This is a genomic window from Paraburkholderia sp. J76, assembly GCF_905220295.1.
In the GTDB taxonomy this organism is placed as follows: Bacteria; Pseudomonadota; Gammaproteobacteria; order Burkholderiales; family Burkholderiaceae; genus Paraburkholderia.
On the sequence record NZ_CAJMZJ010000019.1, the window covers coordinates 55,231 to 110,889 of the forward strand.

The window sequence follows — 55,659 nt, forward strand, 5'->3', positions numbered from 1 at the left end:
GGCGAAGCGCTTTCGCCCGAGGCGCTGCACCAGCGTCTCGCCGACAAGGACGGCGCGCTCACCGCGGGCGACCCGATCGGCGCGGCCGCGCTCGCCGCCGCGCCGCGTCTGCGCGCGGTGTCGAACATGGCCGTGGGCTACAACAACTTCGACATGGCCGCGTTCAATGCGGCCAACGTGCTCGGCACCAACACGCCCGACGTGCTCAACGAAACCACGGCCGACTTCGGCTGGGCGCTGATGATGGCGGCCGCGCGCCGCGTGACGGAATCGGAGCACTTCCTGCGCGCGGGCAAGTGGGACAAGTGGTCGTTCGACGCGTTTCTCGGCTCCGACATTCATGGCGCCACGCTCGGCGTGATCGGCATGGGCCGCATCGGCCAGGCGCTTGCGCGCCGCGCGCGCGGCTTCAACATGCGCGTGGTGTATCACAACCGCTCGCGCGTCGCGCCGGAGATCGAGCGCGAACTGAACGCCGAATATCTCTCGAAGGAAGACCTGCTCAAGCAGGCCGATCACGTCGTGCTCGTGCTGCCTTATACGGCGGAAAACCATCACACGATCGGCGCCGCCGAACTCGCGCTGATGAAACCCACTGCCACGCTCACCAACGTTGCGCGCGGCGGCATCGTCGACGACGCGGCGCTCGCGCACGCGCTGCGCACGCGCCAGATCGCGGCGGCGGGCCTCGACGTGTTCGAGGGCGAGCCGCGCGTGCATCCGGCGCTGCTCGAAGTGGAGAACGTCGTGCTCACGCCGCACATTGCGAGCGCGAGCGAGGCCACGCGCCGCGCCATGGCGAACCTCGCCGCCGACAATCTCATCGCCGCGCTCGGCGAGGGGCCGCGCGCGGGCCAGCCGCCTAACCCGATCAACCCGGCCGTGCTGGGGAAAGCGCGTACATGAGTCCGTTCGCAGTGATGTCGCTGGCCGTCGTCGCGCTGGCGATCGCGTTCGTCGCGACGCTCGTGGCGCTGCTGCGCGCGCGCCACGGTCATGGCGAGGGCGATGCAGAGGCCACGCTCGACGCGCTCGATCAACTGAGCGACCGCCTCGCGGCCTCGACCGACACCCAGGCGCGCGCGGCCGAGCGCATCGAGCGCGATCTGCGCAACGAGATCGCGCGCACCGCGCAGGCGTCGCGAAGCGAGTTCGGCGGCGGTTTCGCGCAGGTGCAGCAGGCGCTCGCGGCGCAGCTCGGCAGCATCGCGAGCGTGCAGAACAGCCAGATCGACGGCTTCGCGCAGCAACTCGCCAAACTCACGGCAGCCAATACGCAGCAACTCGACGCCGTGCGCCAGAGCCTGCATCAGCAGGCCCAGCAGGCGCGCGATGAGCAGGGCGCCGCGCTGCGGCACTTCGGCTCGTTGCTCACGCAGCAACTCGGGCAGCTTACCGAGGTCAACGACCGGCGCTTCGCCGAAGTGCGCGCGACGCTCGAGCAGCGTCTGAAAGACATCGAAGCGAACAACGCGGCGAAGCTCGAAGAAATGCGCCGCACGGTCGACGAGAAGCTGCACGCCACGCTCGAACAGCGCCTTGGCGAATCGTTCAAGCTCGTTTCCGACCGGCTGGAACAGGTACATCGCGGGCTTGGCGAGATGCAGACGCTGGCGGCGGGCGTGGGCGACCTGAAGAAGGTGCTCACCAACGTGAAAACGCGCGGCACGTGGGGCGAGGTGCAGCTCGAAGCGCTGCTCGAACAGATGCTCACGTCCGACCAGTACGCGAAGAACGTGGCGACGGTGCCGAAGAGCACGGAGCGCGTGGAGTTCGCGATTCGTCTGCCTGGACGCGGCGTTGGCGCGACCGAACAGGGCGAGCCGGTCTGGCTGCCCATCGACGCGAAATTCCCGCGCGAGGACTACGAGCGCCTCATCGACGCGCAGGAGCGCGCGGACGTGCTCGCGATCGAGGAAGCCGGGCGCGCGCTGGAACTGCGCATTCGCGCGGAGGCGCGCACCATCGCCGAAAAGTACGTCGCGCCGCCGCACACGACCGACTTCGCGCTGCTATTCCTGCCGACCGAGGGGCTGTATGCCGAAATCCTGCGCCGCCCAGGCCTGACCGACATCCTGCAGCGCGACTATCGCGTGAGCGTGGCGGGGCCGACCACGCTCACCGCGCTCCTCAACAGCCTGCAGATGGGCTTCCGCACGCTCGCGATCGAACGTCGATCGAGCGAGGTGTGGCAGGTGCTGGGCGCGGTGAAGACGGAGTTCGGCAAGTTCGGCGACGTGCTCGCGCGCACGAAATCGCAGCTTGAAACCGTCACGCGTTCCATCGAGGCCGCGGAGGTGCGCACCCGCGCGATGAACCGCAAGTTGCGCGATGTCGAGGCGCTGCCGGGCGAAGCGGCGGCAAACCTGCTCGGCGATGCCTTGCGCAACGGCGAAGCGGGCAATGAAGCAGGAAGCAAAGCGGGAAGCGAAGGGGCATTCGGCGACGAGTGAGCCAAACCTGCCGCGTCAAAAGCAAACGGGCCGCCCGATTTCCAGGCGGCCCGTTCGCATTCGAGCGTGCGTGGCGCTCTGCTTATTCGCTCATCGTAACGTCTGGCGCGGCGAGCTTTTCGAGCGCGTCGCCGGTCATGCGCACCACGCGCCAGTCCGGCAGGACCGTCGCGCCCAGTTTTTCATAAAAGCCGATGGCCGGCGTGTTCCAGTCGAGCACGGTCCACTCGAAGCGGGCGCAGCCGCGCTCGACGGCAATCGCCGCGAGCGCGCGCAGCATCGCCGTGCCGAGGCCGGTGCCGCGTTGCGACGGCTGCACGTAGAGGTCTTCGAGATAAAGACCGCGGCGGCTCAGGAAGGTCGAGTAATTGTGGAAGAAGAGCGCGTAGCCGACGATGCGGCCGCCGTCGTGCGCCACCAGCGCTTCGGCGGCCGGGCGCGCGCCGAACAGGGCGTCGGCGAGGCCTTCTGCCGTGCCCGTGAAGAGGTGCGTGAGCTTTTCGAACTCGGCGAGTTCATACATCAGCGCGTGCATTGCGCCGACGTCGGCGGCCGTGGCGGCGCGGATAGTCGCGCTCATCACGCTTCCTCGGGCACGTCGGAGAGATGGATCTCGATGCCGCCGAAGCGCGAGGCCACCCAGTTGTACGCGTGGCAGGCGATCCACAGCAGGATGAAGCCGACGATCGCATTGAGCAGCAGCGCGCTGAAGATGGTCGAGAGTTCGACCGAACCATAGCGCACGAACGCCACGAGCACGCCGAGCAGCACGATAGGCACGCTGAACGTCAGGTACACGAGGATGAGCGCCTTGGCGGTCTGGCCCGCAGCGATGAACGAGATCTGTTTTTTCATAGTAGTCGGTCCGTTATGCAGGTGTGGACGTGTGGTTACGTTTGATGGCATCCGGGGCGCCGTCGCGCTAGACGAGACCATCGAACAGCATGATGTCGACAGCGTCGCCCGCGTCGAGATCGCCGGCTTCATGGGCGAGCACGATGAAGCAGTTCGCCTCGCTCATCGTGCTGAGCGCGCCCGAGCTTTGCGAGCCGGTCGGCGCGACGCGCCATTGGCCGCGCTCGTCGCGGAGCGCGAGGCCCCGCTGGAATTCGGTGCGGCCCGCGCGCTTGCGGATCGGCTGATCGCTGAGTGCGGGCACGAGCGGTACGGGTTGAGCCTGCGCGCCCGCCATCGCCATGAGGGCCGGGCGCACGATCTGGTAGAACGAGACCATCGTCGCGACCGGGTTGCCGGGCAGGCCGAACAGAAGCGCCGCGCGGCCCGCGCCCGGGCGTCCGCCCGACCAGATGCGGCCGAACGCGAGCGGGCGGCCGGGGCGCATGGCGAGACCCCAGAACGAGACGTCGCCGAGCGTTTGCAACTGGGTGCGCGTGAAATCGGCCTCGCCGACCGAGACGCCGCCGGAGGTTAGCACGACATCGGCGGTTTCGGCAGCGAGTTTCAGCGTGGCGGCCAGCGCCGCGGGGTCGTCGCGCACGACGCCGAGGTCGATCGCCTCGACGTTCAGGCGCTGGAGCATCGCGCCGAGCGCGTAGCGGTTGCTGTCGTAGATGCAGCCCGGTTCGAGCGGCTCGCCCGGCGAGCGCAATTCGTCGCCGGTCGAGAAGTAGGCCACGCGCAGACGTTGCTTGACGTTCGCCTCGACGAGGCCGAGCGAGGCCAGCAAGCCGATGTCGGACGCGCGCAGCACGCGGCCGGCCGCGAGCGCCACGCCGCCGCGCGCGAGATCCTCGCCCTTGCGGCGCGCGTTTGCGCCGCGCTTGACGGCGTTCGCTTCGAAAGCGACGACGTCGCCTTGCGCACAGACGTGTTCTTGCGGCACGACGGTGTCGCAGCCCGCGGGCATCGGCGCGCCGGTCATGATGCGCACGCATGCGCCCGCGCCGACTTCGCCCGGGTAGGCATGGCCCGCGAAGGCCTTGCCGCACACGGCGAGCGAGAGACGGCCCGAGGCGTCGGCGAGCGCCGCGCCGTCGAATGCGTAGCCGTCCATCGCGGCGTTGTCGTGCGCGGGAACGTCGATGGGCGAAGTCACGTCTTCGGCCAGCACGCGCGCGAGCGCCTCGCGCAGCGGCAGGCGTTCGGCCGCCGCAAGAGGCGTCACCCACTGCAGCACGATGGCCTGCGCGGCGCTGACGGGCAAAGCTTGCGGATCGTACTGGCTGATGCACCCGGCCTGGCCGGTGGGATGGTTAAGCGTGGTCATCGAGTGAGGAAGCGTCGCATCCGCACGGCGTGTGCGGCGATCGTCCAGGCGGGCGCGCCGGCCGTGTGCCGGGGACGGCGGCTGGCCGCGCGCCGCCCGATTGCAATTCAGGCGCGGTCGAGTTCGGCCAGTTCCTGTAAGGAATTGATATTGTAAAACGCACGTTCATCGGCAAAGGCGACTTCGGCGGCCGTGTGGCGCGCGTACCACGCACGCACCTTGCGCTCGCCGGCGGCGAGGAAGGCCGCGAGGTCGTCGGCGAGCGAGGTGCGCACGAGTGCGAATACGGGATGTAAGGAGACCTCGCCTGCGGCATTCGTCGTGGTCGCGGTCACGATTCCGGCGTGCCGCGCCAGTGCGGCATGGCCCAGACGTTCGGCGAGATCGGCGGGCAGCCAGGGCGAGTCGCACGGCGCTGTGAGGAGCCATTCGGTTCGCGCCGCGCGCAGTCCGGCAATGAGGCCCGCGAGCGGGCCGGGGAAGTCGGGCAGGGTGTCGGCGAGCACGCTCGCTCGCCACGGCGCGCCGAGGTCCGCATAAACGTCGGCATTGCGGTTCGCGCTGATCGCGAGGGCGCCCACCTGCGGCGCGAGGCGCGCGAGAACGTGCGCCGCCAGCGGTCTGCCGTGCAGCATCTGCAGCCCCTTGTCCGCGCCGCCCATGCGCTGGCCGCGGCCGCCCGCGAGCACGAGACCGGTGATCGATGCGGTGGAAACGGTGCTGGCGCTTGCCGGCGTCATGGCGTCCTAGCCGCCGATGTAGGACATTTCGATGCGCCGCTCTTCGGCGGAACCCGGCGCCTGCGCGCTCCCTCGCAATTGCGAGTAGCGGTCGGCGCGGCCTTCCCACACCTGCGCGATGGCGCCCGAGATTGCTGCGTCGGTCGCGCCGTTGCGCAGCAATGCGCGCAGGTCGTAGCCCATCGTGGCAAAGAGGCACAGGTACAGCTTGCCTTCGGTCGAAAGGCGCGCGCGCGTGCAGTCGCCGCAGAACGCGCGCGTCACGCTGGAGATCGCGCCAATCTCGCCCGCGCCGTCCGCGTAGCCCCAGCGCTGCGCCGTTTCGGCGGCGTTGTGGGGTTCCAGCGGCACAAGCGGCCAGTGCCCGGCAATGCGCGCGACGACCTCGGCCGACGGCAGCACTTCGGCCATGTTCCAGCCGTTCGAGGTGCCCACGTCCATGTACTCGATAAAGCGCAGCGTTACGCCCGTGCCGCGGAAATGCCGGGCGAGCGGCACGATCTCGCCGTCGTTCGTGCCGCGCTTGACGACCATGTTGACCTTGATCGGCGCGAGCCCCACGGCCTGGGCCGCGGCGATGCCGTCGAGCACGTCGGCCACCGCGAAGTCGGCGTCGTTCATGCGGCGAAAGAGGGCGTCGTCGAGGGCGTCGAGGCTCACTGTCACGCGCGTGAGGCCCGCGTCGCGCAGCGCGCGCGCCTTGCGGGCCAGCAGCGAGCCATTGGTGGTGAGCGTGATGTCGAGCGGCTCGCCTTCGGGCGTGCGAAGCGCGGCGAGGCGCTCGATCAGGAATTCGATGTTCTTGCGCAGCAGCGGCTCACCGCCCGTAAGCCGGATCTTGGTGACGCCGTGCGCGACGAAAAGCCGCGCGAGCCGCTCGATTTCCTCGAGCGAAAGCAGCGCGGAATGGGGCAAAAACGGGTAGTCCTTGTCGAACACCGCGCGCGGCATGCAGTACACGCAGCGGAAATTGCAGCGGTCCGTGACCGAGATGCGCAGGTCGCGCAGGGGTCTGGCGAGCGTGTCGAAGACCGCGCCGGAAGGGGCGCGCATCGCTCCCGCGGCCTGGCCGGGCAGTGCCGGCGGCAGCGATCGAACATCGGCAACGGGGATGATGCGTCGTGGCATGGTCTCTTCTTTCTCGCGTTGATTCGATTTTAGCCGAACCGGCGCGCACCGACAGACGAGGGAGAACGCTGATATATCAAAAAAAAGCCCGCCGGGAAGGGCGGGCTTTTCGGGAGCGCACCGGACTCGAGGCCGGTGCGCGGCCAGTTGCGCTTGCGGCGCTTACTGCTGGCGCGTGGTTTCGACCTGCTGCATCGGCGTGCTGTCGGCCGGCGGCAGCGGTTTGCGCTCGCGCGGCGCGCGCGCGGGCTTCACCAGTTGCGCGGCGGCTTGCTGGGCGGCGCGCAGCTTGTCGGCATCGGTATTGACCCACACGAGACCTGCCGATTCCAGCATCGGGCGCAGCGTGTCCGCCGCGGCCGGAGCCGGCGAGGGCGCCGCCGGGGCCGGACGCTGCTGCGCGGCAGGCTCGGTGATCGCGCCGACTGCCGGAGCGGCTGCCACCGCTTCCTGCGCCGGTTCCCGTTGCGCGACGGGCGCTGCCGCCGGCACTTCGGTCTGGGCGGTCTGCGGCGCTTCGACGCGGTCTTCACGCACGACAGGCAGCGCTTCGGCCTGAACCGGCTCGGCCGGGGCTGCCGGCGCGACCTGTTCGTCCACAGCCACGGGCGTCACGGGCGCGGCCGGCGTTGCCGGTGACGCGGGTTCCTCGGCCTTCGGCTCGACCACAGGCGCGGTTTCCACGTTCACCGGCGCGGCTTCGGCGGGTGCCGTAGCCCGAGCTTGCTCCGCAGCGGGCGCGACGGTTTCGACCGGCGTAGTCGTGACGGCTGCGGCGGGCACGTGCCCAGCCTCGGCGACGACGGCAGCGGCCGGCAATGCGGTCACGACGGTATCGACAACAGTCCCGGTACGGGCTTCCACAGCCGATGCTTCGTGCACTTGCGCGGCAACGGCAGGCTGCTCGATTGCCGGTTGAGCCCGTGCGGCTTCGTCCGAATCTTCCGGCGCGTCGGCGTCCGTCCCGAGGCCTGCGGCATCCGTCTCGCGCTCGCGGCGACCACCACGGCGGCCACGGCGGCGACGGCGGCGCTCTTCGCCTTCACGCGGCGAGCCTTCTTCGTCGGCACCCGCACTCACGCCTTCGGGCAGTTCGTCCATCTGCGGCGCTTCGATGCCTTCTGCGCCTGCCGATGCGGCGTCAAGACGCGCTTCCTGAGCTTCCGCCGCCTCGGCCTGCTGACGGCGGCGCGACTCGCCGCGTTCACCACGCTCGCGGCGCTCGCCACGTTCCTGGCGTTCGCCGCGTGCGGCGCCGGCTTCCGCCGTCACGTCGCCGCGTTCCTGGCCGCGCTCCACGCGCTCGATACGCTGTTCGCGCTCGGTGCGTGCTTCGCGGGTTTCACGCGGTTCACGTTGCTCGCGCGGTTCGCGTTGTTCACGCGGTTCGCGAGCGCCGCGGCCTTCGCGTGCTTCGCGCGGCTCACGGGCCTCACGGGGCTCACGTTGCTCGCGTGCTTCGCGCGGTTCGCGCTCCTCACGGCGCCCGGCTTGCTGGCCGGTGCGTGCGCCGCCCGTGGCTGCGCCTTCGCCGCGGCCTCCCGCGTCGCGGCCGCCGGAGCGGCGATTGCGATTGCGGTCGCCGCCGGACTTTTCACCGCGCTCGGTCCGCGCTTCGCGGGTCGGGCGAGCGGTCTTTTCGGGCTGGGCGACCGGTGCCGGCGCGGGGGCCGCAGCCGGCTCGCCGGTAAAGAGACGCTTGACCCAGCCGAAGAAGCCGCCGCCCGCGGGCGTGACGGCCACGGGCGCGGCCACCGGCGCTTGCGCCGGTTTGACCGGCGCGCTCGGGGCCGGACGCTCCGGCGTGATGCCCTTCACCGCGGCTTCCTGCTTGGGCTTGGCTTCGGCGGTGCGCTTGCTGTAGCCGGTTTCCGACTCCAGCTCGCGCGCCGCTTCCTCGGCCATCTTCCACGAGGCGCGCGGGTCGTCCAGACGCGCATCGTCGTGACGCAGACGCTCGAGCTTGTAGTGCGGCGTTTCCAGATGCTTGTTCGGGATCAGGACGACCGCAACCTTGAAGCGCGACTCGATCTTGTTGATTTCCGAACGCTTTTCGTTCAGCAGGAAGGCGGTCACTTCGACCGGCACCTGGCAATGGATCGCCGCGGTGTTTTCCTTCATCGCTTCTTCCTGGATGATGCGCAGGACCTGAAGCGCCGACGACTCCGTATCGCGGATATGACCCGTGCCGTTACAGCGCGGGCAGGTGACGTGGCTGCCTTCCGAGAGGGCGGGGCGCAGGCGCTGGCGCGATAGCTCCATCAGGCCGAAGCGCGAGATCTTGCCCATCTGCACGCGCGCGCGGTCGTGGCGCAGCGCGTCTTTCAGGCGCTGCTCGACTTCGCGCTGGCTCTTGGCCGACTCCATGTCGATGAAGTCGATCACGATCAGGCCGCCCAGGTCGCGCAAGCGCAACTGGCGCGCGACTTCGTCGGCGGCTTCGAGGTTGGTGCGCGCGGCGGTTTCCTCGATGTCGGCGCCCTTGGTGGCGCGCGCCGAGTTCACGTCGATGGCGACCAGCGCTTCGGTGTGGTCGATCACGATCGCGCCGCCCGAGGGCAGCGGCACCGTGCGCGAGTAGGCCGTTTCGATCTGGTGCTCGATCTGGAAACGCGAGAATAGCGGCACGTCGTCGTGATACCGCTTCACCTTGTTGACATTGTCCGGCATCACGATGTCCATGAAGGCGCGCGCCTGGTCATGGATTTCCGTGGTGTCGATGAGGATTTCGCCGATGTCGGGCTGGAAGTAGTCGCGGATCGCACGAATGACGAGGCTCGACTCCAGATAGATCAGCATGGGCTGACCCGACTGGCCGGCCTGGGACGCGGCTTCGATGGCGCGCCACAGTTGCAGCAGGTAGTTCAGGTCCCACTGGAGTTCTTCGGCGGAGCGGCCGATACCGGCCGTGCGCGCGATGATGCTCATGCCGTCCGGCAGTTGGAGCTGCGCCATGGTTTCGCGCAGTTCCTGACGGTCGTCGCCCTCGATGCGGCGCGAGACGCCGCCGCCGCGCGGGTTGTTCGGCATGAGGACGAGGTAGCGGCCGGCGAGCGAGATGAACGTGGTGAGGGCCGCGCCCTTGTTGCCGCGTTCTTCCTTCTCGACCTGAACGATCAGTTCCTGGCCTTCCTTGAGCGCGTCCTGAATGCGCGCGCCGCGCATGTCGACGCCTTCGCGGAAATACTGGCGCGCGACTTCCTTGAACGGCAGGAAGCCGTGGCGGTCTTCGCCGTAGTTGACGAAGCACGCTTCGAGCGAGGGCTCGATGCGGGTGACGATCCCCTTGTAGATATTGCCTTTGCGCTGTTCGCGCCCGGCGGTTTCGATGTCGATGTCGATGAGCTTCTGTCCATCGACGATGGCGACACGCAGTTCTTCCTGCTGTGTCGCGTTGAACAGCATTCGTTTCATTGAACGACTCCAGTGCGTTCGCGCGCGAGCCGCACGATGCGCGGCGGCGACGCCAGGCGGCATGGTGCGGGCAGCGGCGAGCCGCGCCTTATTGTGTTGTCACAAGCACGCTGGAGCGGGAACGATGGCGGGGAGAATTGCCTTTTCTGGGCGCCGGTCCGGCGTTGCGTTGCCGTGGACGGGGCCGCGTGGGCACATGCGAAATACGTCTTCAAGAAGCGAAGAGACATGTCGCGGGTTCGCGACGGCAACGTTTTCCTGCGCTTCCAGTCCATCTGGCTGCCGTGGCCGCCGATGTGCCGATGGTTGTACTCATCGTGTGCCCATCGCGTGCATTTCGCACTGGCCTTGACAGACGCCTGCCGCAGCGGCGAACCGCGCGCGCGTGCGACTGGATCAGGTTCGCGGCCTCAGGATTCAATCGGGGCCGCGCACGGGAAGCTATTCAGGAACGCCCGTCTTCCCCCTCGGGTGTCTCGCCACTTTTGACGTCGCCGTGTCCCGCACATTGCCGGGACGCTTCGGGCGCTCGCCGTATTTTCGCCACCAGCGCCTCCTGCGGCGGTCACTTCGACCGCGCGGCGGGACGCGCCGGATAAATTCTTTATACCGTTGTTCCGTTACCGTCGGAGCCGCCTCTGACCGAACGTGCCTGTGGGCGCCGTCCCTGCCGAAGTGGTGATCCGTGCGTGCAACTCGTTGCTTCTCATCAAGCGGGGTGAGCAACCAGCCCCGGGCGCAAGTAAAATAACCGTTTATCGCTTGCAGCCTGCGCTCGCCGCGCGGTTCGAGTCCAGGATCACCCTCTTGGGGTTCGCAGGACATTTGGCCTGATGGCCTGGGCCATTCGGCCTACCGTTGCGTCGGCGCTGGGCAAATTATATTCAGAATGAAAGGGTTAGGCAAAACATCCCAGAATCAGGTCGCAAGCGACCAGGTTTCGTTCGTCGAAATCGACGAGAGCGCGGCCGGTCAGCGCATCGACAACTTTCTCGTGCGCGTCTGCAAAGGCGTGCCGAAAAGCCACATCTATCGCATTTTGCGCAGCGGGGAAGTGCGCGTAAACAAGGGGCGGATCGACGCGCAGTATCGGCTCGCGGAAGGCGACATCGTGCGCGTGCCGCCCATCCGCACGTCGCAATCGAGTGCGCCGGCCGGTACGGCGCCGGTTCCGGCGGCGCAGTTTCCCGTGATCTATGAGGACGACGCGCTGCTCGTCATCGACAAGCCCGCGGGTGTCGCCGTGCACGGCGGCAGCGGCGTGGCGTTCGGCGTGATCGAGCAGTTGCGCGAAGCGCGCCCGCACGGCAAGTTTCTCGAACTGGTGCACCGTCTTGACCGCGAAACTTCGGGCGTGCTCATGCTTGCCAAGAAGCGCGCGGCGCTCGTGGGCCTGCATGCGCAGATACGCGACAATCAGACCGACAAGCGCTATTTCGCCTGCGTGCACGGCGAATGGGCGGCCGACTGGGGCCGGCGGCGCGCCGTAAAGGAGCCGCTGCACAAGTATCTGACCCCGGAAGGCGAGCGCCGGGTGCGCGTGCAACCGGACGGCTTGCCCTCGCATACGGTGTTCAATCTCGTCGAGCGCTGGCCGGGCTATGCGCTCCTCGAAGCCGAGCTGAAGACGGGCCGCACGCACCAGATCCGCGTGCACCTGGCGCACCTCGGGCTGCCGATCGTCGGCGACGCCAAGTACGGCGACTTCGCGCTCAACAAGGAACTCGCGCGCGCTGGCGCCCGGCCGGGCATCAAGCGCATGTTTCTGCACGCGCACCGGTTGAAGCTCGTTCACCCCATTACGGGCGCCTCGTTGCAGTTCGAGGCGCCGTTGCCCGCGGATTGCCGCGCCTTCGTGAATGCACTGCGCGCGCAGCGCGAAGATGACGCCGGCGAAGACGCCACCCGCGAGGCGCGGCCTGACGCGGCGCGTCCCGAATGACACCGAATCTGACAGCGTTTGGAGAAGTTCTGCATGGCTCGAGACTTATTTGACCTGATTGTGTTCGACTGGGACGGCACCCTGATGGACTCGACCGCCCATATCACGCGCAGCATCCAGGCGGCGTGCCGCGATCTCGGCTTGCCCGTCCCCGGCGACGAGGCGGCGAGCTACGTGATCGGCCTGGGCCTGCGCGAGGCGCTGCAGATTGCCGCGCCCACGCTCGATCCGGCCGATTACCCGCGGCTCGTCGAGCGCTATCGCATCCACTATCTGCTGAAGGACCAGCAGACCGAGCTGTTCGCGGGCGTGCGCGAGATGCTCACGGAATTGCGCGACACCGGCTACCTGCTCGCCGTGGCGACGGGCAAGAGCCGCGTGGGGCTGAACCGCGCGCTGGCGGATTCGCGCCTCACGAGCCTCTTCGACGGCACGCGCTGCGCCGACGAAACCTTCTCGAAGCCGCATCCGGCCATGCTTCAGGAACTCACGCGCGAACTGGGGCAGGATCTGGGCCGCACGGTGATGGTCGGGGATACGACGCACGATCTGCAAATGGCGATCAACGCGGGCGCGGCGGGCATCGGCGTGGCGTATGGCGCGCATGCGTCCGGCGCGCTCGAAAAGCTCGAGCCGCGCTTCGTCGCCCAGGACGTGGCCGCGCTCGCGGGCTGGCTGCGGGAGAACGCATGAGCGCGGCTCCCGAGGCATCGGCGCTCGAAGCGGTGCGCGTCTGCGCCGCCGATGAACTCGCCGAGGGCGGCGAGGGGCGGCGCATCAACGCGACTTACGCGGGCGGCGACGCCGTGGTGTTCTTCGTGCGCTACGGCGGCGAGGTCTACGGCTACCTGAACCGCTGCGCGCACGTGCCGATGGAACTCGACTGGGTCGAGGGCCAGTTCTTCGAGTCCTCGGGGCTTTACCTGATGTGCGCGACGCACGGCGCGATCTATCAGCCCGACACGGGCAAATGCGTGGGAGGCCCCTGCCGGGGCGGCCGTTTGCGCCCCGTGCGAGTCGAGGAACGCGACACGCCGGAGGGCCGTGCGGTATTCTGGCTGCCGGACGACGCTTTGCGTCCGACCCCAACCTGATCCCCCGGCTGCCTTCCGATCTCTTTTCGACCCTCTTTTCGACCTATTACGCGCTCGCATGTCCGACAATCCGACCCCTGATTCGAACGAAGCGCGCCGTGCGGCTTCGTCAGACCGAGGCGCGCCCGCGCCCGGCTGGGAGCGCGAGGCGCTCGAACGCATCGCGCTCGCGGCGATTACCGAGCAGCGTGCGGCGCGGCGCTGGCGCATTTTCTTTCGCTTCGCGTTTCTCGCCGTGTTCGTGGTGATCGCGTGGGTGGTTCTCGATCTTTCGGGGGCGCGCGTGGAGAGCGAAGGGCGCCACACGGCGCTCGTGTCGCTTGACGGCGAAATCGGCTCCGATACGCCGGCGAACGCCGACGACATCATCAGCGCGCTGGACAGCGCGTTCGACGACGACGGCACGGCGGGCGTGATACTCCATATCGACAGCCCCGGCGGCAGCCCGGTGCAGGCCGGCATCATCAGCGACGAGATTCGCCGTTTGCGTACGAAATACCCGGCCATTCCGCTGTATGTGGTGGTGGGCGACATGTGCGCCTCGGGCGGCTATTACGTCGCGGCCGCCGCGGACAAGATCTACGTCAACAAGGCAAGCATCGTGGGCTCGATCGGCGTGCTGATGGACGGTTTCGGCTTCACCGGGCTCATGGACAAACTGGGCATACAGCGGCGCCTGCGCACCTCCGGCGAAAACAAGGGCTTCTTCGACCCCTTCTCGCCCGACACGCCGCAAATGGACGCGCACGCTCAGGAAATGCTCGACCAGATCCACCAGCAGTTCATCGACGCCGTGAAGGCCGGCCGCGGCAAGCGCCTGAAGGACTCGCCGGATATCTTCTCGGGCCTGTTCTGGACCGGCCAGAAAAGCGTGGAACTCGGTCTCGCGGACGGCTATGGCGACACCGATTACGTGGCGCGCGACGTCATCAAGGCGCCCGACGTCGTCGATTACACGGTCAAGCAAAGCCTCACCGATCGCGTGGCGAAGCGCGTGGGCGCGAATATCGGCTCGGCCGCCATGCATTCGCTGCTGATGGGCGGCAAGCTGTCGGTGCGCTGAGCGCTGGCGGCGCTTTAGCTTCCGGTCTTCCGGGCGTCTTCAGGCAAATTCGGCCGCTGCGCGAAGGTTGCGCGGCGGCCGATTCGTTTTTTGCGGGCTGAAAACGCCTGGGTCCTAGTTTGCGAGCAGCAGGAAAATCGCCGGCCGTTTGTGCAGTTCGGGCGCGGGCTTCTTCTTCCAGTCGGCCACCGCGCGGCTCACGATCGTCTCGGCCGGCAGCGTGAGATCGGCGGCGACGCACACGAGCGTGGAGGGCGCGCAGGTCGCGAGCAGCGCATCGAGCAGCGTGCGGTTGCGGTAGGGCGTCTCGATGAAGATCTGCGTCTGTTTGCCCTTGCGCGAGGTTTGCTCCAGATCGCGCAGCTTTTTCACCCGCTCGTTGGCGTCGACGGGCAGGTAGCCGTGAAACGCGAAGCTCTGGCCGTTCAGACCCGACGCCATCAGCGCAAGCAGGATCGAACTGGGACCCACGAGCGGCACGACCTTGATGCCGCGCTCGTGCGCACGCCGCACGAGCAGCGCGCCCGGATCGGCAACGGCGGGCACGCCCGCCTCCGAAACGAGGCCCGTGTCGATGCCCGCGAGCAGCGGCGCGAGCAGCCTGTCGACTTCGCCGGCGGGCGTGTTGACGTTGAGTTCGCGGATTTCGATTTCCTGGATCGGGCGCGTCGTGCCCACGCGCTTGAGGAAGGCGCGCGTGGTCTTCGCGTTTTCGCCGATATAGCTGGCGAGCGCGCCCGCGCGTTCCCGCACGGGCATGGGCAGGACGGCGTTGAGCGCGGCATCGTCGCCGTCGCCGAGCGTGTTGGGGATCAGATAGAGCGTGCCCTTCGTTCCATTCGTCATGCTTCGCCCTCCAGCAGCGGATAGCCCGCGGCGAGCAGCATGCGCGTGAGCGCGATGAGCGGCAGGCCGATCAGGGCGGTGGGATCGTCCGATTCGATCGCTTCGAGCAGCGCGATGCCTAGCCCCTCCGATTTCGCGCTGCCCGCGCAGTCATACGGCGTTTCGGCGCGCAGATAGGCGTCGAGCGCGGCATCGGGCAGGTCGCGAAAGCGCACCTTCGTGACGACATCGACGGTATCCGTTTGGCCAGTAGCGGTGTCGAGCACGCTCAGGGCACTATGGAACAACACTTCGCGGCCGCGCATGGCCTGCAACTGTTCGAGCGCGCGTTCGTGCGTGCCGGGCTTGCCGATCTGGCGGCCATCGAAGGTGGCGACCTGGTCGGAACCGATGACGAGCGTGCGCGCGGCGCCCGCTGGCAGCGCCGCGGCCACGGCGCGGGCCTTCGCGGCGGCGAGGCGCAGCGCCGTCGCTTCGGGCGTTTCGCCCGGCTGAGGCGTTTCGTCGATGTCGGGCACGGCGGTCTCGAAAGGAATGCGCAGACGTTCGAGCAACTCGCGCCGGTAGCGCGAGCTGGAGGCCAGAATGAGGGCGGGGCGGCCCGTGCGCGGGGCCTGCGAGAGAGAATCCTGCATGGTCGATCGGTGTAGCGAGTATGAAGACGGCTGAAATGTGTGGCTGCGGGCTGAAGTGTCTATGCCCGCGAGGCATACGCGAGCTTAAGTGTTTGACTCACAAAGATAAAGGCGATATGATTTCGGGCTTTTCATCGGTATGCTCTCGTCGCACGTCTTGCGCGGGCGCCAAGCCTTGAAGCAGGGGAGCGCACATGACCGAACATTCTGGTAAGCCTGCTGGCGCCGAACTGAATCCGCGTGACTTCGACATCTTCGAATTCGCGCGCAGCGAGCGTGAAGCAGCGGGCGCCGTGCGCGTCTCGCAACTGCCGCGCATGTTAAACGAAGTCCCGGCCGAGGCGCGAGATCGCGAAACCGCGTTCACCTGGCAGGCTGCGGGCTTCATCCAGCAGGAATTGCAGGACAACGGCACCGAAGGGCCGCAGCCATACCTGCGCCTTGCCGTTCACGGTGGCGCGTGGCTCGCATGCCAGCGGTGCCTCGCTCCCTACGAGCAGGCATTCGATGCGGCTGCGACCTTCCGTATCGTCCAGACGGAAGAGGAGGCGGATGAGTTTCCGCTCGACGACGATGAAGTCGAAGTGATCGTGGGCTCGCGCCATTTCGATCTCGTCGACTTGATCGAAGAGGAGCTGTTGCTCTCGCTGCCGCTGGTGCCGAAGCACGAAGTCTGTCCGGAAATTCACGAAAGCCTCGCCTCGGGTCCCGACGGCGCGGAAGGCGTGGATTCGGTGGACGACGTGCCGGAGCAGGAAATCGAGCCGGAAGAGCGCGTCAACCCGTTTGCGGCGCTCGAATCGCTCAAGAAGGACGGTCCCGGCAGCAAGCACTGAGGCAAGCCTCGGGCGGCTGCGCGGGGCGGGCAGTACCAGACGCGTGGGCCTGAGCCCGGAGTCCGGCCACCTCCCAAGGGTGGCGGCGGCCGGATCGGGCTGTGTTAGAATTCGGAAAATTTTCAGGAGTTATCATGGCAGTTCAACAAAACAAGAAGTCGCCGTCGAAGCGCGGTATGCATCGCTCGCACGATTTCCTCACGGGCGCGCCGCTGGCCGTCGAGCCGAGCACGGGTGAAGTGCATCTGCGTCACCACATCAGCCCGAACGGCTACTACCGCGGCAAGAAAGTCGTCAAGACCAAGAACGACTAATCGTTCCAGCGTGCGGCGCATGGCTTTTCGCCTCGCGCCGTATCTGACGATTCCGTTCGCTTGACCATATTTCGGCTCGGCAAAAAAGGCGGCATTCAACTGCCGCTTTTTTGTGCCTGAAATCCGTCGCATTCCATGACTGTTACGCTCACGATAGATTGCATGGGAGGCGACCACGGCCCGTCCGTGACGGTGCCTGCCGCAGTCCATTTCGTCCGCTCGCACCCCGACGCGCATCTCATGCTCGTGGGCGTCGAGTCGGCGGTTCGCGCCCAGTTGAAAAAGCTGAAGGCGGCGGACCATCCCGCGCTTACCGTCGTGCCCGCCACCGAGATCGTCGAAATGGACGATCCGGTTGAAGTCGCCCTGCGCAAGAAAAAAGATTCGTCGATGCGCGTCGCGCTCAATCGCGTGAAAGAGGGCGAGGCGCAAGCCTGCATCTCGGCCGGCAACACCGGCGCGCTCATGGCCGTTTCGCGCTACGTGCTCAAGACGCTGCCCGGCATCGAACGCCCGGCCATCGCCTTTGCGCTGCCGAACCCGCGCGGCTACACGACGATGCTCGACCTCGGCGCGAACGTCGACTGCGAACCGCAGCATCTGTTGCAGTTCGCGGAGATGGGCCACGCGCTCGTCGCGGCGCTCGAGGGCAAGGATCGCCCGACCATCGGGCTCCTGAATATCGGCGAAGAAGTCATCAAGGGCAACGAGACCATCAAGCGCGCCGGCGAACTCCTGCGCGCGAGCACGCTGAACTTCCGCGGCAATGTCGAAGGCAACGATATTTACAAGGGCACCGTCGACGTCATCGTCTGTGACGGCTTCGTTGGGAATGTCGCGCTCAAGACGTCGGAGGGCCTCGCGCAGATGCTCAACGACATGATCAAGGAAGAGTTCGGCCGTTCGTGGCTCACCAAGCTCATGGCGATCGCCGCACTGCCCGTGCTGATGCGCTTCAAGAAGCGCGTGGACCATCGCCAGTACAACGGCGCGGCGCTGCTCGGCTTGAAGAGTCTCGTCATCAAGAGCCACGGCTCGGCCGACGCCTACGCGTTTGAGTGTGCGATCAATCGCGGGTATGATGCCGTCAAAAATGGCGTTCTGGAGCGCCTGGCGCACGCCATGGAAGAAAACGCCGGTTCGCTCGAACAGGCGGCAGACGAGCCCGGCGGCGCGCAGAACGTGCCTGCCGCGCAGGCTGCACAGGCCGGGCAGGCCGCGCATGCGGCTGGCGCGCCCAGCCAGGCAGCGGGCGAAATACCGCCCGGCGCCGCATCATCCTCGAAGGCATAATGGCTCAATCGACTCTCTATTCCCGCGTGATCGGCACGGGCAGCTACCTTCCGCCTGATCGCGTCACCAACCAGGAACTGGCCGAACGGCTCGCCGCGAAAGGCGTCGAGACCAGCGACGAGTGGATCGTGGCCCGCACGGGCATTCACGCGCGCCACTTCGCCGCGCCCGACGTCACCACGAGCGATCTCGCGCTTGCGGCGTCGCAGCGCGCGATCGCGGCAGCCGACGTCGATCCGCAGTCGATCGACCTCATCATCGTCGCCACTTCCACGCCTGATTTCGTCTTTCCGAGCACGGCCTGCCTGTTGCAGAACAAGCTCGGCATTCGCAACCACGGCGCGGCGTTCGACGTGCAGGCCGTGTGTTCGGGCTTCGCCTACGCCGTTTCGGTGGCCGACAGCCTGATCCGCAGCGGCCAGCATCGCACGGCGCTCGTGGTGGGCGCGGAAACCTTCTCGCGTATTCTCGATTTCAACGACCGCACCACCTGCGTGCTGTTCGGCGACGGTGCCGGCGCGATCGTGCTGCAGGCGTCGAGCGAACCGGGCGTGCTCGCGAGCGCGCTGCACGCCGACGGCAGCTACGCGCACATCCTGTGCACGCCGGGCAACGTGAATGGCGGCGTGATCGCGGGCAACGCGTTCCTGCATATGGACGGCCAGGCCGTGTTCAAGCTGGCTGTGAACGTGCTCGAAAAGGTCGCGATCGAGGCGCTCGACAAGGCGCAACTCACCGCCGACCAGATCGACTGGCTGATCCCGCACCAGGCCAACATCCGCATCATGCAGGGCACCTGCCGCAAGCTCGGCCTGCCCGCGGAGCGCATGGTGGTGACGGTGGGCGAGCATGGCAACACCTCGGCGGCCTCGATTCCGCTCGCTTTCGACGTTGCCGTGCGCGACGGCCGCATCAAGCGCGGCCATAACGTGCTGATCGAAGGCGTGGGCGGCGGCTTCACCTGGGGCGCCTCCGTCATCCGTTTCTAGGCATTCCTGAACGGGCTTTCGCGCTCCCGCGGCCGGACTGTACGCACGAGGTGCCTGTTGCGTGCGGCCGGCGGCGGTTCATCCGAGCGCATGGCCTACCCGTATTGATCGAATTTGGGGACGTTATGAAATTCGCGTTCGTTTTTCCCGGACAAGGCTCGCAGGCCGTCGGCATGCTCGACGCCTTCGCCGATAACGCCGTTGTGCGCGAGACGCTGCAAGAAGCGTCCGACGCGCTCGGCCAGGACCTCGGCAAGCTGATCGCCGAAGGCCCCGCTGAAGAACTCAATCTCACCACCAACACGCAGCCCGTCATGCTTACCGCCGCCTACGCCGTTTATCGCGCGTGGCAGCAGGCGGGCGGCCCGGCGCCGGCCATCGTAGCGGGCCATAGCCTCGGCGAATATACGGCGCTCGTCGCGTCCGGCGTGCTCGCGTTCCGCGACGCCGTGCCGCTCGTGCGTTTTCGCGCGCAGGCCATGCAAAACGCGGTGCCGGTGGGCGAGGGCGGCATGGCCGCGGTGCTCGGTCTCGACGACGACACCGTGCGCGCAGTCTGCACGGAAGCCGCGGCCGCGAGCGGCGGCGTGGTCGAAGCCGTCAACTTCAACGCGCCGGCGCAAGTCGTGATCGCAGGCCACAAGGCCGCGGTCGAGAAGGCCTGCGAAGTCGCCAAGGGCAAGGGCGCCAAGCGCGCGCTGCCGCTGCCGGTTTCGGCGCCGTTTCATTCGTCGCTGCTCAAGCCGGCCTCGGATCAACTGCGCGACTACCTCGCGAACGTCACGCTGAATGCGCCGCAAATCCCCGTGGTGAACAACGTGGACGTGGCCTTCGAAACCGATCCCGCGAAGATTCGCGACGCGCTCGTACGGCAGGCCGCGGGCGCCGTGCGCTGGGTCGAGTGCGTGCAGGCCATCGCGGCGCAAGGCGCGACGCACGTGGTCGAATGCGGTCCGGGCAAGGTGCTTGCGGGCCTCACCAAGCGTATCGACGGCAACCTGGTCGGCGCCTCGGTGCTCGATCCGAAGTCGCTCGACGAAGCGCTCGCGCTTCTGAAGGCCTAAGCGCCTACGCCACCCCCGCTAACGGATTCAAACGATGGAAAAGACTCTCGACAATCAAGCCGCGATCGTGACCGGCGCCACGCGTGGCATCGGCCGCGCGATCGCGCTGGAACTGGCGCGCCAGGGCGCGACGGTGATCGGCACGGCAACGAGCGAAGCCGGCGCGCAGGCCATTTCGGCCGCGTTCGAAGAAGCGGGCCTGAAGGGCCGCGGCGCCGTGCTCAATGTGAACGACGCTGCTGCGGCAGAAGCGCTCATCGACGCAACGGTCAAGGAATTCGGCGCTCTTGCGATCCTCGTCAACAACGCGGGCATCACGCAGGACAACCTGGCGATGCGCATGAAGGACGACGAGTGGGACGCGGTCATCGACACCAACCTGAAGTCGGTGTTTCGCCTCTCGCGCGCCGTGCTGCGCCCGATGATGAAGGCCAAGGGCGGCCGCATCATCAACATCACCTCGGTGGTGGGCTCGTCGGGCAACCCGGGTCAGGCCAACTACGCCGCCGCCAAGGCCGGCGTGGCGGGCATGACGCGCGCGCTCGCACGCGAGATCGGCAGCCGTGGTATTACCGTGAACTGCGTCGCGCCGGGTTTCATCGACACCGACATGACGAAGGACCTGCCGGCGGAGCAGCAAGCCGCCCTCAAGCAGCAGATTCCGCTGGGCCGCCTCGGCAGCCCGGACGACATCGCGCATGCGGTGGCGTTTCTCGCGTCGCCGCAGGCGGCCTATATCACGGGCACGACGTTGCACGTGAACGGCGGCATGTATATGTCTTAACCGGATTCAGGTACTATCCGCGCCTTGATGCGCTTGATGCAAAAGCCTTGTTCAAGCGCCGTCGCGGATAGCCGTTCCGGAACCTCGAGCGCCGCTTTTCAGCCAGGTCAAACCTGATAAAATGCGCGCACTCGCACTCATGAGCTAACTTTTTTCCCTTGGAGGGGTAATGGACAACATCGAACAGCGCGTCAAGAAGATCGTCGCCGAGCAACTGGGCGTCGCCGAAGCTGAAATCAAGAACGAAGCTTCGTTCGTGAACGATCTGGGCGCCGACTCGCTCGACACCGTCGAACTGGTCATGGCTCTCGAAGACGAGTTCGGCATGGAAATCCCGGACGAGGAAGCCGAGAAGATCACGACGGTTCAGCAAGCGATCGATTACGCTCGCGCGAACGTCAAGGCCTAAGCGCCGGATTCCCGCCTGGGCCGCGCAACGCTCGCGCTGGCGGCCCGCGAGGACGCTCGCCCGTGAAACCGCATACGCCTGCCGCACTCGCTGCGGGGCATCTGCCGGTCAACTAGCCACAGGGCTCACAGGAGCATTTCCTGTGGCCTCTGTGGCTTTTGTTTTTGTCATCTATGGATAAGGGGTTACCGTGAGCCGTCGTCGAGTTGTTGTTACAGGCCTGGGGCTGATTTCGCCTGTTGGCAATAATGTTGCCGACGGCTGGGCCAATCTGGTCGCCGGGAAGTCCGGCATCGCCAACATCACGAAGTTCGACGCCACGAACTTCTCGACCCGCTTTGCCGGGGAAGTGAAGGGCTTCAACGTCGAAGACTACATGCCGGCCAAAGAAGCGCGCCATATGGATACGTTCATCCATTACGGCATCGCGGCGGGCATGCAGGCGATCAAGGACAGCGGTCTCGAAGTCACCGAAGCGAACGCGGAGCGCATTGGCGTGAACGTCGGCTCGGGCATCGGCGGTCTGCCGATGATCGAAGTCACGCAAACGGAACTGCTCAACCGCGGCCCGCGCCGCATTTCTCCGTTCTTTGTGCCGGCTTCGATCATCAACATGATCTCGGGCCATCTGTCGATCAAGTACGGCCTCAAGGGCCCGAATCTGGCGATGGTCACGGCGTGCACGACCGGTTTGCACTGCATCGGCGAAGCGTCGCGTCTGATCGAATATGGCGACTGCGACGTGATGATCGCGGGCGGCGCGGAATCGACCGTCTCGCCGCTCGGCATCGGCGGCTTCGCGGCGGCGCGTGCGCTCTCGCAGCGCAACGACGATCCGGCAACGGCGAGCCGTCCGTGGGACAAGGATCGTGACGGCTTCGTGCTCGGCGAAGGCGCGGGCGTGATGGTGCTCGAAGAGTACGAACACGCGAAGGCGCGCGGCGCGAAGATCTACGCGGAAATCGGCGGCTACGGCATGAGCGGCGACGCGTATCACATGACCGCTCCGCTGGAAGATGGCGACGGCGCGCGCCGCTGCATGATCGCGGCGATGAAGAACGCCGGCGTGAACGCCAACGAAGTGAACTGGCTCAGCGCCCACGGCACGTCCACGCCGCTCGGCGACCTCGCGGAAACCACGGCGATCAAGCGCGCCTTCGGCGACCACGCAAAGGAAATCGTCGTGAACTCGACCAAGTCGATGACGGGCCACCTGCTGGGCGGCGCGGGCGGCCTGGAGTCGGTGTTCACGGTGCTGGCCGTGCACAATCAGGTGTCGCCGCCGACGATCAACATCTTCAACCAGGATCCGGCATGCGACCTGGACTACTGCGCGAACACCGCGCGGGACATGAAGATCGACGTCGCGCTGAAGAACTCGTTCGGGTTCGGCGGCACGAACGGCACGCTCGTCTTCAAGCGTCACGCTTGATTCCGTACGACGGCACAGCGGCCGCGCCGAACATTTCGGCCGGCCGCGTTTCTCCTGCCTTCCCCTCGCGGCGCGCGGGCGCGCCGCTTCTTTCCCTGCGTTTCTCTCTCGCGCTGCAACTCGTCGTTGCCGCGGGGCTGGGCGTCGCCACGGCTGCCGTCCATACGACGCTTGCGCCCTGGCTCGGCGCATGGCAAACCTTGCCGGTTACGCTGGCGTTTGTGGCCACCGGCGGCCTCGCCGCTGCGGCCTGGCGCCGCAGGCAGCCGGCCTTTCTCGAAATCGGGCCGGATTTCCTCGCGGCGTATTCGCGCGATGGCGCGTGTCTCGCGGCCGGGCGCATTGCAGGCGCCTCGCAATGGGGCGCGTGGCTGCTCGCGCTCGTCGTGGAGCAGGGCGCGCGCCGCACGACGATTCTCGTCGCCGCCGACGCCGTTCCCGCCGATATCTTCCGCACACTCGCCGTTCGCGCACGCAGCGCAGCCGGCCGCTGAGCTTTCTTTCGCTGTAAAGCTTGTAACCTCTGTTACTCGCGTAACGTGAGACCGTGGCGGGGACGCTACAATGGTGCCCCCACGTCTACTTCATGTGCTAACGGATTTTTCAGGTGAGCGAAAAAGAAATTGATCAGGTCCTGGTCGAGCGCGTGCAAAAGGGCGACAAGGCCGCGTTCGAGCTCCTGGTCTCGAAATACCACCGCAAGATCATCCGGCTGATCTCGCGCCTCGTGCGGGACCCCGCCGAGGTCGAGGACGTGGCCCAGGACGCCTTCATCAAGGCTTACCGCGCACTTCCCCAGTTTCGTGGCGAATCGGCTTTCTATACGTGGTTGTACCGGATTGCTGTCAATACGGCGAAGAACTACCTTGCGACCCAGGGAAGACGCGCGCCGACTTCTACCGAGGCAGATGCTGAAGAAGCTGAAACTTTCTCGGACGCCGATCAACTAAGGGATATCAATACGCCCGAGTCGATGTTGATGAGCAAACAGATCGCACAGACGGTCAATGCTGCAATGGCGGTTTTACCGGAAGAGCTGCGCACCGCCATTACGCTTCGGGAAATAGAAGGCCTAAGCTATGAGGAAATCGCCGAAATGATGGGATGCCCGATCGGCACCGTCAGATCGAGAATTTTCCGTGCGCGGGAAGCCATTGCGGCAAAATTGCGTCCGCTGCTGGACACTCCGGAAGGCAAGCGCTGGTAACAAGCACCACCAGCCACGCCCCGGGCGGCGACGCGATTCATCAGAATGAGTGGGTGTCACAGGGACGTCTGTCAGGAAATGGGGAGCATCATGGGTTCGGTCTCGATGCAATCGGTATCAAGCTCGCGCGGCGAGCGTCTGTCCGCCTTCGTCGACGGTGAAGCGTCGGCGCAGGAGCATCTGAACGGAAATTTTCTGGAACTCGACGGCGAAGGGCGCGCAGCCTGGTCGGAGTACCACTTGATCGGCGACGTGCTGCGCTCGGACGATCTGGCCCTCGGCCAGGCCGCGAGCCGCGCGTTCATGACGGGTTTCGCGGCGCGCTTCGAAGCGGAGCCGCATCTGCTCGCGCCTGCCGGGCTGCCGCAAGCGGCGGCCGGCCGCAATGAGCGGGTTGGCCGTATTCTGGCGCTGCGCCGCCGCGTGATGCCGTCGCTGGCCGTGGCCGCCGCCGCTGCCACGCTCACGTGGATCGTCATGCCGCAAATGCGCGGCGCGGGCATGGCCGGCGCGCCGCAAATCGCCGCCGTGCAGCCGCAGGACGGCGTGCAGCGCGTGGCGATGAACGCCACGCCCGCGCCTGTCACGGGCGGCCAGGACGGCAACATCATCCGCGACGCGCGGCTCGACGAATATCTCCAGGCGCATCAGCAGTTCGCGCAGCAGCCGGTCATATCGGATTCCATGCCCTATATCCGGTCAGCCGCTCTCACCACGCAAGGCCAATAAGTTTGATGCAGACATTGCGGTTGAATAAAAAGACGATCTGGGGGCGGTTGCCGGCATTTCTTTGCTGCGCAGCCGTGATGTTCACCGCTCTGTCTGCCGCCCAGCGTGCCCACGCGCAAGGTGCGTCGGCGGCCGACGCCGCCACGCGCCAGAGCGCGGCGCAGTTGCTCGACCGCATCCAGCAGGCCGCCCAGCAGCAAAGCTACGAAGGCACGTTCGTGTACCAGCGCGGCGAGTTCGTGCAGTCCTCGCGCATCACGCACTATGCCTCGAAGCAGGATGGCGAGTTCGAGAAGCTCGAAAGCCTCGACGGCAAGCCGCGCACGATGCTGCGCCACAACGACGATCTCTATACTTTCGTGCCCGAGCGCAAGCTGCTCGTCGTCGAAAAGCGCCAGAACAAGGACGCTTTCCCGGCGCTGCTTTCCACGAGCGGCGACCAGGTGCTGAACGTCTACGCGCCGAAAATGCTCGGCAACGACCGGGTGGCCGGCCTTGACAGCCAGGTCATCCAGCTCGATCCGAAGGATAATTTCCGCTTCGCCTACAAGCTGTGGGCCGACGCGAAAACCGGCTTGCTGCTGCGTTCGCAGATGCTCGATCCTTCGAACGGCCAGGTCCTGCAGCAGCTCGCGTTCACGCAGGTGCGCATCGGTGGTCCCGTCGACAAGACGCCTATCGTGAACGGCATGCGCAATATCGAGGGCTGGAACGTGGTGCGCCCGCCGCTCCAGCCGGTCGACATCGAAGCGCAGGGCTGGTCATTCGGCCAGACCGCACCGGGCTTCGAGAAGATTCGCGAAGTGCGGCGGCCCATGGCGGCGCGCGACGCGAGCGATCCGCCCATTCCTGTCGATCAGGCCGTATTCTCTGATGGACTGTCCACGCTTTCCGTGTTTATCGAGCCGGTCAAGAACAACAGTCGCAAGGAAGGCTCGGGCAGCAGCGGGGCGACCCACGTGCTCGTGAAGCGCAACGGCGATTACTTCATCACGTTGCTCGGCGAAGTGCCCCAGACCACGTTGCAGCAGTTTGCGTCTGCCATAGAATACAAGGCTCCCAGGTAACTCCTTCCTTCGGCTGACTTCGATATGACGATTCTCCCGCTGCGCAAATTCTTCGCGGCCGCGGTCGTGGCGGCGTGCCTGCCGTTCGCACCGCACGTGGCATCGGCGGCGCCGGCCGCCAACCTGCCGGACTTCGCCGACCTCGTGGACAAAGTGGGGCCGTCGGTCGTCAATATCCGCACTACCACACGCGTCTCCTCGGCCCAGCGCGGCCTTCCGCCGGGTATGGACCAGGGCGACATGTCGGAATTCTTCCGCCGCTTCTTTGGCATTCCGCTTCCGCAAGGGCCGCAGGGCGGCCAGGGCGGGCAAGGCGGTCAGGGGGGAGGAGGCCAGGCGCCGGGCGGCGGTTCGGATTCAGGTCCGGACAGCGGCAACGACACCGAACAGAACAGCGGCGTCGGCTCCGGCTTCATCCTCTCGGCCGACGGCTACGTGATGACCAACGCGCACGTGGTCGACGACGCGGATAGCATCTACGTGACGCTCACCGACAAGCGCGAATTCAAGGCGAAGCTGATCGGCGTGGACGACCGCACGGACGTTGCGGTGGTGAAAATCCAGGCCGCGAATCTGCCGGCTGTGACGATGGGCGATTCGAACAAGGTGCGCGTGGGCGAGTGGGTCGTGGCGATCGGTTCGCCGTTCGGCCTCGAAAACACGGTAACGGCGGGCATCGTGAGCGCGAAGGGCCGCGACACGGGCGACTATCTGCCGTTCATCCAGACCGACGTGGCCGTGAACCCCGGCAACTCGGGCGGTCCGCTCATCAACATGCAAGGCGAAGTGATCGGCATCAACTCGCAGATCTATAGCCGCACCGGCGGCTTCATGGGCATCTCGTTCGCGATTCCGATCGACGAGGCGATGCGCGTGGCGGATCAGCTCAAATCGACGGGCAAGGTCACGCGCGGCCGCATTGCCGTGGCGATCGGCGAGGTGACGAAGGAGGTCGCCGACTCGCTCGGCTTGCCCAAGGCGCAAGGCGCGCTCGTTTCCAGCGTCGAGCCGGGCGGTCCGGCCGACAAGGCGGGCATCCAGCCGGGCGACATCATCCAGAAGTTCAACGGCGTAGTGGTCGATGCCGCGACCGACCTGCCGCGTATGGTCGGCGACACGAAGCCGGGCACCAAGGCCACCGTTACGGTCTGGCGCAAGGGCACGACGCGCGATCTGCCGATCACGATTGCCGAGATGCAGACCGACAAGAGCGCGAAGGCGGACCAGAAGAAGGCGCCCGAGCCCAAGCCGCGTGCGTTGAACGCGCTCGGTCTCGCGGTGGTTGATGTTCCCGCCGACCAGCTTGCGCAGCTCAAGATAAAGGGCGGCGCGATGGTGGACTCGGTGGACGGCCCGGCGGCGCGCGCCGGCCTGCAAAAGGGCGACATCATCCTGCGCGTGGGCGACACCGATATCACGAGCGCGAAGCAGTTCCAGGAGGTCACCTCGCATCTCGACCCGCAGAAGATGGTGGCGGTGCTCGTGCGGCGCGGCGACAATACGCAGTTCGTGCCGCTGCGCCCGCGCGCGCCGGGGCAGAAGTAAGACGCGATGCGCGCGCCATTGCGGTCTTCGCCGGCAGCGCAGGGCGCGCTCGAACGTGCGAGCGCGCACCTCGTGCTGTATGGGCGCGCGTGGTGTCATCTGTGCGAGGACATGCGCGTGGCGCTGGAGCCTCTTGCGGCGGCGGCGGGGGCGCGGCTCGACGTTGTCGATGTCGATTCCGACCCCGCCCTTCAGGCGCGCTACGACGAATTCGTGCCGGTGCTCGTTTGCGACGGCGTCGAACTGTGTCACTACCATCTCGACGAAGCGCGCGTGCGTGCGACGCTCGGCTTGGGCGCCGACGCACCGGGCGTGCCGCCGGAGGCACCGCGCGGCGCATGAAATCCGCGCGCGGCGAGCACGCGCGCCACGACACATCCATTACATGACCGGACGGTTCGCCCGTGGGACCCCTTTTCGGCTAAAATAGTCCGGTTTTTCATCTGTTTACGAGGCGTGCCCAGCTTTCGTTGGGGCGCGCCTTTTTCGCTTGATCGGCACTGAATGGATCATATTCGTAACTTCTCGATCATTGCGCACATCGACCATGGCAAGTCGACGCTCGCCGATCGCATCATCCAGTTGTGCGGCGGCTTGTCCGACCGCGAAATGGAATCGCAGGTGCTCGACTCGATGGATCTCGAGCGCGAGCGCGGCATCACCATCAAGGCGCAGACCGCCGCGCTGTCGTATAAGGCGCGTGACGGCAAGGTCTACAACCTGAACCTGATCGACACGCCAGGGCACGTCGACTTCTCGTACGAGGTGAGCCGTTCGCTCTCCGCGTGCGAGGGCGCGCTGCTCGTGGTTGACGCGAGCCAGGGCGTCGAGGCGCAGACGGTGGCGAACTGCTACACCGCGATCGAACTCGGCGTGGAAGTCGTGCCGGTGCTCAACAAGATCGACCTGCCCGCCGCGAACCCCGAAAACGCGATCGAAGAGATCGAGGACGTGATCGGCATCGACGCGACCGACGCCACGCGTTGCAGCGCGAAGACCGGCCTCGGCGTGGAAGACGTGCTCGAAGCGCTCATCGCCAAGGTGCCCCCGCCCAAGGGCGATCCGGAGGCGCCCCTGCAGGCGCTCATCATCGACTCGTGGTTCGACAACTACGTGGGCGTGGTGATGCTCGTGCGCATCGTCAACGGCACGCTGCGTCCGAAGGACAAGATCAAGCTGATGGCCACCGGCGCGCAGTATCCGGTCGAGCACGTCGGCGTGTTCTCGCCCAAGTCGCGCAACCTGGAATCGCTCTCGGCGGGGCAGGTGGGCTTCATCATCGCCGGCATCAAGGAACTCGCCGCGACCAAGGTGGGCGACACCGTCACGCTCGCCGCGAAGCCCGCGCCCGAGCCGCTGCCGGGCTTCAAGGAAGTGAAGCCGCAGGTGTTCGCGGGCCTCTATCCGGTCGAGGCGAACCAGTACGACGCGCTGCGCGAATCGCTCGAAAAGCTCAAGCTCAACGACGCTTCGCTGCAATACGAGCCGGAAGTTTCGCAGGCGCTCGGCTTCGGCTTCCGCTGCGGCTTCCTCGGCCTCCTGCACATGGAAATCGTGCAGGAGCGTCTGGAGCGCGAGTTCGACATGGACCTCATCACCACGGCGCCGACCGTGGTGTACGAAGTGCTTCAGGCCGATGGCACGCAGATCATGGTCGAGAACCCGGCGAAGATGCCGGAGCCTCCGAAGATCGCCGAGATCCGCGAGCCGATCGTGACTGTGAACCTGTACATGCCGCAGGACTATGTGGGCTCCGTGATCACGCTGTGCACGCAAAAGCGCGGCTCGCAGATCAACATGCAGTACCACGGCCGCCAGGTGCAGCTCACCTACGAAATCCCGATGGCGGAAATCGTGCTCGACTTCTTCGATCGCCTGAAGTCGGTTTCGCGCGGCTATGCGTCCATGGATTACGAGTTCAAGGAATACCGCAGCGCGGACGTCGTGAAGGTCGACATGCTGATCAACGGCGACAAGGTCGATGCGCTCTCGATCATCGTTCACCGTTCGCAGTCGCAATATCGCGGCCGCGAAGTGGCGGCGAAGATGCGCGAGATCATTCCGCGCCAGATGTACGACGTGGCCATTCAGGCCGCGATCGGCGCGCATATCATCGCGCGCGAGAACATCAAGGCGCTGCGCAAGAACGTGCTGGCCAAGTGTTACGGCGGCGACATCACGCGTAAGAAGAAACTGCTCGAAAAGCAGAAAGAAGGCAAGAAGCGGATGAAGCAGGTCGGCTCGGTCGAGATTCCGCAAGAGGCCTTCCTCGCCATCCTTCGTGTCGAAGATAAATAAGTAACGCAAATAAGCCGGACAACGGATCTCTACATGAATTTTGCGCTGATTCTCTTTGTGCTCGTCATCTTGACGGGCGTTGCGTGGGTTGCAGACAAACTGGTTTTCATGCCGCGCCGGCGCCTCGCCGCCGATGCGGCGGTCGCGGAGTTCGACCGTCAGCAGGAGCGTATCGGCGAGCGTTTTGCCGATGAAAACGCGCCTGTCACGCGCCAGAACCTGCGCAACGAAAAGCTGCGCCAGCCGTGGTGGCTCGAATACACGGCGAGCTTCTTTCCCGTCATCCTGATCGTGTTCCTCGTGCGCTCGTTCGTCGTTGAGCCGTTCAAGATTCCGTCGGGTTCGATGGTCCCCACGCTGCTCGTGGGCGACTTCATCCTCGTGAACAAGTTCGACTACGGCATCCGCCTGCCGATCACGAACACGAAGGTCACGCAGGGCCGTCCGCTCGAACGCGGCGACGTGGTCGTGTTCCGCTATCCGAAGGACGAGTCGGTCGACTACATCAAGCGCGTGATCGGCCTGCCGGGCGACGTGGTGTCCTATCAGGACAAGCAGCTCACGATCAACGGCCAGCCGGTGCCGGAAGTGCCGCAGGGCGACTTCTTCGACGAAGAGCGCATCGGGTACGCGAAGCAGTTCACCGAAGACCTCGGCAACGGCCGCAAGAACAACATCCTCAACAACCCCGCGGTGCCGCCGTTCATCGTGGGCGCGGAGGATTATCCGTATCGCGACAACTGCCAGTACAACGCACGCGGCGTGATCTGCAAGGTGCCGCCGGGCAACTACTTCATGATGGGCGACAACCGCGACAACAGCGCGGACAGCCGTTACTGGGGCTTCGTGCCCGACGCGAACATCGTGGGCCGCGCGTTCTTCATCTGGATGAACTTCAGCAACCTGCGGCGCATCGGTTCGTTCGAATAATGCGTGTTTGATCGACGCGCGATGCACGTCGATCGCGCCGCGCGAAGCAGCCATGGAAGCCGCAACAAAACAGCGTAGGCGCGAACACGAGTCTTGCTCGCATCACGTACATTGCCTCTTCGCGCGCTACTTGAAGAAACCCCGGTAACGTCGCTTCATCACGGTTTTTCGCCCGCCGCCCCTGTTTTCGCCGGGGGCGGCGGGCGCGTTATACTCTCCCCATGCCCCAATCTCCGTTGGAAAGCCGTTTGCGCTACGAATTTCGCAATGCGGAATTGCTGCGCCAGGCTTTAACCCACCGCAGTCACAGTGCCACGCATAACGAACGCCTCGAATTCCTCGGTGATTCGGTTCTGAATTGCGCGGTGGCTGCCCTATTGTTCCAACGTTTTGGCAAGCTGGACGAAGGCGACCTCTCGCGCGTGCGCGCGAATCTGGTGAAGCAGCAGTCGCTTTACGAAATCGCTCAGGCCCTCAATATTGCCGACGGCCTGCGTCTCGGCGAAGGCGAGCTGCGCAGCGGCGGCTTCCGCCGTCCGTCGATTCTCGCGGATGCTCTGGAAGCGATCTTCGGCGCGATCTTCCTCGACGGCGGTTTCGACGCCGCCCAGACCGTTATCAAGCGCCTTTACGTGCCGATTCTCGATCACATCGATCCGCGCACGCTCGGCAAGGATTCCAAGACGCTGCTGCAGGAATACCTGCAAGGTCACAAGATCGCGCTGCCCACCTACACGGTCGTGGCGACGCATGGTGCGGCGCACAATCAGCAGTTCGAAGTCGAATGCACGGTGCCCAAGCTCGACGTGAAGGTGTCGGGTTCGGGCGCGAGCCGTCGCGCGGCGGAGCAGGCCGCGGCGAAGAAGGCGCTCGACGAGGTCGTGGCCGCGGCGCCCGCGCTGGTGGCGAAGCCGCGCCGTTCGAAGGGCGCGCGCGCGCCCAAACCGGAACCCGAGGTCGTCCCCGGCGTGACGGGCGTGCAGGGCGCGCTCGATCTGCGTTCGCCGGAGCGCCGTGAGCGTGCTGCCGCGCGTACCGAGCGTCCGGCCCAAACCGCGGCGGCCGAAGGCGCGCCGTTGGCGGTGATTCGCGCCGCGCACGTCCAGGAGCGCCCGGCGGAGAAGGCCGAACGCGGCGCCGACAAGGCCACGGGCTTCGACGCCGTGCCGAGCGCCGGCTCGATTGCGCACCGTTCGGCTCCGGTCAAAGCCGAATCGGCGTTGCGCAACGTCGAGCGCGCGCAAACCGCGACTACCGGCGGCACCAGCTCCGAGGCCGAGACGCATGCCGAAGCCACGACGGCCATTCCCGTGCGCGCGGCCGATGCCGGCCACTGATTCCACTCAGGCGCGCGGCGAGCGCGCCTACCGTTTTTCTATTCCGGTCCGATCATGAACGCTCCCACTTCCACTCCTGCCGGTTTTCGTTGCGGCATGGTCGCGATCGTCGGCCGTCCGAACGTCGGTAAATCCACGCTGATGAATGCGCTGGTCGGTCAGAAGATCAGCATCACGTCGCGCAAGGCGCAGACGACGCGCCATCGCATCACCGGCATCAACACGATCGACGACGCGCAGTACATCTTCGTCGATACGCCCGGTTTCCAGACGCGCCACAGCACGGCGCTGAACCGTTCGCTGAACCGCGCGGTGACCTCCACGCTCAGCTCGGTCGACGCCGTGCTGTTCGTGATCGAAGCCGGCAAGTTCGGCCCCGACGATCAGAAGGTGCTCGACCTCATTCCGCCGAACGCGCCCACCATCCTGATCGCCAACAAGATCGACCGCGTGACCGACAAGGGCACGCTTTATCCGTTCATCCAGCAGGTGCAGGATCTGCGCGAGTTCCGCGAGATCGTGCCGCTCTCGGCTCAGAACGCGGACGACATCAAGCGCTTGCTCGCGACGCTCAAGCCGTATCTGCCCGAAGGGGAGCCGATCTACGGCGAAGACGACCTCACCGACCGCAGCGAGCGCTTCCTCGCCGCCGAAATCCTGCGCGAGAAAGTGTTCCGCTGGACCGGCGACGAGCTGCCGTACACGAGCACTGTGATCATCGACAAGTTCGAGCAGGAGGGCCGTCTGCGCCGCGTCTTCGCCACGATTCTCGTGGAGCGCGACACGCAGAAGGCGATGGTGATCGGCCAGAAGGGCGCGAAGCTCAAGCAGATCAGCACCGAGGCGCGCCTCGACATGGAGAAGCTCTTCGACGGCCCCGTGTACCTCGAAACCTTCGTGAAGGTGAAGAGCGGCTGGGCCGACAACGAAGCCGGGCTGCGCGCCTACGGTTACGAGTAAGCACGACGGGCAACGCGTATGAGTGACGGCGCAGCCGGAACCCTGCACGACGACTGGCCCGCGCACGACGAAGCGCAGGCCGACGAGGCATTCGCGCCGGGCGAAGAAGCATCCGGTTCCGGCGGCGCGCGGCGCTCCTTGGCGAAGAGCACGCAAGGCGCGCGAAGCGCGAAGGCGACGAAGAGCGCCGCCACGCGCAACGCGATGACCGAAGGCGCCGACGCCACGCTCGAAGGCCGCGCCGAACCGCGTGCCGAATCGCGCAACAACCGCAAGACCACCGCGCGCTCCCAACTGCCGCGCGCCTCCCGCAGCACCACGCCCGATTACCGCATCGCCGAGCAGCCGGCCTTCGTGCTGCACAGCTACCCGTACCGCGAGACGAGCCTCATCATCGATGTGCTCTCGCGCGATCACGGCCGCGTGGCGCTCGTCGCGAAGGGCGCGAAGCGTCCGCACTCGGCATTGCGCGGCGTGCTGCAAACCTTCCAGCCACTCGCGCTTTCGTGGACCGGCAAGGGCGAAGTGCGCACGCTCACCGGCGCCGAGTGGGTGGGCGGCATGTTGCCGCTGACCGGCGACGCGCTGCTGTGCGGCTTCTACGTGAACGAGCTGCTCGTGAAGTTCATCGCGCGCGAAGACCCGCATCCCGAACTCTTTCGCCATTACGTCGTGACGCTCACGCGCCTCGCGCACGACGAGCCGCCCGTGCAGGTGCTGCGCTCGTTCGAGCGCGTGCTGCTGCGCGAGGCGGGCTACGCGCTCGCGCTCAACCGCACCGTGAACCGCAAGGCGGTGGTGGCGGAAGCTCGCTACGTGTTCGATCCCGAACGCGGCGTGCGCGAAGCTTCGGACGAGTGGCCCACTCAGTGGCCCTTGCTGTCGGGCCAGACGTTGCTCGACATGGAAGAGGACGATTACCATCGACCTCAGACGGTTGCGCAGAGCAAGGCGCTCATGCGCTTCCTGCTGAACACTTACCTTGGCGGCACGCCGCTCGCGACGCGCCAGATTCTGATCGACTTGCAGAACCTATGAGCTTCTTTCTCACTTCTCCCAATGTGATCGACCTGGGCGTGAACATCGACCACGTCGCCACGCTGCGCAACGCGCGCGGCACCGCTTATCCCGACCCGATCCGCGCGGCGCTGCTAGCCGAGGAGGCGGGCGCCGACGCGATCACCCTGCATCTGCGCGAGGATCGCCGACATATCGTCGACGCCGACGTGCGCGCGCTGCGCCCGCAACTGAAAACGCGCATGAACCTCGAATGCGCGGTGACGGCCGAGATGCTCGACATTGCGTGCGAGATCAAACCGCACGACGTTTGCCTCGTGCCCGAAAAGCGCGCCGAGCTGACGACCGAAGGCGGTCTGGACGTAGCGGGTCACTTCGACGCCGTCGCCGCCGCGTGCCGTCAGCTTGCCGATGCGGGCTGCCGCGTCTCGCTCTTCATCGATCCGGACGAAACGCAGATTCGCGCGGCGCATGAAACGGGCGCACCCGTGATCGAGCTGCACACGGGCCGCTACGCCGAGGCGCACGACGCCGGCGAGCAGGAGCGCGAATACGAGCGCGTGGTCACGGGTGTTAACTGCGGCAACAGCCTCGGGCTGAAGGTGAACGCCGGCCACGGCCTGCACTACACGAACGTGCAGCAGATCGCGGCCATCGACGGCATCGTCGAGCTGAACATCGGTCACGCGATCGTTGCGCACGCAATCTTCGCGGGCTGGGAGAACGCGGTGCGCGAAATGAAGGCGATCATGGTCGCGGCGCGTCTCGGCACGCGCGGCTGATCCGGTTACGGCGCCGCGCGTCGCGCTCACGCAACCGACACATTCGACGGGAGTCTCATGGCGATCTACGGTATCGGCACCGACATCATTCAGGTGAGCCGCGTGGCGGCAGTCATGGCGCGCACCAACGGGCGCTTCGCGCCGCGTGTGCTCGGGCCGGACGAACTCGCTGTCTACGAGGCGCGCAAGGCGCGCTCGGAAGCGCGAGGCCTCGCGTATCTGTGCACGCGGTTCTCCGCGAAAGAGGCGTTCTCGAAAGCGATCGGCCTCGGCATGCGCATGCCGATGACATGGCGCGCCATGCAGACTCTCAACGAGCGCGGCGGCCGGCCTGTCATAGTCGCTTCGGGCGAACTCGCGCAGTGGCTCGACGAACGCGGCATCACGGCGCGCGTGAGCATCACCGACGAACATGAGTACGCGGTTTCCTTCGTGGTAGCGGAAATCGACGGCTGACCTCCATCGCCGTGCGCCGCGCGGCATCTACGCAAATTCACCGATGAAGAATAATCCCGGACCCGTCATGCTCGACGTGGTCGGCACCACCTTGAGCGACGACGACGTGCGCCGTCTGGCGCACCCGATGACCGGCGGCGTGATCCTGTTCGCGCGCCACTACGAGAATCGCGCGCAGCTCGTCGCGCTCACCGACGCGATTCGCGCGGTGCGCGAGGACCTGCTGATCGCCGTCGACCATGAAGGCGGCCGCGTGCAGCGCTTTCGCACCGACGGCTTTACGGTGCTGCCGGCCATGGGGCGCCTCGGGGCGTTGTGGGACAAGGACGTGCTGCTCGCGACCAAGGTCGCGACGGCCGTGGGCTACATCCTCGCGAGCGAATTGCGCGCATGCGGCATCGACCTCTCGTTCACGCCGGTGCTCGATCTCGGCTATGGCCAGTCGAAGGTCGTGGGCGACCGCGCATTCCATCGCGACCCGCGCGTCGTGACGCTGCTCGCCAAGAGTCTCAATCACGGACTGGCGCTCGCGGGCATGGCCAATTGCGGCAAGCATTTTCCGGGGCACGGCTTCGCGACGGCGGACTCGCACGTCGCGGTGCCGGTGGACGAACGTCCGCTCGAGGCGATTCTCGGCGAAGACGCGCTGCCCTACGACTGGCTCGGTCTCTCGCTCACGGCCGTGATGCCGGGCCACGTGATTTATCCGAAAATCGATTCGAAGCCCGCGGGCTTCTCGCGCATCTGGGTCGAGGAGATTTTGCGCAAGCGGCTGCGCTTCACGGGCGCGATCTTCAGCGACGATCTCTCGATGGAAGCCGCGCGCCAGGGCGGCACGCTGACCGAGGGCGCACGCGCCGCACTCGAAGCGGGCTGCGACATGGTGCTGATCTGCAACCAGCCGCACGAGGCCGAAAAGGTGCTCGACGCGCTGCGCACAACCGAGCCGCGCCGCGCTGCCAAGGCTTCGGCCCGGCGCATCAAGCGTATGCGCGCGCGCGGCAAGGCGCTGCGTTGGGACAAGCTGGTGGCGGACGCAGCGTACATCGAGGCGCAGTCGTTGCTGCGCAACGTATTGCCTTGACGCGCTGATCGCCGCGCCGGTGCAGTGGCTAAAGGCTGCCCTTCGTTTCCGAAGGGCAGCCTTTTTACATGCTGCGCGCCTGCAAGGAGGCTCAGTTCAGCCGCATGCGCTGCAGCTTGTTGTAGAGCGTCTTGGGACTGATGCCGAGCAGCGAAGCGGCGCGGTGCCGCGTGCCGCCCACGGCGTCGAGCGTCGCGCGGATCAGCATTTCTTCCACGTCGGCGAGCGGCGTGCCCACCGTCACCTGCACGCGGCCGCCGTTCATGTCGCGCGGTCCGGCGCCGCCGCTTTCCTCGGCCTGGAGGGTTTCCAGCACCTCGCCCGAGGCGTGCCACGCGCGCCTCACGCGCTCGTGCAACTCGCGCACGTTGCCGGGCCAGTCATACGCGAGACACTCGCGCACGAATGACGGCGCGACGAGCCGCGTCGCGCCCGCGAGGCCGTGTGCCTGGGCTTCCTGATTGAGTTCGTCGATGCACGCGAGCGCGAGCAGGGCGGAGTCGTCGTCGCGCTCGCGCAGCGGGGGCAGCGGGATTGCTGCGGCGTCGAGGCGCAGCCACAGATCGTTGTGCAGCACGCCCTGCTGTACGGCGTCGCGCGGCACCGCACGAGTCGCTGCGATCAGGCGGAAATCGGTGCCCACTTCGCTGTTGCCGCCCACGCGCATGAAGGTCTGCGAATCGAGCGCACGCAGCAGCGTTTCCTGTTGCTCGCGCGGCAGATCGGTCAGCTCGTCGATGAAGAGCGTGCCGCCGCTCGCCTGATCCACGAGGCCCGGCTCGCGCTGTTCCGCGCCCGTGAACGCGCCGCGCTCATGGCCGAACAGCACGCTCGCAAGCGGCCGGCCAGCGGCCGCCTCGGCCACGAGCGAACGCGCGTCGCACACAATGAACGGCCCCTTGCGGCGGCGGCTCAACTGGTGAAGCGTGCGTGCGGCGACTTCCTTGCCGGTGCCGGCTTCGCCGTGCACGAGCAGCGCTGCTTCGGTAGGCGCGAGTTGTTCGAGCGTGTCGTACACGCGCTGGATCGCGTTGCTACGTCCGAGCATGGGCCCGAAGTGGCCCATCTGGCGCAGTGTGGCGCGCAGCGAGCGCACTTCCTCGGTCAGCTCGTACGGACGCGGAATCCGCGCGAGCAGGCTGCGCAGGCGCGGAATGTTGACCGGCTTGAGCAGATAGTCCCAGATGCCGTGGCGCAGCCCTTCGATCGCGCTCTCGACCGTGGCGTTGCCGGTCATCACGATCACGGGCAGCGCGCCGCCAGGAGGTTGTGCGGGCAAATGCGGCAGCAGCTCGAGGCCGCCGCCGTCAGGCAGATTCAAATCGACGAGTACGACATCCGGAATGAAGCGCGCCAGGGCGGCGCGCGCTTCGGCGAGTGTGGCGGCAGTGTCGACGGAGAACCCATCGGCCGACAGGATCGCAGAGAGACCTGACAGGCTATTGGGATCGTCTTCGACAATCAGGGCGTGTGGCATGACGGTAGCGGCTTACGGATGAGCGCATTCGCGCCGGCGCGGGCCGCACGGGGTAACGCGCGCGCCCCGGCAGGCAACCGCGCGGCGCGTGGGAGCGCGGCACGATGCGAAAGATTTCACCGAGATCACGGACATGTCTCGAAGCAGGGTGTTCAGTTCCGGTCCTCCCAGTTGTGCTGCGCCAGAGCGGGGGCGCGGCGGCGTTGTCCGGCAGGAAAGCGCCGGCGGCCGCAGCAACGCAGGCCCGAAGCGCCAGGCGCTTGGGCAAGCGTGCATCCCCCCTATGTACTTCTGTGCCTGCGGTGGTGCCTGTTTGTGGCTGTGTGCCTTTTATGCCCGCAAGTGGGCGCCAGCCGGCAACCGCCGGCCGACAGCCATACCGGCATGCCGCGACGGTACGTTACTCGAGCGGCCTGTGCGCGTCGAACCAGCGGCGCACTTCCAGTTCAGCCTCGTCACGCGTCTTGCCGTAACGTTCCTGAATCAGGCCTGCCAGGCGGTCGGCATGGCCTTCGGCTTTCGCGAGTTCGTCGTCCGTCAACTCGCCCCATGCCGCTTTGGCCTTACCGATCAACTGCTTCCACTTGCCTTCGGCGATGTCGTTGTTCATTGTGTTTCTCCTGATAAGGGAAAGAGGTGGAACGCATGCTCTTTCAGCTACAGCAGAAACCGTGCCGCGGGATTCCTTTCTGATCGGTGCGCCTGCCTGGTGCACGTTATTTGAGCACGGCAAGTCCGACATTCCTGGCGCATAACCGGTAAGGTTTTCCGCAGACCCTCAAACATACACGTTAAGCAAAAAAAGAAAAAGCGCCCCGAGGGGCGCTTTCGCGACGCTCGCCGCCCTCACCACCGCGGCAGCGTCCTTGCGCTAATGATCTTAGGCGCGGCTGCGGTACTCGTTCGTACGCGTGTCGATTTCGATCTTGTCGCCGATGTTGCAGAAGAGCGGCACTTGCAGTTCGAAGCCGGTGTTCAGCTTGGCGGTCTTCAGGACCTTGCCCGACGACGTGTCGCCCTTGACGGCCGGTTCCGTGTAGATGATTTCGCGCACGAGCACGGTCGGCAGTTCGACCGAGATGGCCTTCTCGTTGTAGAACACGACTTCGCAAGCCATGCCGTCTTCGAGGTAGTTGAGGGCGTCGCCCATCATCTCGCCTTCGACTTCGAACTGGTTGTAGTCGGCGTCCATGAACACGTACATCGGATCGGCGAAGTACGAGTACGTCACTTCCTTGCGATCGAGCACGACGACGTCGAACTTGTCGTCCGCCTTGTACACGGTTTCCATGCCCGCGCCGGTCAGCAGGTTCTTGAACTTCATCTTCACGACGGCGGAGTTACGGCCCGACTTGTTGTATTCGGCCTTCTGCACCACCATTGCGTCGTTACCGATCATCACGACGTTGCCGACGCGGAGTTCCTGTGCGGTCTTCATAATAAAAAACTGTCCTGTCCAGATTAAGTAGCTTCGAGTGTGCTCGACGGCAAACGTCGCAAGCGGATTCGGTTGTTGCTGCAGGGACTGCGACCCTCTTTCATACTTCACGCACCACCATAAAGGGGCGCAAATCAAGGGGCGCAAAACGCGAAGCGCTTGAGACGGCTGCCGTCGGATAACCGCTTATTTTAACTGACTTTTTGCGAACTCGGCGAGATTTCCCGCGAGATCGCCAACCTGCCCGAGTTCGCCTGACCAGGCGTTCGCGCGCGCCTTATAAGCAGGCAGATGCTGCGCGAAATCGGCCCAGTCGGGCGTGCCGCGGCCATTCCACGCATGCCAGAAGCGCGCGAGCGCGGCGCGCGGCGCCTCCGGCAAGGTGCGGCCGTAATGCGCGAGCGCGGCGTCGAGCTTGGGCAGGTGAGCGTCGTCGGCTTGCGGGTAGATGTGCCAGACAAACGGCCGCGCGGCCCATTGCGCGCGCACGAACGAATCTTCGCCGCGCACGAAATTGAGGTCGCTTGCCCATAGCAGCGGGTCGTAGCCGCGCTGCTCGGTGAACGCCAGCGCGTGCGCGCGCAGGGAGCCTCGTGCGGCGTGCGAACCGGCGCCGAACGTCGTCGCCCCGAAAAAGCGCGCGAGCGCGCCGGAGATACGGCCCTCGGGCACGAGCAGGACGACCGGCGTCGCGCCGTCGCGCCATTGTTCCAGCAGATGATCGACGGCCGGGTTTTCGTAGGCGAACAGCGAGATCACGGTGGCTTCCGGGCCGGCAGGCGGCCCGCCCGTCGCGTGCTGCCACCACGCGGCGCGCGCGTCGTGCGAGTGCTCGAAGTCCGCGCGCGCCGCGTCGAGCGTGCGCTCCTTGAGCACGCCGCCCGTGCCCGGGCCAAGGCCGGGAAAGAAGAAGTGCTTGGCGAGCGCGTAGCGCGGGTGCGGCGAGGGGCGCAGATGAAAATCGGCCACCCAGTCCTCGGCGCTCAAATATTCGAGATTGAGCCAGACGGGTTTGCGCACGCGTTCGGCCATTGCGGCGACGTAGACGGGCGGCAGCTCGCACGCGAACGCCTCGATCACGACATCGGCGATCTGCAGCGTGTCGCCCGCATGACCGGGTTCGTGCCAGTGCTCGACGAGCACGCCCTCGACCCATTGCGTGGCGCGGCTTGCGTCGAGCGCAGGGCAGAGTCTGCGGAAGGCGTGCAGGTCGTCGACGAACAGGCGCACCTGCCAGGCGTGCTCGCGCGCGAGCTGGCGCGCGAGCCGCCAGCACACGCCGATGTCGCCGAAATTGTCGATGACGGCGCAAAAGAGGTCGCAGGCGATGGCGTTATCGCTCGCGGCGGCGGGAGTGTGAGGTTCGGTCATGATGGCGTGCGAAGGAGCGCCGGCGGCTTCGGCGCGGGTTCCGTGCGGCAGGGAATGATCTAAACTTGCGATTCTAGGACACGGCCACGAACGCGTCGCGACGGCGGCGCGCAGCCGGGTCTCACTTCTCTTGACGCACCGCCCGTCCCCGAAACTGGATGACCGACACCGACGTTTTCGACCCGAAAAAGGCACTCGCGCAGTTGCCGCATCTGCCCGGCGTTTATCGCTACTACGACGCGCATGGCGCGGTGCTTTACGTCGGCAAGGCGCGCGACCTGAAAAAGCGCGTGTCGAGCTATTTCACCAAGACGCTGTTGTCGCCGCGCATCGCGATGATGGTCACGCGGATCGCGCGCATCGAAACCACGGTCACGCGTTCCGAGGCCGAGGCGCTGCTGCTCGAAAACAATCTCATCAAGGCGCTCACGCCGCGCTACAACATCCTTTTTCGCGACGACAAGTCCTATCCGTTTCTCAAGATCACGGGACACAAATTCCCGCGCATGGCGTACTACCGTGGGGCGGTCGATCGCAACAACCAATATTTCGGACCGTTTCCGAGCGCTTCGGCCGTGCGTGAGAGCATCCAGATCCTGCAGCGCGTGTTCCAGTTGCGCACCTGCGAGGACTCGGTCTTCAACAACCGCACGCGGCCTTGCCTGTTGCATCAGATCGGGCGCTGCACGGCGCCTTGCGTGGGCGCGGTCAGCGAAGAGGACTACGCACGCGACGTGAACAACGCATCGCGCTTTCTGCTCGGCCGCCAGAACGAAGTGATGAAGGAACTGGAGACGAAGATGCATGCGTTCGCCTCCGAGCTGAAGTTCGAGCAGGCGGCGTCCGTGCGCAACCAGATGAGTTCGCTTTCGACCGTGCTGCATCAGCAGGCCATCGAAACGGGCAGCGAGAGCGACGTCGACATTCTGGCCGTGGTGGCGCTCGGCGGGCGCGTCTGCGTGAATCTCGCGATGGTGCGCGGCGGCCGTCATCTGGGCGACAAGGCGTATTTCCCCGCGCACGTGGAACGCGCGCTGACCGACGAGGAAGGCGGCGTCGCCGAGGAAATCGACAGCGAGACCGTAGCCGCGGCGAGCGCGCTGAAGTCGCTGCCGGCGCTCGCGCGCAAGACGGTGGAAGATTACGTCGAGGAAGCGCAACAGGCCGACGCACAAGACGATGCGGCGTTCGAAGCCGAGCCGCTCGATCCGCTTACGATGGCCGCCGACCTCGCCAGCGCCGCGGACGATGCGGACGATGCTGGCGATGCCGAATACGACGACGCATCCGCCGACGCCACCGCGCCCGAGCCGCCAGCCGATTCCCGCAGGAAGCGCGAGATCGGCATCGAATCCGAAGTGCTCGACGCCTTCATCGCCCAGCATTATTTCGGCAACCGCGTGCCGCCCGTGCTCGTGGTGAGTCATCCGCCCGCGAACCGCGAACTCGTCGACGTGCTCAGCGAGCAGGCGGGGCACAAGGTCTCGGTGCTGCGTCAGCCGCAAGGCCAGAAGCGCGCATGGCTCGCGATGGCCGAGCAGAATGCGCGGCTCGCGCTCGCGCGCCTGCTCTCCGAGCAGGGTTCGCAGCAGGCGCGCACGCGCACGCTCGCCCAACTGCTGGGGCTCGAACTCGACGATCTCGCGCATCTGCGCATCGAGTGTTTCGACATCAGCCATACGATGGGTGAAGCGACGCAGGCGTCGTGCGTGGTCTATCACCATCACAAAATGCAGTCGGGCGAATATCGCCGCTACAACATCACCGGCATCACGCCCGGCGACGACTACGCCGCCATGCGCCAGGTGCTCACGCGCCGCTACGAAAAGATGGTTGCGCAGGCAGCGCGCGCCGAGGCCGACGGATCAGCGGAACCGGCGCCCCCGCCCGTGCCTGCGGCCGATCCCGCGGACCCGAATGCGGGTTCGGACGCCGTGGAGGCCGTCGAAGCGCCGCCGCCCGCCGGTACGCTGCCCAACATCGTCCTGATCGACGGCGGCAAGGGGCAGGTCGAGATCGCGCGCCAGGTGTTCACCGAACTGGGTCTCGATCCGGCGATGCTGGTGGGCGTGGCGAAGGGCGAGGGGCGCAAGGTCGGTCTCGAAACGCTCGTGTTCGCCGATGGCCGCGCGCCGCTCGAACTCGGCAAGGAGAGCGCCGCGCTCATGCTCGTCGCGCAGATTCGCGACGAGGCGCACCGCTTCGCCATCACGGGCATGCGCGCGAAGCGCGGCAAAACCCGTCAGACTTCGCGTCTCGAAGAACTGGAAGGCGTGGGGGCGAAGCGCCGCCAGCGTCTGCTCGCACGCTTCGGCGGCTTGCGCGGCGTGATGGCGGCGAGCGTGGAGGATCTGGCGAGCGTGGAGGGCATCTCGCGCGCGCTCGCCGAGCAGATCTACCAGCAGCTTCACTGACGCCGCGTCCCGTTGGCCGCGCCCGGCGCGGCCATTCCTTACGGTTGCTTGTGGCACGTGCGGCGACGCGGCACAATTGCATCTCCCATAATTGCATCTTCCCCGACAGATAGCGCCAGCCGATGCCGTTCAATATTCCGATTCTCCTCACGTGGCTGCGGATCCTGGCGATTCCGCTCGTGGTGGGCGTGTTCTATCTGCCGCAGACAATGCTTTCCCCGATGCAGCAGAACGTGCTGGCGATGCTGCTGTTCGTGCTGGCGGCGCTCACCGACTGGTTCGACGGCTTTCTCGCGCGCAAGTGGAATCAGACCTCCTCGTTCGGCGCCTTCCTCGACCCCGTCGCGGACAAGCTCATGGTGACCGCGGCGCTGCTCGTGCTCGTGCATCTGCAGCGGCTCGACGCCGTGATCGCGCTCGTGATCGTGGGGCGCGAAATCGCGATCTCGGCGCTGCGCGAGTGGATGGCGCAGATCGGCGCGTCGAAGAGCGTGGCCGTGAATTCGCTCGGCAAGTTCAAGACCGCGTGCCAGATGGTCGCGATTCCCATGCTGTTGTTCTACGCGCCGCTCACGCTCGGCGGCGTGACGTTGTTCGACTCGCGCGTTTGGGGCGCGTGGCTCATCTACGTCGCCGCGTTCCTCACGATCTGGTCGATGCTCTACTACATGAAGCTCGCGTGGCCGCAAATTCGCGAGCGCGGCAGTTTGTGATCGCTCCGCTGTGAATCCCTCATGCCTTTTTCCAAAAAGATCACACGAAGGGGTTGACACGATTCTACGGGTTATACATAATCTCACTTCTCCGCTGCACGCCGCAGTAACAAGCAGGCGAATGCGGGGAGATAGCAGAAGATAAGCTGAAGTTAGGCGAAATCTGAAGCAACCATGCGGGAGTAGCTCAGTTGGTAGAGCGCAACCTTGCCAAGGTTGAGGTCGCGAGTTCGAGACTCGTCTCCCGCTCCAGAATTCAAGGTGCGGTGTTTTTGCGGTAGAGAAAAACGAAGCGCCGAAGCAGGAAAGTCGCAGTAAAGCAGGACATTTGCGGGAGTAGCTCAGTTGGTAGAGCGCAACCTTGCCAAGGTTGAGGTCGCGAGTTCGAGACTCGTCTCCCGCTCCAAATGCCAAAGGGGAAGCAGCGCTTCCCTTTTTGTTTGGCGGGATTTGATCTGCGTATCAAGCCCTCCAACAAATCTGTCCGGTGGTTGCGGGCGCACCTGGTGTGCCTCGTGTTCGCTTCATTCCGGTCAGTCCGCTTCTGGCGCGATAGCAAAGCGGTTATGCAGCGGCCTGCAAAGCCGTGTAGGCCGGTTCGACTCCGGCTCGCGCCTCCAGATGCAAAACAAAAGCCACCTTCGGGTGGCTTTTGTTTTTTGCGCCAAAATAGCTGGACTCCATTCTCTCCGGCTTTCCGACATGTCCATCGAACTCCCAGAAGACGCGCGCACCGAAGCGATCGCCTCAATCCAGCGTTATTTCGACGCGAACATGGAAGAGCCGATCGGCAACATCGCGGCGGGCGCGTTGCTGGGCTTCTTTCTCGAGGAGATCGCGCCGGCGGTCTACAACAAGGCCGTCGCCGATGCGCAGGAAAGCATGCAGGCGCGCATCGTCGATCTCGACATCGATCTGCATGAAGAGCCGTTCCAGTACTGGCGCAAGTACGGGCAGCCGCGCCGCCGAAAGTGAGCGCGGCGCAAACGGCGGGTTTGTGGCGCGCGCGACGCGCGGCATAATCGTGGTCATTCACGACGTTTGACGGAAATCACCGACCATGACCGTGCAGTCCCCCGCCTTGCTGCCCCAGTTCGACTGGCAATGGAAAGCTTTCGATGCGCTCGACGCGCGCGAAGTCTACGCCATGCTCAAGCTGCGCTCCGACGCGTTCGTCGTCGAGCAAAACTGCGTGTACGGCGATATCGACGGTCTCGACTTCGGCGCGTGGCATCTGTTTGCATGGAGCGGGCAGGGCGGCGAGCGCGAACTCGCGGGCTACTTGCGCGTGCTGCTGCCCGATACGGACGACGCCGATGTGCGTATCGGCCGCGTAGTGACCTCGCAGAAGCATCGCGGCATCAAACTCGGCAACGCGCTGCTCGAACGCGCCATCGCGCAAGTCGCGCGTCAATGGCCGGGCGTCGCGATGCGTCTGCATGCCCAGGCGCATCTGCAGAAGTTCTACGGGGCGTTTGGCTTCTCACCCGTTGGTGAGATTCACGACGAGGATGGCATTGCGCACGTGTGGATGCGCTCGGCTTGATTCGATGCTCGCCGCCCGTCGCGCCGGAATTCAGGTGCGCAGCGTGCGCCCTTCTTTTGCGGAAGGGCTCTGCGCAACGCGCACGCCGGCGCGCCGGTCCTGCTGCAAACGGCCGCGCGCGGACAGCCGCATCCAGTGTCTCAACGCGACCAGCGCGCCGATCACGCTCATCATCGATCCCGGAATCCACAGCAGCAGCCCGCCGATCTGCTGGTCGCGCATGGGCGATAGCCACGTGAACGCGCGCCCGCAAATCGAGTAGACGGGGTACAGCTCGCGCGGCGTGAAGAAGATGAACGCGCCGAGCACGATCTGCGGCGGAATCGCCGCGATCACGACGAGCACGCGCTTGCCCGGCGAGAGGCGCGCGGGCGGCGCCGGGCGCGAGTCGAGCACGAGCCACCAGAACAGCAGCCCGTCGATCACCATGCTCCAGTTCATGACGCGATAGAGGCGCCAGTCGAGCATCGCGATGAAGTGGATCGGCGAAAAGAGCCAGAAGTAGATGAGCCCGACGAAGAGCCCGACCGCGACCACGGGATGCATGACGATGTCGAGCGCCACGCGTATGGGGCGCGCGGCGAGCGCGGGGCGCACGAAGCGCTGCCGCCACCTGAACGGAATGCCCGCGCGCAGCGCCGCGCCCGGATAGGCGAGCGCAATGAAGAACGGCCCCAGATGATGCAGCACGAGGTGCTGCGCGCGATGCATGAAGAACTCGTGCTCGAAGTAGTAGTCGAGCCGCGTATGCAGCACGACGTAGAGCGCGCCGAGCCCGAACCAGAACGAAATCTGGCGCGCGAGCGACACCCGCGCGTGCCGTTTGCCGCGCACGAATAGCACCGCCGCGAGCATGGTGCAGATCATCACGGTCGGCGAGGGCTCCCACGGCTGGAGCCAGTAAAGCAGGGTCATCGCGAGCACGGCGGCGGCCTCATCGTGGGTTCCGGGGGTTCCGTGGATTCAGCATGCTTGCGCGCGCAACCACGCCGAATGTGCACGTGTGCTTCGCCTTTTCCAGCGCGGCCTGCGTGCTCAGCGCGCAGCCGAGCGAGACGGTGAGCGGCTTGCGGTTCTTCGTCATAACGTTTCCTGTTGCGATTGCCGTTTCGTCAAGACTCGATGAAGCGACCCGCGAGGCGGCATGCGTTCACGACGCCGAGTCGTGGATGACGCGGCGCAGATCGTGCGCGATGGCGTCCGGTGTGTCGTGGTCGGTGGCGAGCAGGCGCGCATGGCCCTGCGCGTCGAATACATACACGGCCGAACTGTGTGTGACTTCGTAGCTGCCGTCGGGGTCGCGTTTTTCCATCTGGTACGCCACGCGATAGCGCCGCGCGAGCGACTCGATCTGCCTGTCCGTGCCGGTCAGGCCGCGCGCATGCCGGGCGTCGAACGCGCCGACGTAGGCGTGCAAGGCCTGCGGCGTATCGCGCGCCGGATCGACGCTGATGAAGAGTATCCGCACTTGCTGCGCATCGGGGCCGAGCTGCGTAATAACCTGCATCAGGCGCGCCATCGTCTCCGGGCAGACGTCCGGGCAATGCGTATAGCCGAAATAGACGAGCGTCGTATGTCCGCGAAAACTGGCGCCCGTGACGGGCTGGCCGTTGTCGGCGGTGAGCGCGAAGTCGAGGTCGGGCAGATGGCCGCTCACGTTCGCCAACTGCCAGGGCTCGCCCGGGTGCGAGCACGCCGCGAGCAGCACGGCGCCTGCAACGATCGCTATGCGTTGCATTCCGCCGCGCAGGCGGGCGCGGAACGTGCGCAACAGGGGCTCGAAGGTGGGGAGCAGAGGCAATTTCGTCGATTCGATGGGATGACTTCGATACATGACGCCAGCGGTGCCCGACCCGGCGACGGGCCGCGGCTTGTCGCTCCGACTTTAGCAAAATTAGGTCCGCGCGGTCGGGAGTGCCACCACAGTCGTGCGAAGTCGTGCGAAGTCGTGCGAAGTCGTGTGAACCGCGCGCGTCGATATGCCGCATTTGCTGAACGAGCGCCCCGGCGCTGGTGGGCGTCGGTCGAACCCGCGGACCGCCTGACGAGCGGAGTCGGGCCCGAGGCCCCCCGCGCAGCCGTCAGCCCCTGACTTTCTCGATAATCGATCCAAGGCGCGGTAAGATTCGCACACTTTCCCTGGGCGCAGCCCGGACCATACCCGGCCAGCAGGCCGATGGGCGAAAAGAACGCAATGCATGCAATCCCGGCAGTCCTGCCGCCTGACCAGACGGCATTTTTCTTCGATTTCGACGGCACGCTCGTCGATCTCGCCCCCACGCCCGACGGCGTGCTCGTGCGTCCCGACATGCTAGCGCATCTGCGTGCGTTGCGCCGCGCGACGCACGGCGCCGTGGCGATCGTCTCGGGGCGCGGCATCGAGAGCATCGACGGTTTTCTCGGCATGCCCGATCTGCCCGTGGCGGGCCTGCACGGCGCCGAGCGGCGCGACGCCAACGGCGACACGCAGCGCGTGGGCTTCAACGATCAGCGTCTGCTGCACATGGAGCAGGTGCTCGCGGAAGTGGTGCGCACGCATCCTGGCATGCTGCTCGAAATCAAGGGCGCGTCGCTCGCGCTGCACTACCGCAACGCCCCGGAGCACGAGGGCACCGCGCGCACGGCGACCGAGCGCCTCGCCGCCGAGTTCGCCGACGCCTACGTGCTGCAACCCGGCAAGATGGTCTACGAAATCAAGCCGAAGGACGTCGACAAGGGCCGCGCGCTGCGCGCGTTCCTCGACGAGCCGCCGTTCGCGAGCCGCCGCCCGGTGTTCGCCGGCGACGACCTGACCGACGAGAAGGGCTTCGCCGTCGTCAACGATCTGGGCGGCCTGTCGATCAAGGTCGGCGGCGGCGACACCATCGCCCGCACGCGCGTCGACTCGGTCGAAGCGCTGATCGGCTGGCTCGCGTCGCTCGTCGCGGCCATGCCGGGCGCCCGGTGACCGCGCGCATGTCACGCCTGGTTCCCCGCACGGCCTCTCTGACGCCAGGCGCCGCTTTTGGCACTCACGCGCCACGTTTTCCCGATTTCCTGGACGGACCCCGCCCCTCATGAGCAGATTGATCATCGTGTCGAACCGCGTCGCGCCGATTTCCGAAGGCGGTCCGGCCGCGGGCGGCCTCGCCGTGGGCGTGTACGACGCGCTCAAGGAAACCGGCGGCATGTGGTTCGGCTGGAGCGGCGACGTGCTCACCTCCGGCCAGCCGCAAATTGCGCTCGAAGAGCGCGGGCCCGTGACCTTCGCGACCATCGGCCTGTTGCGCAAGGACTACGACCAGTACTACCGCGGTTTCTCGAACGCGACGCTCTGGCCCGCGTTCCATTACCGCGCCGATCTCGTCCAGTACGACCGCCACGAGTACGAAGGCTATAGCCGCGTGAACGCGTGGCTCGCGCAGCAGCTCGTGCCGCTCCTGCGCGACGACGACGTGATCTGGGTCCACGACTATCACCTCATTCCGTTTGCCCAGGCGCTGCGCGCGGCGGGCGTGAAGAACCGCATCGGCTTCTTCCTGCACATTCCGTTTCCGGCTTCGCAGGTGCTGCTGGCGGTGCCGCCGCATCGGGAACTGGTCCAGGCGCTGTGCGCGTTCGACCTGCTCGGTTTCCAGACGAAGCCCGACTTGCGTGCGTTCTGCGACTACATCGTGAACGAGGCGGGCGGGACGACCGCGATGCAGCCGGACGGCCTCACGCGCATCGAGGCGTTCGGGCAGACGCTGTGCGCGGGCGATTACCCGATCGGCGTCTATCCCGACGAGATCGCGGAACTCGCCAGGGCCGGCGAGCGCGGCAAGCCGGTGCGCACGCTGAAGTCCACGCTGCACGGGCGCAAGGTCATCATAAGCGTGGACCGGCTCGACTATTCGAAGGGGCTCGTGGAGCGTTTTCGCGCGTTCGAGCGCCTGCTCGACCACGCGCCGGCGCAGCGCAACAAGGTCTCGTTCGTGCAGATCGCGCCGCCCACGCGCGCCGACCTGCACGCCTATCAGGACATCCGGCTGCGCCTCGAGGCGGAATCGGGGCGCATCAACGGCCGGTACGCGGAACTCGACTGGACGCCGATCTGGTACATCCACCGCCAGTACGAACGGGCGGTGCTGGCCGCGCTGTTCCGGGCGTCGAACGTCGGCTACGTCACGCCGCTGCGCGACGGCATGAACCTCGTCGCCAAGGAGTACGTCTCGGCGCAGGACCCCGAGAACCCGGGCGTGCTCGTGCTTTCGCGCTTCGCCGGCGCCGCGCAGGAGCTTTCGGGCGCGCTGATCGTCAATCCGCTCGACATCGACGGCATGGCCGACGCGCTGGGCGCGGCGCTCGCCATGCCGCTTGCCGAGCGCCTCGCGCGCCATCGGGACATGATGGTCCAGTTGCGCGAGAACAATGTCTCGGTCTGGCGCGACCGTTTCATGCGCGATCTCGGCCAGGTCGGCGGGCGCCAGGCGGCAAGCTTGCCGCCGCTCGAGCGCGCCGAAGGCTGAGCACCCGCGCTTCACGCCGCGCAACAGGGCGAGAGCAAAAAAAAGCCGCTTCAGTCGATGTGAACTGAAGCGGCTTTTTTGCGTGCTGGCGGCGTGAACGGCGTCAGGCTACGTGCTTTTCGTCGGCCTTCTTGCTGCCCAGATGCAGCGTGGACTGCTTGCCGTACTGCTTGGCGAGCAGGTCGCGGTAGAGGCCGGGACGATTGCGCAGCTCTTCAGGGCTGCCGTCGTCGATCACCTTGCCCGCGCTCATCACGATGATGCGGTCGAAGTTGTTGAGCGTGGAGAGACGGTGGGCGATGGCGATCACCGTGCGGCCCACCATGAGCCGGTCGAGCGCTTGCTGGATCGCCTCTTCGGACGCGCTGTCGAGCGCCGAGGTGGCTTCGTCGAGCAGCAGGATCGGCGAATTCTTGAGAATGGCGCGCGCGATGGCGATCCGCTGGCGCTGGCCGCCCGACAGCTTTACGCCGCGGTCGCCCACGATCGTGTCGTAGCTCTCGGGCATCGCTTCGATGAATTCCGCGCAGCGCGCCTCGCGGGCCGCGGCGAGCACTTCTTCGCGGCTCGCCTCGGGGCGGCCGTAAGCGATGTTCTCGTAGATCGAGCGATGCAGCAGCGAAATGTCCTGCGGCACGAGGGCGATGGAGTGGCGCAGGCTGTCCTGGGTGACATGCGCGATGTCCTGGCCGTCGATCCTGATCGCGCCGCCCTGGGTGTCGTAGAAGTGCTGCAGCAGCGCGAGCACCGTGGTCTTGCCCGCGCCCGACTTGCCGATCAGGCCCACGCGTTGACCGGCCTCGATGCGCAGGTCGAAATGATCGAGGATCGGCTTGCGGTGCGGATACGCGAAGGTCACGCCCTCGAAATCCACGCGGCCGCCCTGGGCCACGAGTTCCCTGGCGTCGTCGCGGTCCGGCATGCCGTGCGGCTCCAGCAGCGTTTGCACGGCCTCGGCAAGGCGCGCCACGTGCTGGGTGACGTCCACGAGCGCCACGGCGAGATCCCGCGTGCCGTGCAGGATCGTGAAGCCGAGCGAACTCACCAGCACGATGTCGCCCGAAGTCGCCTTGCCCTGATCCCACAGCCATAGCGCCCAGCCGAGCAGGCCCGCGGACAGCATGGCCGTGATCACGGCGTGCAGCAGACGCAGCTTTTCGAGGTAGAGCAGGCTGGAGCGGCGCGCGTCGAGTTCGGCCTTGACGGTCGAGCCGAAGCGCTTTTGCTCGCGGAAGGTCATGCCGAAGGCGCGCACGAGCGCCATGTTGCCGATCACGTCGACGAGTTCGCCGTCCACCGCGGCCGCTTTCGAGGCGAAGGTGTGGTGGCGCGACGAGCCGCGCCCGGCGAGCTTGAAGAGAATCACCGAAAGAATGGCCGAGCACAGCAGCAGGCCCGCCGCCATGAGCGGATTGACGGCGATGATCATGACGATCGCGCCGGCCACGGCGATGCAGGGCGGCAGCACGTTCCACGCGGTGGTGTTTTCGGCCGTGTAGACGGCGTTCGACGTCGCCGTGATGCGGCTAGCGAGCGTGCCGGGCTGCTTTTCGGCGTAGTACGTGGGGGAGTGCCCGCTCAGATACTGGAAGAGGTCGCGCCGCAGGTCCCCCGTCACGGTGACGAAGGTGTGCGCGGCGAACCAGCCGCCGACGCGCCAGAGCAGGTTGTCGGCGGCGATCAGGCCGACGAGGATCGCGAACGCGGTCCACAGCGGGCCGGGATGGTGGCGTCCCGCGCCGAGCACGTCGATCAGATGCTTGATGGCATATTGCGACGCGAGCGCGCAGCCCACGGCCGCGAACACGCTGGCGAGCACGATGGTGTGGGCGAACGGATGCCGCTTGATGTAGCGGAAAAGAAACGCGAGCGGGCGCCGCGCATAGCTCGCGAGCTTTGCGTTGTGGGCGTTACGCTGGGCGGTGGTCAGATGTTCCAATTGATCGGGTGGTCGGTCTGACGGAATTTCGTCCGTGCAAGTTCAAAGGAGTTAGCTGGCGCTGAGGCGACGAACGGCTTCGGGCGCGCGGCAACGAAGGCGGACTTACCGCATTGTAAACACCCCATGCGCCTGGCGCACCGCCTGTGCCCGGCGGACGCGCATCATATCGCGACACGATAGCGCGCGATACAGATTGGGGACACGGTGTTGCGGCGTAGGTTCAACAGGAATCGCGGACCGTTTTAGAGACAGGTATTTTAGAGATAGAATTACGGATTGCATTCGGAAACGCGCCTTGCCTGCTCGCCAGGCGTGTTCTGCCGCGTGACGAACCGGAAATGAAAGGAGCGGGCGGCATCGTTCGATGAACGCACCAGCCGCGCCAAAAACTTCCAGCCATTGAATTCCGCAGCGCAGCATCCAATCTAGAACTGTCTGGGAAAACAATGGGTTGCGGAGTGTTTCCGCTTTGTAACAACCTAAAGACTTTGAAATGATCCAGCCGGTATTTACCCTGAACCGGGGATAATGCCGGCTCGGACGGCGTAGGGAATTTGACAGCTTTTGTGTCAACGGCCGCGAACCCTGCGCGTTTACCGCCTGAACCGCCGCGTGTGCGCTTTCTTGCCGCTTCACCATTGCGTCGGGTCTGTGTCCGGAATTCCGGCGCGGTTAGCGGTACGGAACGCCTGGCAGGCGCGCGGCGACAAACAAGCTGCAGCCGGCATAGGTCGATTGCCAAATTTGCAGTCTATTGCCCGATTTATTACGAGGAAGGAGTTCACCACTATGCGAATCGCTCAAATCGCTCCGTTGCACGAGGCGGTTCCTCCCAAGCTGTACGGCGGCACGGAACGGGTGGTCTCCTACCTGACCGAAGCGCTGGTCGAACAGGGCCACGATGTCACGCTGTTCGCCAGCGGCGATTCGGTCACCTCGGCAAAGCTCGAAGCGTTTTGGCCGCAGGCACTGCGCCTCGACCCCACGATTCGCGACGTGATGGCTCCGCACATGCTGCTGCTCGAAGAAGTCCGCCGCCGCGCGGACGAATTCGACGTGCTGCATTTCCACATCGACTACTACCCGTTCTCGCTGTTCGCGCGTCAGGAAGTGCCGTTCGTCACCACGATGCATGGCCGTCTCGACCTGCCGGAACTGCAGCCGGTCTTCAACGCGTTCAACGACGTGCCGGTTGTGTCGATCTCGGACAACCAGCGCCTGCCGCTGCAGCAGGCCAACTGGCAGCAGACGGTCTACCACGGCCTGCCCGAAGACGTGCTCACGCCGATTCCGAACGTCGAGCCCGGTTACCTCGCATTCCTCGGCCGCGTCTCGCCGGAGAAGGGCCTTGACCGCGCGATCCGCATCGCCGGCCAGGCGGGCATGAAGCTCAAGGTCGCCGCCAAGATCGACAAGGCCGACCGCGCCTACTATGAAGAAGTCATCAAGCCGCTGATGGCGCTCCCGCACGTCGAGTACATCGGCGAAATCGGCGAGCACGAAAAGCGCGAATTCCTCGGCAATGCGCACGCGCTGGTATTCCCGATCGACTGGCCGGAGCCCTTCGGTCTCGTCATGATCGAAGCCATGGCGTGCGGCACGCCGGTCATCGCGTTCAAGCGCGGCTCGGTGCCGGAAGTCATCGAGAATGGCGTGTCGGGTTTCGTGGTCGAAGACGAAATCAGCGCCGTCGCGGCGGTCAAGCGTCTGCCGACGCTGCCGCGCGAGAAGGTGCGCGCCGCGTTCGAATCGCGTTTCTCGTCGAAGGTGATGGCGCGCAACTACGTGGCCGTGTACGAAGAACTGCTGCGCCAGAAGCACCGTACCGTGCTGCGCGAAGTGAACGCCGGCTAAGGTCGATACTGAAAACGGACGCGCCGCGGCGCGCCCGGTTTTCCCGCATTTCCCCAGCGCCCCGGTGCCCGTGCACCGGGGCGTTGTCACGTTCGGGGCGGCGGCAAGTGAGGCGAACGCTTAATGTCCCTATAATGGCCGTGCCGTAAAATCCGCGGCGCCCACGACGACAGCGAGAGAAGGAGTCCTCCCTTGGCCAGAACCCGACCGACGCCCACGGTCACCGTCCCCGGTGCCGGGACGCTTTTCGCGCTGCGCGCGATCGGGCTCGTGATCCTGGCGCGCTGGCTGCACTCCATGGCGCAGATGAATTTTCTCGCCGCGCTCGAAGGCATGGCGTCGTCGCCGGCGGCGAGTCTGAATCTCATCTTCCTGTTTCTGCTGATCGTGCTGCCGGGCGGCAAGGCGCGCGTCGAGCGGCCGTTTCACCCGCTGCCGCAGTGGCTGCGCCAGGCGCTGCGCTTTTTCGGCGTGCTCGGCTTTCTGTTCGCGATCGGCTCGATCGGCTTATTCGTCTGGTCGGCCGGCTGGCGGCGCACCTTCCACGCGGTAGCCGATACCAACGGCTGGCTCGTGGCCGCCCCCGCGCTCTACGCCGCCGTGGTCTGGATCTGCCGGCCGCGCGCGCTCTGGCGCAGCAATTTCGCCGCGCGGCGTTTCGCGATCGGGCGTTTCGCCGTGTCGATCGACGCCGCCACGCGCACGACGGTCGTCTGGCAGGAGAGCCGCAAGGTCGGGCAGTACGATGCGCGCGAGTTGTCGGTGCGCTGGCTCTCCGGAGCGCCGCAGGGCGCGACAGCGGCGTGGAGCCCCGGGCTGTTGCCCGCGCCGGCGCAGGACAACGATCCCGCGCCCGAGCCCGTGGCGTTCGCTGCGCCGCAGCCGGCGTCGCCGCCTTCGGCTGCGGCGCATGCGCACAAGCCGGCGCGCAGGCCGAAGATCGAATTGCTCTGGGATTCGCCGGCCGCCGCTGGTCACAACCGTCAGACCGTATTTCGGGCGTGGCTCGCTTCGGAAGGCGACCGCACGGCCGCCCGCGCCCTCGACGCCGCGCTGAAGCAGGTCTGACACCGGTTGCAGATGCGCGTTTGCAGATGCGCGGTTGCAGATGCGCGGCCGCATTGCGCCGCGTCCGCGCTCGAGCCGCATTACCATGGCTTGCCGTTCCTCGCGTCCACTGGAAGGAGTCGCAATGCTGATACGCTGGTTGCTCGCCGCCGTTCACCTGCTCGCCTTCGGCTTCGCGCTCGCCTCGATCCTGCGGCGCACGCGGGGACTGCGCCGGTGCACGTCCACCGAAGGCCTGCCGGTAATCTTCAGCGCCGACAATGGCTGGGGCGGCTCGGCGGTCGTCCTGGTCGTGACGGGCGCCATGCGCGCGTTCGGCGGGTTCGAGAAGGGCGCGGCGTACTACCTTCACGAACCGCTCTTTCTCGTGAAGATGGGTGCGCTCGTAGTGATCCTTCTGCTCGAAATCGCACCCGTGACGGCGCTGCTGCGCTGGCGCGTCGCCGTGCGGCGCGGCGACGTGCCCGACCTCACCGCAGCGCCGAAATACGCGCGCATCGGCAGATGGCAAACGCTGCTGCTCGTCGTGATGGTCGTTGCGGCGGCGGGCATGGCGCGCGGCATCGGTCTCGATACCGGCGCGGAGTAGGGCAGTTCTCCGGTTAGCCGGCCAGTCAGGCCGAAAAAGGAAAACCCGCGCAACGGCGGGTTTCCTGTCATGGCCAAACTTTGCTTCGCTTTACTGAAGATTCCCGGCTACGGCCACCGTCTGCCCGGTGATGTAGTTCGACTCGGGCGTGCAGAAGAGATAAACGCCGCCCGCCGCCTCCTCAGGCGTGCCGCCGCGGCCAAGCGGGTTGCGCTGCGCGTGCGTCTTGAGCATCTCGGGGTTCAGGCCCACGCGGATGTCGCGGCCATCGATCTTCACGGTCGCGCCGGCCTTGGCGTCGGCCGACGTCATGCGCGTGTGGATCAGGCCGAACGCCACGGCGTTGACGTTCACGTTGAAACGCCCCCATTCGCGGGCGAGCGCGCGCGTCATGCCGATCACGCCGGCCTTGGCCGACGAATAGTTCATCTGCCCCGCGTTGCCGTTGAGCGCCGACACCGACGAGATATTCACGATCTTGCGATACACCTCGCGGCCTTCCGCGACGTCGGCGGCGTGCAGCGCCTTCACGTGCGGATACGCGGCGCGCAGAATGCGGAACGGCGCGGTCATGTGGCAGTCGAGGATCGCGTACCACTGCTCGTCGGTCATCTTCTGGATTACGTCGTCCCACGTGTAGCCGGCATTGTTGACGATGATGTCGATGCCCTTGTACGCGCTCATC

54 protein-coding genes and 3 tRNA genes (2 of these 57 cut by a window edge) are annotated in these 55,659 nt (G+C 66.0%); 40 read left to right on the plus strand and 17 right to left on the minus strand.

What is annotated here, in order from left to right; all coding sequences use genetic code 11:
- Together U5768_RS28630 and U5768_RS28635 are read left to right on the plus strand one after the other, a co-directional pair.
- On the plus strand, window positions 1–906 hold the 3' portion of the coding sequence (locus U5768_RS28630) for a D-glycerate dehydrogenase (RefSeq protein ID WP_322033685.1). 84 nt of this gene lie to the left of the window's left edge; only the last 906 of its 990 coding nucleotides appear in the window; its start codon lies off the left edge, out of view; it ends in the stop codon at window positions 904–906.
- Window positions 903–2,453, plus strand: coding sequence for a DNA recombination protein RmuC (locus tag U5768_RS28635; RefSeq protein ID WP_322033686.1), 1,551 nt, complete (start codon window positions 903–905; stop codon window positions 2,451–2,453). The genes U5768_RS28630 and U5768_RS28635 overlap by 4 nt, the downstream gene beginning before the upstream one ends.
- 82 nt (window positions 2,454–2,535) lie before the next feature.
- Here U5768_RS28635 and U5768_RS28640 read toward each other — a convergent pair whose 3' ends face one another.
- The 6 genes from U5768_RS28640 to U5768_RS28665 form a co-directional block, all read right to left on the minus strand.
- Window positions 2,536–3,033, minus strand: a complete 498-nt coding sequence (locus U5768_RS28640) for a GNAT family N-acetyltransferase (RefSeq protein ID WP_322033687.1) — start codon at window positions 3,031–3,033, stop codon at window positions 2,536–2,538.
- Entirely contained in the window at window positions 3,033–3,308 is a 276-nt protein-coding gene (locus U5768_RS28645; protein WP_028212919.1) for a hypothetical protein, read from the minus strand. The genes U5768_RS28640 and U5768_RS28645 overlap by 1 nt, the downstream gene beginning before the upstream one ends.
- A 67-nt stretch (window positions 3,309–3,375) precedes the next feature.
- Window positions 3,376–4,680: a gephyrin-like molybdotransferase Glp gene (gene glp / locus U5768_RS28650; RefSeq protein WP_322033688.1), complete on the minus strand. Its 1,305-nt coding sequence runs from the start codon at window positions 4,678–4,680 to the stop codon at window positions 3,376–3,378.
- Between the two features lie 107 nt (window positions 4,681–4,787).
- Window positions 4,788–5,420 (minus strand): molybdenum cofactor guanylyltransferase MobA, encoded by a 633-nt coding sequence (gene mobA / locus U5768_RS28655; RefSeq protein ID WP_322033689.1) that lies wholly within the window; start codon window positions 5,418–5,420, stop codon window positions 4,788–4,790.
- Between the two features lie 6 nt (window positions 5,421–5,426).
- Window positions 5,427–6,548: a GTP 3',8-cyclase MoaA gene (gene moaA / locus U5768_RS28660; RefSeq protein ID WP_322033690.1), complete on the minus strand. Its 1,122-nt coding sequence runs from the start codon at window positions 6,546–6,548 to the stop codon at window positions 5,427–5,429.
- A 162-nt stretch (window positions 6,549–6,710) separates the two neighbouring features.
- Window positions 6,711–9,962, minus strand: a complete 3,252-nt coding sequence (locus tag U5768_RS28665) for an Rne/Rng family ribonuclease (protein WP_322033691.1) — start codon at window positions 9,960–9,962, stop codon at window positions 6,711–6,713.
- A gap of 889 nt (window positions 9,963–10,851) precedes the next feature.
- Between U5768_RS28665 and U5768_RS28670 the strand changes: the two genes are divergently transcribed.
- From U5768_RS28670 to U5768_RS28685, 4 genes are read left to right on the plus strand one after another with little or no spacing between them, the layout of a single operon-like run.
- On the plus strand, window positions 10,852–11,904 hold the full coding sequence (locus U5768_RS28670; RefSeq protein WP_322033692.1) for an RluA family pseudouridine synthase: 1,053 nt from the start codon (window positions 10,852–10,854) through the stop codon (window positions 11,902–11,904).
- A gap of 33 nt (window positions 11,905–11,937) precedes the next feature.
- A complete protein-coding gene (locus U5768_RS28675; protein WP_322033693.1) occupies window positions 11,938–12,597 on the plus strand; it encodes an HAD-IA family hydrolase in 660 nt (219 codons plus the stop codon).
- The gene (locus U5768_RS28680; RefSeq protein WP_322033694.1) at window positions 12,594–12,998 is read left to right on the plus strand and encodes a Rieske (2Fe-2S) protein; all 405 of its coding nucleotides are present in this window, start codon (window positions 12,594–12,596) and stop codon (window positions 12,996–12,998) included. Before U5768_RS28675 ends, U5768_RS28680 begins: the two co-directional genes overlap by 4 nt.
- A gap of 58 nt (window positions 12,999–13,056) precedes the next feature.
- Window positions 13,057–14,061 carry a S49 family peptidase gene (locus U5768_RS28685; RefSeq protein WP_322033695.1) on the plus strand — a complete coding sequence of 335 codons (1,005 nt, stop codon included), beginning with the start codon at window positions 13,057–13,059 and terminating at the stop codon, window positions 14,059–14,061.
- 114 nt (window positions 14,062–14,175) lie between these two features.
- On the opposite strand, the gene U5768_RS28690 is transcribed toward U5768_RS28685, so the two are convergent.
- Window positions 14,176–14,907: an SAM-dependent methyltransferase gene (locus U5768_RS28690; protein ID WP_322033696.1), complete on the minus strand. Its 732-nt coding sequence runs from the start codon at window positions 14,905–14,907 to the stop codon at window positions 14,176–14,178.
- Window positions 14,904–15,542, minus strand: coding sequence for a Maf-like protein (locus tag U5768_RS28695; RefSeq protein ID WP_322033697.1), 639 nt, complete (start codon window positions 15,540–15,542; stop codon window positions 14,904–14,906). Before U5768_RS28695 ends, U5768_RS28690 begins: the two co-directional genes overlap by 4 nt.
- Before the next feature lie 194 nt (window positions 15,543–15,736).
- Between U5768_RS28695 and U5768_RS28700 the strand changes: the two genes are divergently transcribed.
- From U5768_RS28700 to nagZ, 22 genes are all read left to right on the plus strand, one after another.
- The gene (locus U5768_RS28700; RefSeq protein ID WP_322033698.1) at window positions 15,737–16,378 is read left to right on the plus strand and encodes a DUF177 domain-containing protein; all 642 of its coding nucleotides are present in this window, start codon (window positions 15,737–15,739) and stop codon (window positions 16,376–16,378) included.
- Between the two features lie 134 nt (window positions 16,379–16,512).
- Window positions 16,513–16,692: a 50S ribosomal protein L32 gene (gene rpmF, locus U5768_RS28705; RefSeq protein ID WP_018441573.1), complete on the plus strand. Its 180-nt coding sequence runs from the start codon at window positions 16,513–16,515 to the stop codon at window positions 16,690–16,692.
- A gap of 135 nt (window positions 16,693–16,827) precedes the next feature.
- Complete coding sequence (plsX, locus tag U5768_RS28710) at window positions 16,828–17,985, plus strand: phosphate acyltransferase PlsX (protein WP_322033699.1); 1,158 nt, start codon at window positions 16,828–16,830, stop codon at window positions 17,983–17,985.
- Entirely contained in the window at window positions 17,985–18,974 is a 990-nt protein-coding gene (locus tag U5768_RS28715; RefSeq protein ID WP_322033700.1) for a beta-ketoacyl-ACP synthase III, read from the plus strand. Before plsX ends, U5768_RS28715 begins: the two co-directional genes overlap by 1 nt.
- A 125-nt stretch (window positions 18,975–19,099) precedes the next feature.
- Complete coding sequence (fabD, locus tag U5768_RS28720) at window positions 19,100–20,038, plus strand: ACP S-malonyltransferase (protein ID WP_322033701.1); 939 nt, start codon at window positions 19,100–19,102, stop codon at window positions 20,036–20,038.
- 34 nt (window positions 20,039–20,072) lie between these two features.
- Window positions 20,073–20,822, plus strand: coding sequence for a 3-oxoacyl-ACP reductase FabG (fabG, locus tag U5768_RS28725; protein WP_322033702.1), 750 nt, complete (start codon window positions 20,073–20,075; stop codon window positions 20,820–20,822).
- Window positions 20,823–20,991: 169 nt separating this feature from the next.
- On the plus strand, window positions 20,992–21,231 hold the full coding sequence (gene acpP, locus U5768_RS28730; protein ID WP_004197638.1) for an acyl carrier protein: 240 nt from the start codon (window positions 20,992–20,994) through the stop codon (window positions 21,229–21,231).
- A 190-nt stretch (window positions 21,232–21,421) separates the two neighbouring features.
- Window positions 21,422–22,663 (plus strand): beta-ketoacyl-ACP synthase II, encoded by a 1,242-nt coding sequence (fabF, locus tag U5768_RS28735; protein WP_322033703.1) that lies wholly within the window; start codon window positions 21,422–21,424, stop codon window positions 22,661–22,663.
- Window positions 22,660–23,157, plus strand: a complete 498-nt coding sequence (locus tag U5768_RS28740) for a hypothetical protein (RefSeq protein WP_322033704.1) — start codon at window positions 22,660–22,662, stop codon at window positions 23,155–23,157. The genes fabF and U5768_RS28740 overlap by 4 nt, the downstream gene beginning before the upstream one ends.
- Window positions 23,158–23,270: 113 nt before the next feature.
- Entirely contained in the window at window positions 23,271–23,870 is a 600-nt protein-coding gene (gene rpoE / locus U5768_RS28745; RefSeq protein ID WP_027795258.1) for an RNA polymerase sigma factor RpoE, read from the plus strand.
- Between the two features lie 90 nt (window positions 23,871–23,960).
- Window positions 23,961–24,599 (plus strand): sigma-E factor negative regulatory protein, encoded by a 639-nt coding sequence (locus U5768_RS28750; RefSeq protein WP_322033705.1) that lies wholly within the window; start codon window positions 23,961–23,963, stop codon window positions 24,597–24,599.
- A gap of 5 nt (window positions 24,600–24,604) precedes the next feature.
- The gene (locus U5768_RS28755; protein ID WP_322033748.1) at window positions 24,605–25,666 is read left to right on the plus strand and encodes a MucB/RseB C-terminal domain-containing protein; all 1,062 of its coding nucleotides are present in this window, start codon (window positions 24,605–24,607) and stop codon (window positions 25,664–25,666) included.
- 24 nt (window positions 25,667–25,690) lie between these two features.
- The gene (locus U5768_RS28760; RefSeq protein ID WP_322033706.1) at window positions 25,691–27,211 is read left to right on the plus strand and encodes a DegQ family serine endoprotease; all 1,521 of its coding nucleotides are present in this window, start codon (window positions 25,691–25,693) and stop codon (window positions 27,209–27,211) included.
- 6 nt (window positions 27,212–27,217) lie between these two features.
- Window positions 27,218–27,553: a glutaredoxin family protein gene (locus U5768_RS28765; protein ID WP_322033707.1), complete on the plus strand. Its 336-nt coding sequence runs from the start codon at window positions 27,218–27,220 to the stop codon at window positions 27,551–27,553.
- Window positions 27,554–27,715: 162 nt separating this feature from the next.
- Window positions 27,716–29,509 (plus strand): translation elongation factor 4, encoded by a 1,794-nt coding sequence (lepA, locus tag U5768_RS28770; RefSeq protein WP_322033708.1) that lies wholly within the window; start codon window positions 27,716–27,718, stop codon window positions 29,507–29,509.
- 33 nt (window positions 29,510–29,542) lie between these two features.
- Window positions 29,543–30,439 (plus strand): signal peptidase I, encoded by an 897-nt coding sequence (gene lepB / locus U5768_RS28775; RefSeq protein WP_322033709.1) that lies wholly within the window; start codon window positions 29,543–29,545, stop codon window positions 30,437–30,439.
- A 221-nt stretch (window positions 30,440–30,660) separates the two neighbouring features.
- A complete protein-coding gene (gene rnc / locus U5768_RS28780) occupies window positions 30,661–31,776 on the plus strand; it encodes a ribonuclease III (protein ID WP_322033710.1) in 1,116 nt (371 codons plus the stop codon).
- 54 nt (window positions 31,777–31,830) lie between these two features.
- On the plus strand, window positions 31,831–32,736 hold the full coding sequence (era, locus tag U5768_RS28785; protein WP_322033711.1) for a GTPase Era: 906 nt from the start codon (window positions 31,831–31,833) through the stop codon (window positions 32,734–32,736).
- Window positions 32,737–32,754: 18 nt separating this feature from the next.
- Window positions 32,755–33,774, plus strand: a complete 1,020-nt coding sequence (gene recO / locus U5768_RS28790) for a DNA repair protein RecO (protein ID WP_322033712.1) — start codon at window positions 32,755–32,757, stop codon at window positions 33,772–33,774.
- Window positions 33,771–34,535 carry a pyridoxine 5'-phosphate synthase gene (gene pdxJ / locus U5768_RS28795; RefSeq protein ID WP_133183593.1) on the plus strand — a complete coding sequence of 255 codons (765 nt, stop codon included), beginning with the start codon at window positions 33,771–33,773 and terminating at the stop codon, window positions 34,533–34,535. The genes recO and pdxJ overlap by 4 nt, the downstream gene beginning before the upstream one ends.
- A gap of 57 nt (window positions 34,536–34,592) precedes the next feature.
- Window positions 34,593–34,991, plus strand: a complete 399-nt coding sequence (acpS, locus tag U5768_RS28800; protein WP_322033713.1) for a holo-ACP synthase — start codon at window positions 34,593–34,595, stop codon at window positions 34,989–34,991.
- A 43-nt stretch (window positions 34,992–35,034) separates the two neighbouring features.
- Window positions 35,035–36,075, plus strand: a complete 1,041-nt coding sequence (gene nagZ, locus U5768_RS28805; protein WP_322033714.1) for a beta-N-acetylhexosaminidase — start codon at window positions 35,035–35,037, stop codon at window positions 36,073–36,075.
- A gap of 91 nt (window positions 36,076–36,166) precedes the next feature.
- On the opposite strand, the gene U5768_RS28810 is transcribed toward nagZ, so the two are convergent.
- The 4 genes from U5768_RS28810 to earP all read right to left on the minus strand — a co-directional run bounded on the left by U5768_RS28810 (window position 36,167) and on the right by earP (window position 40,361).
- The gene (locus tag U5768_RS28810) at window positions 36,167–37,552 is read right to left on the minus strand and encodes a sigma-54 dependent transcriptional regulator (protein WP_322033715.1); all 1,386 of its coding nucleotides are present in this window, start codon (window positions 37,550–37,552) and stop codon (window positions 36,167–36,169) included.
- Between the two features lie 400 nt (window positions 37,553–37,952).
- Window positions 37,953–38,162 (minus strand): CsbD family protein, encoded by a 210-nt coding sequence (locus U5768_RS28815; RefSeq protein ID WP_322033716.1) that lies wholly within the window; start codon window positions 38,160–38,162, stop codon window positions 37,953–37,955.
- Window positions 38,163–38,432: 270 nt separating this feature from the next.
- Complete coding sequence (gene efp / locus U5768_RS28820) at window positions 38,433–38,990, minus strand: elongation factor P (protein WP_133183590.1); 558 nt, start codon at window positions 38,988–38,990, stop codon at window positions 38,433–38,435.
- A 186-nt stretch (window positions 38,991–39,176) separates the two neighbouring features.
- The gene (earP, locus tag U5768_RS28825; RefSeq protein WP_322033717.1) at window positions 39,177–40,361 is read right to left on the minus strand and encodes an elongation factor P maturation arginine rhamnosyltransferase EarP; all 1,185 of its coding nucleotides are present in this window, start codon (window positions 40,359–40,361) and stop codon (window positions 39,177–39,179) included.
- 158 nt (window positions 40,362–40,519) lie between these two features.
- Here earP and uvrC point away from each other — a divergent pair, with 158 nt between their 5' ends.
- The 7 genes from uvrC to U5768_RS28860 all read left to right on the plus strand — a co-directional run bounded on the left by uvrC (window position 40,520) and on the right by U5768_RS28860 (window position 45,034).
- Entirely contained in the window at window positions 40,520–42,775 is a 2,256-nt protein-coding gene (gene uvrC / locus U5768_RS28830; RefSeq protein ID WP_322033718.1) for an excinuclease ABC subunit UvrC, read from the plus strand.
- Between the two features lie 122 nt (window positions 42,776–42,897).
- Entirely contained in the window at window positions 42,898–43,488 is a 591-nt protein-coding gene (gene pgsA / locus U5768_RS28835; protein ID WP_042261239.1) for a CDP-diacylglycerol--glycerol-3-phosphate 3-phosphatidyltransferase, read from the plus strand.
- A 176-nt stretch (window positions 43,489–43,664) separates the two neighbouring features.
- Window positions 43,665–43,740, plus strand: a tRNA-Gly gene (locus tag U5768_RS28840).
- 78 nt (window positions 43,741–43,818) lie between these two features.
- Window positions 43,819–43,894 (plus strand) — tRNA-Gly (locus U5768_RS28845).
- 140 nt (window positions 43,895–44,034) lie between these two features.
- Window positions 44,035–44,108 (plus strand) — tRNA-Cys (locus U5768_RS28850).
- An 82-nt stretch (window positions 44,109–44,190) separates the two neighbouring features.
- Entirely contained in the window at window positions 44,191–44,463 is a 273-nt protein-coding gene (locus U5768_RS28855) for a DUF2164 domain-containing protein (RefSeq protein ID WP_322033719.1), read from the plus strand.
- Between the two features lie 85 nt (window positions 44,464–44,548).
- Window positions 44,549–45,034, plus strand: a complete 486-nt coding sequence (locus U5768_RS28860; RefSeq protein ID WP_322033720.1) for a GNAT family N-acetyltransferase — start codon at window positions 44,549–44,551, stop codon at window positions 45,032–45,034.
- A 30-nt stretch (window positions 45,035–45,064) separates the two neighbouring features.
- On the opposite strand, the gene U5768_RS28865 is transcribed toward U5768_RS28860, so the two are convergent.
- The 3 genes from U5768_RS28865 to U5768_RS28875 all read right to left on the minus strand — a co-directional run bounded on the left by U5768_RS28865 (window position 45,065) and on the right by U5768_RS28875 (window position 46,772).
- Window positions 45,065–45,949 carry a cytochrome c oxidase assembly protein gene (locus tag U5768_RS28865; protein ID WP_322033749.1) on the minus strand — a complete coding sequence of 295 codons (885 nt, stop codon included), beginning with the start codon at window positions 45,947–45,949 and terminating at the stop codon, window positions 45,065–45,067.
- A gap of 19 nt (window positions 45,950–45,968) precedes the next feature.
- Entirely contained in the window at window positions 45,969–46,118 is a 150-nt protein-coding gene (locus U5768_RS28870) for a hypothetical protein (protein WP_322033721.1), read from the minus strand.
- Between the two features lie 66 nt (window positions 46,119–46,184).
- Window positions 46,185–46,772, minus strand: a complete 588-nt coding sequence (locus tag U5768_RS28875; RefSeq protein WP_322033722.1) for an SCO family protein — start codon at window positions 46,770–46,772, stop codon at window positions 46,185–46,187.
- Window positions 46,773–47,228: 456 nt separating this feature from the next.
- Between U5768_RS28875 and otsB the strand changes: the two genes are divergently transcribed.
- Window positions 47,229–47,981: a trehalose-phosphatase gene (otsB, locus tag U5768_RS28880; protein ID WP_322033723.1), complete on the plus strand. Its 753-nt coding sequence runs from the start codon at window positions 47,229–47,231 to the stop codon at window positions 47,979–47,981.
- Window positions 47,982–48,090: 109 nt separating this feature from the next.
- Window positions 48,091–49,521 (plus strand): alpha,alpha-trehalose-phosphate synthase (UDP-forming), encoded by a 1,431-nt coding sequence (gene otsA, locus U5768_RS28885; protein WP_322033724.1) that lies wholly within the window; start codon window positions 48,091–48,093, stop codon window positions 49,519–49,521.
- Window positions 49,522–49,624: 103 nt separating this feature from the next.
- On the opposite strand, the gene U5768_RS28890 is transcribed toward otsA, so the two are convergent.
- Window positions 49,625–51,460, minus strand: coding sequence for an ABC transporter ATP-binding protein (locus tag U5768_RS28890; RefSeq protein ID WP_322033725.1), 1,836 nt, complete (start codon window positions 51,458–51,460; stop codon window positions 49,625–49,627).
- A 792-nt stretch (window positions 51,461–52,252) separates the two neighbouring features.
- On the opposite strand from U5768_RS28890, the gene U5768_RS28895 reads away from it, so the two are divergent.
- From U5768_RS28895 to U5768_RS28905, 3 genes are all read left to right on the plus strand, one after another.
- Window positions 52,253–53,317: a glycosyltransferase family 4 protein gene (locus U5768_RS28895; RefSeq protein WP_322033726.1), complete on the plus strand. Its 1,065-nt coding sequence runs from the start codon at window positions 52,253–52,255 to the stop codon at window positions 53,315–53,317.
- Between the two features lie 192 nt (window positions 53,318–53,509).
- The gene (locus U5768_RS28900) at window positions 53,510–54,385 is read left to right on the plus strand and encodes a hypothetical protein (protein WP_322033727.1); all 876 of its coding nucleotides are present in this window, start codon (window positions 53,510–53,512) and stop codon (window positions 54,383–54,385) included.
- A gap of 124 nt (window positions 54,386–54,509) precedes the next feature.
- Window positions 54,510–54,974, plus strand: a complete 465-nt coding sequence (locus U5768_RS28905; protein WP_322033728.1) for a DUF2214 family protein — start codon at window positions 54,510–54,512, stop codon at window positions 54,972–54,974.
- A gap of 90 nt (window positions 54,975–55,064) precedes the next feature.
- On the opposite strand, the gene U5768_RS28910 is transcribed toward U5768_RS28905, so the two are convergent.
- Window positions 55,065–55,659 carry the 3' portion of an SDR family NAD(P)-dependent oxidoreductase gene (locus tag U5768_RS28910; protein WP_322033729.1) on the minus strand. 230 nt of this gene lie beyond the right edge of the window, so the window shows 595 of its 825 coding nt (coding positions 231–825); the start codon falls outside the window, past its right edge — the gene reads right to left on this strand; the stop codon is at window positions 55,065–55,067.

Coding starts and splice junctions, on each gene's coding strand:
- acpS (WP_322033713.1), top strand. CDS start 34,593: ATGGCGATCTACGGTATCGGCACCGACATCATTCAGGTGAGCCGCGTG.
- U5768_RS28670 (WP_322033692.1), top strand. CDS start 10,852: ATGAAAGGGTTAGGCAAAACATCCCAGAATCAGGTCGCAAGCGACCAG.
- acpP (WP_004197638.1), top strand. CDS start 20,992: ATGGACAACATCGAACAGCGCGTCAAGAAGATCGTCGCCGAGCAACTG.
- U5768_RS28905 (WP_322033728.1), top strand. CDS start 54,510: ATGCTGATACGCTGGTTGCTCGCCGCCGTTCACCTGCTCGCCTTCGGC.
- U5768_RS28715 (WP_322033700.1), top strand. CDS start 17,985: ATGGCTCAATCGACTCTCTATTCCCGCGTGATCGGCACGGGCAGCTAC.
- U5768_RS28865 (WP_322033749.1), bottom strand. CDS start 45,949: ATGACCCTGCTTTACTGGCTCCAGCCGTGGGAGCCCTCGCCGACCGTG.
- U5768_RS28695 (WP_322033697.1), bottom strand. CDS start 15,542: ATGCAGGATTCTCTCTCGCAGGCCCCGCGCACGGGCCGCCCCGCCCTC.
- U5768_RS28665 (WP_322033691.1), bottom strand. CDS start 9,962: ATGAAACGAATGCTGTTCAACGCGACACAGCAGGAAGAACTGCGTGTC.
- pgsA (WP_042261239.1), top strand. CDS start 42,898: ATGCCGTTCAATATTCCGATTCTCCTCACGTGGCTGCGGATCCTGGCG.
- U5768_RS28815 (WP_322033716.1), bottom strand. CDS start 38,162: ATGAACAACGACATCGCCGAAGGCAAGTGGAAGCAGTTGATCGGTAAG.
- U5768_RS28685 (WP_322033695.1), top strand. CDS start 13,057: ATGTCCGACAATCCGACCCCTGATTCGAACGAAGCGCGCCGTGCGGCT.
- era (WP_322033711.1), top strand. CDS start 31,831: ATGAACGCTCCCACTTCCACTCCTGCCGGTTTTCGTTGCGGCATGGTC.
- U5768_RS28870 (WP_322033721.1), bottom strand. CDS start 46,118: ATGACGAAGAACCGCAAGCCGCTCACCGTCTCGCTCGGCTGCGCGCTG.
- U5768_RS28760 (WP_322033706.1), top strand. CDS start 25,691: ATGACGATTCTCCCGCTGCGCAAATTCTTCGCGGCCGCGGTCGTGGCG.
- U5768_RS28895 (WP_322033726.1), top strand. CDS start 52,253: ATGCGAATCGCTCAAATCGCTCCGTTGCACGAGGCGGTTCCTCCCAAG.
- glp (WP_322033688.1), bottom strand. CDS start 4,680: ATGACCACGCTTAACCATCCCACCGGCCAGGCCGGGTGCATCAGCCAG.
- U5768_RS28855 (WP_322033719.1), top strand. CDS start 44,191: ATGTCCATCGAACTCCCAGAAGACGCGCGCACCGAAGCGATCGCCTCA.
- rnc (WP_322033710.1), top strand. CDS start 30,661: ATGCCCCAATCTCCGTTGGAAAGCCGTTTGCGCTACGAATTTCGCAAT.
- U5768_RS28675 (WP_322033693.1), top strand. CDS start 11,938: ATGGCTCGAGACTTATTTGACCTGATTGTGTTCGACTGGGACGGCACC.
- moaA (WP_322033690.1), bottom strand. CDS start 6,548: ATGCCACGACGCATCATCCCCGTTGCCGATGTTCGATCGCTGCCGCCG.
- plsX (WP_322033699.1), top strand. CDS start 16,828: ATGACTGTTACGCTCACGATAGATTGCATGGGAGGCGACCACGGCCCG.
- mobA (WP_322033689.1), bottom strand. CDS start 5,420: ATGACGCCGGCAAGCGCCAGCACCGTTTCCACCGCATCGATCACCGGT.
- U5768_RS28635 (WP_322033686.1), top strand. CDS start 903: ATGAGTCCGTTCGCAGTGATGTCGCTGGCCGTCGTCGCGCTGGCGATC.
- fabG (WP_322033702.1), top strand. CDS start 20,073: ATGGAAAAGACTCTCGACAATCAAGCCGCGATCGTGACCGGCGCCACG.
- U5768_RS28810 (WP_322033715.1), bottom strand. CDS start 37,552: ATGCCACACGCCCTGATTGTCGAAGACGATCCCAATAGCCTGTCAGGT.
- efp (WP_133183590.1), bottom strand. CDS start 38,990: ATGAAGACCGCACAGGAACTCCGCGTCGGCAACGTCGTGATGATCGGT.
- U5768_RS28700 (WP_322033698.1), top strand. CDS start 15,737: ATGACCGAACATTCTGGTAAGCCTGCTGGCGCCGAACTGAATCCGCGT.
- U5768_RS28755 (WP_322033748.1), top strand. CDS start 24,605: ATGCAGACATTGCGGTTGAATAAAAAGACGATCTGGGGGCGGTTGCCG.
- U5768_RS28645 (WP_028212919.1), bottom strand. CDS start 3,308: ATGAAAAAACAGATCTCGTTCATCGCTGCGGGCCAGACCGCCAAGGCG.
- recO (WP_322033712.1), top strand. CDS start 32,755: ATGAGTGACGGCGCAGCCGGAACCCTGCACGACGACTGGCCCGCGCAC.
- rpmF (WP_018441573.1), top strand. CDS start 16,513: ATGGCAGTTCAACAAAACAAGAAGTCGCCGTCGAAGCGCGGTATGCAT.
- U5768_RS28690 (WP_322033696.1), bottom strand. CDS start 14,907: ATGACGAATGGAACGAAGGGCACGCTCTATCTGATCCCCAACACGCTC.
- nagZ (WP_322033714.1), top strand. CDS start 35,035: ATGAAGAATAATCCCGGACCCGTCATGCTCGACGTGGTCGGCACCACC.
- fabD (WP_322033701.1), top strand. CDS start 19,100: ATGAAATTCGCGTTCGTTTTTCCCGGACAAGGCTCGCAGGCCGTCGGC.
- otsA (WP_322033724.1), top strand. CDS start 48,091: ATGAGCAGATTGATCATCGTGTCGAACCGCGTCGCGCCGATTTCCGAA.
- U5768_RS28860 (WP_322033720.1), top strand. CDS start 44,549: ATGACCGTGCAGTCCCCCGCCTTGCTGCCCCAGTTCGACTGGCAATGG.
- U5768_RS28875 (WP_322033722.1), bottom strand. CDS start 46,772: ATGCAACGCATAGCGATCGTTGCAGGCGCCGTGCTGCTCGCGGCGTGC.
- uvrC (WP_322033718.1), top strand. CDS start 40,520: ATGACCGACACCGACGTTTTCGACCCGAAAAAGGCACTCGCGCAGTTG.
- lepB (WP_322033709.1), top strand. CDS start 29,543: ATGAATTTTGCGCTGATTCTCTTTGTGCTCGTCATCTTGACGGGCGTT.
- pdxJ (WP_133183593.1), top strand. CDS start 33,771: ATGAGCTTCTTTCTCACTTCTCCCAATGTGATCGACCTGGGCGTGAAC.
- lepA (WP_322033708.1), top strand. CDS start 27,716: ATGGATCATATTCGTAACTTCTCGATCATTGCGCACATCGACCATGGC.
- U5768_RS28640 (WP_322033687.1), bottom strand. CDS start 3,033: ATGAGCGCGACTATCCGCGCCGCCACGGCCGCCGACGTCGGCGCAATG.
- U5768_RS28765 (WP_322033707.1), top strand. CDS start 27,218: ATGCGCGCGCCATTGCGGTCTTCGCCGGCAGCGCAGGGCGCGCTCGAA.
- U5768_RS28750 (WP_322033705.1), top strand. CDS start 23,961: ATGGGTTCGGTCTCGATGCAATCGGTATCAAGCTCGCGCGGCGAGCGT.
- otsB (WP_322033723.1), top strand. CDS start 47,229: ATGCATGCAATCCCGGCAGTCCTGCCGCCTGACCAGACGGCATTTTTC.
- U5768_RS28680 (WP_322033694.1), top strand. CDS start 12,594: ATGAGCGCGGCTCCCGAGGCATCGGCGCTCGAAGCGGTGCGCGTCTGC.
- earP (WP_322033717.1), bottom strand. CDS start 40,361: ATGACCGAACCTCACACTCCCGCCGCCGCGAGCGATAACGCCATCGCC.